The sequence below is a fragment of the Gemmatimonadaceae bacterium genome, from assembly GCA_035606695.1.
Classification (GTDB): domain Bacteria; phylum Gemmatimonadota; class Gemmatimonadetes; order Gemmatimonadales; family Gemmatimonadaceae; genus JAQBQB01.
Map to the genome: position 1 here is coordinate 1 of DATNEW010000032.1, position 57671 is coordinate 57671.

The window sequence follows — 57671 nt, forward strand, 5'->3', positions numbered from 1 at the left end:
TCGCAGCAACGCCATCGCGCGAAGGACCACGCGCACCTGCTGGACTCCGCCATGCAACAACGTCTGTAACTCCTTCGTGTCCTGCGACTTCAGTCGGAACGACGCGGGAGGACGTGGCATGGTCAAAGTATAGATTGGACCTGCCGGCCACACAAGCAATATTACGAATCTTTTCAGGCGGTCAGAGACCTAGTGCTCGTTCCCGGCGACTGCTGTGTGCGCCGCAACGAGATTGATGCTGTCGCGGCTCGACAGGAATTTCATCGGGTCGATCGGCTTGCCGTTGAGCATGACCTCGAAGTGCACGTGCGGTCCGGTCGCGAGTCCGGTGCTGCCGACAGTCGCGATTGCGAATCCTGCGGGAATGCGCTGGCCGACGCGTACGAGCGTCGTACGGCAGTGCGCGTAGAGCGTCGTGATGCCGCCGTTGTGCGCGAGCTCCACGGTCAGCCCATCACCCAACCGCCAGCCGACGAACGTCACCGTCGATACCGCCGGCGCCACGATGGTCGTTCCCGCCGGCGCCGAAAGGTCGATGCCTTCGTGCGGGCGGAAGAAGTGCAGCAGCGGATGAAAGCGCGACCGCGCGAAGCGGCTCGTCAATTCACCGGCCACCGGCATGATCATCGACGGCGCGGAATCCACCATCGCCGCGTCGTACATCACCTTCGCGCGCAGCGACTGCACCGAATCATTCAACGTCAACACCGTCCGCCGCGCCTCGGCCAACTCGTCCGTCGTGAACACGACGCTCCGCGCGTTGGCCCCCGACCAGATGCCGGTCGCCGCGAGAACGGCGGTCGAAACCGTGGCAACGGTCTTCAGCACGCGGCTGCTCACCGAAACGCGATGCGTCCGCGCGCCGGGTTCCGGTGGTACGAGGATGAGCGTCCAACGGCGGCGCGGACTGCGCATCGGGTTTAGCGTGTCAACACGGCCGCGCGTTCCGGCGGTGCAAGCTCGAGCCGGCGCCCTTCGACCGGCGTCTCGTGGCGGTTGACCACGACGTGGCCGTTGATCGTGCCGCCTTCGTGCAGCATCATCGCCGTGCTGCGAATGTCGCCGAGCACGGAGGCCGATGCCTGAATCTCGACGCGGGTGCCGGCGACGATGTTGCCTTCGATCGTTCCGGCGATCACGACTTCGCGCGCTTCGATGTCGCCGACGACGACGCCGTGGGCGCCGATGATCATCGTGTCGGCGCGGTGCAGCCGCCCTTCGATGCGGCCGTCGATGCGAATCGTGCCTTCGGTGCTGATCTCGCCGCGAATGACGAGCTGTTCGTCGACGACCGAGTACCCGGTCGCTTGAGGGAGGTTGGTACGACGGGCGAACAGAGCCATGTGCATCCTCTCAGCGGTGAGACGAAACAGCGAACACAAGCAGCATGTCGCCGCGCACGGCTGCGCGCCAGTACCGAACTATTCCATCTGCAAGCTTGTGGCCGCTACGGCCCGCAAAAAGCCCGAATCAGCCCGCTAAAGGCGTGACGCGGATCACACTTTTCGGCCCGCGCGCTTGACACCGCGCTTGACACCGCGCTTGACACCGCGCTTGGCACCGCGCTTGGCACCGCGCCTCGTGCCGCGTTTGGCACTGTGTTTCGTGGCGCTCTTCGGTCGCGCGCTCTTGCTCCTTTTTCGCGGAGCCGCCGCCGTCTTTTTCGCCGCGGATTTTCGTCGCGCGGTTTTTTTCGCCGGCGGCTCGTCGTCCGATTCACGATTGCTGTTCCACACGCGGCTCCGCCCGCTCGTGATCTGCTCCATCGTGCGGCCCGTGGTGACCGACGTCATCACATCCGACACGACGTCGTACTCGGCGTCCGCGTCGTCGTCGCGATGTTTGATCAACAGCCACTGCGCCTTGCCGTTCTCGTCGCGTCGCATGCGCACCAACACCCATCCGCCACGCATGCGCTTGCCGTGCATGATGAACTTGAGATCGCCGCGCTCGTAGCCGTCGCGCAGCGCATCTTCGCCGCCTCCGCCCTCGGGTTCATACGTGCCGCGATCCCACAGCATCACCGTGCCGCCGCCGTACTGTCCCTTCGGAATGGTGCCTTCGAAGGTGTTGTACTCGATCGGATGATCCTCCACTTGCATCGCCAACCGACGCGTGCCGGGATCGTAGCTCGGCCCTTTCGGCACGGCCCAGCTCTTCATCACGCCGTCAAGCTCGAGACGAAAGTCGAAATGCAGATGACTCGCCGCGTGCTTCTGGATGACGAAGCGAAGCGTGTGCTTCGATCGCGTGCCGGCTGTTCCCGCGGGCTCCGCCGTCTTGGTGAAGTCGCGCTTGCGCTTGTATTCGATCAATGAACCGCTGGACCGTTTGCGAGCCGCCATGCCCGAGTTCCTCGCTGAATGTCTCTGCCGATACGCGGCCGACTCGGCAATGCGCATGCCTATGCATGGCTATGCATGCCCGCGAAGCTCGCGAGCACCCGCAGGCGGCCAGTGGCGCCCGGCGCGAAATGGGCTCAGTCTTCACCGCACTGACGTTCATCGAAATCCGGAGGAGCTTCGTGGTCTCACGCACTGCCCGTCTTTCGCACATCGCCGCCGCGCTCGCCATGCTCGCCATGCTCGCCACGTTCGCTACGTTCGCTACGCTCACTTCGTGCGGCGGTCACGCGTCGATGGTTCCGAGCTCCATGCCGAACGCGGCGTCGGCGTCATCCGGGTCATCCGGCGCGCCGTTCGATATCGCGTATCGCGTTGGCTGGAGCGATCCGGCGCAGCATCAGTACGACATTCAGCTCGACGTCGGCAATCTCGCCGGCGACGTCGTCAGGCTGCAGATGCCCGTGTGGTCGCCGGGGCGTTACGCGCCGTTCTTTTTCGCGCGCAACGTCACCGACTTCACCGTGACGAGCAACGGCGCTCCGGTGCGCTGGGACCGCGAGAATGGATCGCTGTGGCGGATCTATCGCGGCGGCGCGACCAGCATCACGGTGCGGTATCGCGTGTTCGCCAACACGCTGTCCGGCACGTTCAGCGTGCTCGATACCGCGCACGCGAACTGGAATGGTCCGTCGCTCTTCATGTACGTCGTCGATCACAAGCCCAACCCCGTGCGGCTCCACGTCACCGTACCGCAGGGCTGGCAAATTGTGAATGGAGATTCACATTCCGGCAACCAGGCGGATTACACGTTCGAGAACTATGACCGCCTCGCGGACACGCCGACCGAAGTTTCTCCTTCCTTGATGCTCGATACGCTGCGAATCGACAATCGCATCTATCGCGCGATGATCCACCACAACGGTGCCGCACCAAACGTGCTGCGCCGCCGCTTTCTCGACGATCTCGCCAAGATCGTGCGCTACGAGAACACGGTCTTCAGTCCGCCGCCGCTCGAGATGTACACGTTCCTGTTCAACATCGGCTTTCCGGGCGGCGACGGCATGGAGCATCTCTATTCCACGCAGATCATCGACCGCACGCCCTGGAGCGAGGGCGCGGCGGTGCTGCCCGGCCTCAGCACCGCGGCACACGAATACTTCCACGTCTGGAACATGAAGCGCGTACGCGCCGCCGCACTCGGCCCCTTCGACTACACGCATGAGATCTATCAGCCCAGTCTGTGGGTCGGCGAAGGGTGGACGCAGTACTACGGTATGATGGCGCTGCCGCGCTCCGGTGTAGAACCGGCCGACCAGATCTATTCGGCGGCGAGCCAGCTCGTTCGAGCCAATCTCACGGCGCCGGGGCGCAAGGAAGTGTCGGCGCGCATGGCATCGTTCGAGGCACCGTTCTTCGACGGCGCCACGTCAGGATACGCGGTGAATCCCGCCGCGTTCTTCAGTTACTACACGAAGGGTGCGGGCATCGCGCTGTATCTCGATTTGTTCATCCGCGAGCACACGGGCAACCGCAAGTCGCTCGACGATGCCTTCCGGCTCTTGCGCGACCGCACGTGGGGCGCGGCGAACGCGTCATACTATCTACAGGGCCGCGGGTACACGGAAGACGACGTGGAACATGCCGTGAGCGATGCCGCCGGCGTCGACATGCATGCGTGGTTCGAGCGGCACGTCGGGGGCACGGAAGACATGGACTATGACGAAGTGCTCGGACCGGCGGGGATGACGCTCGATCGAGGCACGTGGCGAGTGAGTCCGTCTCCGAACGCGACCACGGAACAAGTCAGAATTAGAGAAGGATGGGTGAGCGGGAAGACATCACCCTAGGACCGGATCGGCACGGAAACGGCGTTGAACGTTTGAAGGTGAACTTTTTTGGGAAACCCTCAGGCCGCTTCGAACCGCCGAGCATAATGAGGGTTTTCTAAAAAAATCTTGACGGCAGTCAACTGCAGTTCACGCCGTCTCCGTGCCTGTCCGTTCTTGTCGCCGTTCAAATTCCGTGGTCAAGCTTTTGTCGCTCTACTGCGGGCGAGAGTGATCATCGCCACGCCCCCGATGATGATCGCCGCCGCGACGAGTGTCCGTGGCGTGATCGACTCGCCCGCGATCGCCCACCCCAGCAGCACGGCGACGATCGGATTCACATACGCGTACGTCGACGCCTTCGCCGGCGACACCGCGCCAAGCAGATAGATGTACGCCGTGAACCCGATCAGTGACCCGAACGTCACGAGGTACAACCATCCGAGCCACGACACGCCGGAGATCTGCGCGACGCCGAATCCGCGCAGCTCGCCGATCGCCGCGCCGAGCGCGATCAGCGTCACGCTGCCGCCGAGCATCTGTATTCCGGTCGCCATGGCCGAGGATGCCGGACGAGCACTGTACCGGTTGTAGATCGATCCCGCGGCCCATGCCAGAGAGCCGACCATCAATACGCCCGTCGCCGTCGCGTCGACGTCGCCCTGGCCGATGATGGTGCGCGGACCCACCAGTACCACGAGCCCGCCCAGTCCCACGAACACTCCGAGCATCACCATCACGCTCGGACGCTTGCCGCGCGGCCGTAGCCAATCCAGGATCACCATCCACAACGGCACCACCGCCACGATGAGTGCCGCGAGGCTCGACGGCAAGCGTTGCTCCGCCCATCCGACGGCACCATTGCCCAGACAGAGCATGAGCGCGCCCGCAATCGTGGCATCGCGCCATTCGCGCGACGTCGGACGCGGTGCACCGCGCCAGCGAGCCCACGCGTACAGGATCGCGCCGGAAACGACGAAGCGCGCGCCGCCCATGAGCAGCGGCGGAATCGTTTGCACCGCGTAGCGAATGGCGAGGTACGTCGAACCCCACACGATGTACACCGCCGCGAACGCGACAACGATTCGCGACCGCGACTCGGCGGCGCTCAATCGCCCTCGATCAATCGACGCAGCTCTTCGACGTCGTACGGACGCGCGACGAACGCTGCGCCCTCGATCGGCGTGGGCAGGCGCAAATCCTCGAGCGGCGCTTCCGCCGAGAGAACGAAGCGCGCCTCGGCACACCCCGACGTGCCGCGCAGCAGCGTCGCGACAGGTGTCCCGTCGCGCGTGAGAAGGCGTGCGTCGCACACGACGGCGTCGAACGTCGTCTGTTCCGATAATCGCAGCGCGAGCTCGCCGTTGCTCGCGTTGATCACGGCGTGCCCGCGCGAGGTGAGGAATCGTTCAACGAACAGCAGGTCCGATGCGCCGGGATCGACCACGAGCACGTCGAGCGGGCGCGAGGCCTGGCCGGACGACGCCGGCATGATCGTTTCCGTCGCGATCGGCAAACGAATGACGAAGCGCGCGCCCGACGTCGGCGCATTCTCGAACGAGATGGTGCCGCCATGCTCGACGATGATGCCGTGCACCACCGCGAGCCCGAGTCCCGTGCCTTCTCCTTCCTCCTTCGTCGTCCAGAACGGATCCCAGATCTTGGAGCGCGCCGACTCGGGAATGCCAGGACCGTCGTCCTCGACCTCGATGATGACGTCGCGCGCGTCGTGGCGCGTGCGAATGCGCACGTGGCCGACGCCGGTGATGTGCGGCGTGTCCATGCGCGCACGCAAGGCCTGCTCCGCGTTGTTGATGAGATTGAGAATGACTTGCTCGAGCTGCGCGCGATCGCCGTTGACCATGGGCAGCGTCGGATCGAGATCGAGCATGAAGCTGATGCCCGCCGTCTCGAGCGAATAGCGGCGCGTGCGTACGATGTAGCCGACGACGTCATTGACGTCGGTGCGGACACGGCGTTCGACGTCGCGCTTGCGCGCCATCGCGAGCAGGTCCTTCACGATCGTGGCCGATCGGATCGCTTCGTGGTTGATCGTGTCGAGCGCGGCCCGATCTTCCGCCGGCCACGGCTTCTTGAGCAGCAATTGCGCGAAGCCCATGATCGCCGCGAGGGGATTGTTCAACTCGTGCGCGACACCGGCGAGCGTGGTGCCGATCGTCGCCATTCGCTCGGTGCGCCGCAGCAATTCGTCCTGTCGCTGTCGTTCGGTCACGTCCTCGACGATGCCGTCGAACGTGTCGAGCTCGCCGTTCGCGTCCAGTTCCGGACGGACGGCGAGACGCACGGTGATCGGGCTGCCGTCGCGCCGCTTCCATCGCGTTTCGATCCAGTCGGGATAGCCGCGCATGGCCGTGGGTCGTCGCATCAGGCGGCCGCGCTCTTCGGGATCGAGGTACACGTCACGCGACAGGTCGAGCGTCATGAGCTCGTCGACGCTCGCGTAGCCAAGCATCGCGGCGAGGGTCGCATTCGCCTCGAGAAAACGCCCGTCGGCGGACGAGCGGTAGGCGCCGTATCCCCCACGCCCGACGAGCGCGTTGTACCGCGCTTCGCTGCGTGCGAGGGCCGCCTTCAACTCGTCGATTTTGGGGTCGGTTTGGCGGTCCATGGGCTCGGGCGTCCAGCGGACGGCCCCTCCAGGCTCATTAAGTAGCGAACCAAGCGTTTAAATCGGTTCCCCTTAGCGAGCGGGTTTGACCAAAATAGCGCGTCTTGGGGTTGTCTTCAGGAAGTCGTAAAAAAATTTGGTTGGGGACGCCAGGAGCCGAGTCAGGGAAATTGAGCTCTAGCGTGTCCTAGCTCACGGACATATAATTTACACGTCAATTATTTACTCTCGTCTCAATCACACACTGTTCAATGCATACCGTTGAAACCGCATTCGAGAAGGAAGCGCTTCCGTGGATCGATGATGTCTATCGGTTCGCGCTTTCACTGACTCGCGACGAGAGCGACGCTGACGATGTCGTACAGGACACTTATCTGCGCGCCTATCGGTCGTGGCATACGTACATGCCGGGAAGTGATTGTCGTCGTTGGCTTTTCACGATTTGTCGCAACGTGTTCCTGCGCTCACGCGAGCGCGCGCGGCCGACCGTCGAGCTCGAGGCAGCCGACGTGGATTCGGCGGCGGCGGGGTCGGTGTACGCGACCGCCGTGCGGGAAGGGTACGAGGACGTGTTCGCGCGTCTCGACCTGGCGCCCGCGATCAGCGATGCCCTCACGAACGTTCCGGAACCATTCCGCTCCACGCTGATTATTGTGGACGTGGAAGATCAATCGTATGAGTCGGCCGCCGAGATGCTCGGTGTGCCGATTGGTACGGTGCGGTCTCGGTTGTTCAGAGGGCGACGACTGATGCAGGAGCAATTGCTCACCTACGCCATGGACGCGGGCTTCGGCGCGCGAAGTTCCGTGGCGTTGGTCGAGCAGCGACTAAATGCCTGATACGAATACCAAGCCGATACCCGACGAATGCATGGCCGTGCTTCGGCACGTGTGGGACTACCTTGACGGCCGAATGACTCCGGCCGCGGCGCAGGCCCTGCGCGATCACGTCGCGCGCTGCCCGCAGTGCCTGGACTACCAGCTCTTTCAGCAGAGTTATCTGGTGGCCATGCAGCGCCTGCGCGTTCGGAATGCCGCGCCGTGGCACGTGCGCGCGCGCGTGCTGGTGACGCTGGCGAAGGCCGGTTAACTGCCGTTGTTCGCGGTCGACGGCGTCCAGATCTGCAGCCGTCGCGCCGGAAAATTCTCTCCGTTGAGCGTCAAGGCAGCGTTCACGACGATGTCCGGCGCCAGCGAACACGCCACCGAGCAGTACCGCGTGAACGACAGCTCGATCGCACGCTCGGCCTGCTCGCGCTCGATGCCGACGCCGTCGACGCGGAACTCGATGTCGAGCTTCATCAGCCGCCGCGGATAGTCGCCGCGCCGCTCGCCCGCCAGCTGAACGCTCAGTCGCTCGATCGGCGTTTTTCGCTTGGCGAGAATGTCGATGATGTCGACGCTCGAGCAGGTCGCGACGGCGCTGAGCAGCGTTTCCACCGGACCCGGCGCTTCCTTCGCGCCGGCATCGATGCGATGCTGACGCCCCGCGGGGCCGGCGTCGAAGAGCCGTTCGCCGCGCCACGTGACTTCACTGCGCGTGATGACGGCCGGCTTGGGCCCCTCGGCCGCTGGTGACGCGGACGACGTTGACGCCGAATTCGCTGGATTATCCATTGTTATAGTTTCCTTATTTCTCGATCGGGACGCGCACGGCGTTGCCCCATTCGGTCCAACTGCCGTCGTAGTTTCGCACCCGGTCGTAGCCGAGCAGATAGTGCAGCACGAACCAGGTGTGACTCGAGCGCTCGCCGATGCGGCAGTACGCGATCACGTCGTCCTTGGCTGTGAGACCGCACTCCTGCTCGTAAATCGCGCGCAGCTCGTCGGCCGACTTGAAGGTGCCGTCGGGATTGGCGGCGCGCGCCCACGGAACGCTCTTCGCGCCGGGAATGTGGCCGCCGCGCAGCGCGCCCTCCTGTGGGTACTCGGGCATGTGCAGCTTCTTGCCGGAGAATTCATCGGGCGAGCGAACGTCGATCAGCTTGCCTTTCGTCTGCACGTGTCGGCGGACGTCGTCCATGAAGGCGCGAATCGGCGCGTCGCTGCGCTCCTTCGCCGTGTAGCTCGAGCCCGTGACGGCGCGCGGCCGGTCTGTGCTCATGGGGCGATTCTCCTGCTCCCACTTCATTCGTCCGCCGTCGAGCAGCTTGGCGTTCTCGAAGCCGAACAATCGAAATACCCAGAACGCGTACGCCGCCCACCAGTTGTTCTTGTCGCCGTAGAAGATGACGGTCGTCGAGTCGTCGATGCCCATGGAGCGAACGAGCGCCTGGAATTGTTCGCGCGAGACATAGTCGCGCACCAGGGCGTCGTTCAGGTCGGTGTGCCAATCGACCTTGAAGGCGCCCGGAATGTGCCCCGTATCGTACAGCAGCACATCCTCATCGCTTTCGATGATGCGAATCTTCGGATCGTCGAGGTGCGCGGCAAGCCACTCGGTGCTCACCAACGCGTCGGGATGCGCATATCCCTTTGCGGCGATCGCGCGATCGGTTTCCGTCATGTGTGAAAACATAGTGTCATCCTGTGCGCGAAGCGGGAAGGAGCTCACGCTGCCGAATCACAGCCGGTGGATCACCGCCTCCTCGACGACGCGGCCGCCGCGCAGATGCTCGGTGACGATCCGCTCGAGCAGCGCCGGCGTCACCTGGCCGTACCAGACGCCGTCCGGGTACACGACCACGATCGGGCCACCGCTGCACACGCCGAGGCACGGAGTCTCGCCGCGCTTGACGCGCGTCGGGCCGAACAGCAAGCCTTCCCGCTGCAACAGCGACGGGAGCAATTGGTAGAGCTCGCGCCCGCGCTGGTCGGGCGAGCAGAATCCCCCGACGCAGACGAGGACATGTCGCGCATACGGCTCCATGCGGTGTAAGCTATCGCTCATCCGCCCATGACTGAAACGATCACGATCGACGGCCTCATCGTCCTGCGCGCGCTGCCCGCGCATGCCAAGAGCGCCGCGCCCCGCAGCGTGCTCTTCGTACACGGCTATTTCGCGGAAGCGAGCGTGTGGGAAGAGTGGCTGCCATTCTTTGCCGAGCGTGGATTCGCGGCGTATGCCGTCGAGCTGCGCGGGCGTCGTGGAAGCCGCCCGGCGACCGTCCTCGGCGACGTCTCGATTGAGGATTTTGTGAACGACGCGCGGACGGTCGCCGGCACACTCGGCAAGCCCGCCGTCGTTGGGCACTCGATGGGCGGGCTCATCGCGCAACTGCTCGCCGCCGACGATGCGGTGAGCGCCGCGGCGCTGATCGCGCCCGCGCCGCCGCGTGGGATTCCCTTGTTCGTGCCTGGCCTCTTGCTCAAGCAGCTGAAGTACGTGCCGGCGATGCTGCGGTCGCGAGTCGTGCGGCCGGCGCGGGAGGACTTGCGCCAGATCGTGATGAATCGCCTGTCGCGCGACGCGCAGAACAGTTTCCTCGAAAAGCTGCACGCCGACAGCGGCCGCGCGGGACGTCAGATGTCGATGACCGGTGTGCCTGTCGATGCCGCGCGCGTCCATTGTCCGATTCGGGTCTTTACCGCGAGCGACGACCGCTTCATTCCGCCGCGTATCGTGAAGCGCATCGCACATCGTTATGGTGTCGAGGCAGAAATGCTCGAGGGGCACGGGCACGCGGTGATCATCGAGCCGGGATGGCAGGCACTCGCCGAAACGATCGTGGAGTGGCTTCAGCGGTCATCCTGAGCCTTCGCTTCGCTCCGGATCACCGCCTGTTGCGAGATGATCCGGCGCCGCACAACTTCCGCGCATGACCGACGACGGTATCCTCTACGAGCGCACGCTGCCGCATGGACCGGCGGTGCGCATTCGCCGCACGAGCGATCCGGGTACGCCGCCCGTAACCGCGGTGCTCGAGGTCGATCGCCGCGCCGGGACGCCGCGAGCCGGCATTGGAAATCCGCCGCCGTTGCTGCAATGCGAGGCCGCGAACGACGATGATGCGCTCGCGCAGCTCAAGCCGCACGCCGACGATGATCGCACCGTCGTCCAGCTGATGAGAGAGAAGGGGTTGCGCTAACACGCGCTAACACGCGCCAACACGCGCTAGCGCGCACTAATACGCGCTAAGGTTTCTTCGCATCGAGCTCGGCCAGCTCCTCGTTCAGCAGACGCATGAGCCGGGGCCACACGTGCACCGCGTAGCGCCGAAAATTCTCGCGCGCCGAGGCATTCTCATGGAGAAAGACGCTGAGCCGGCGGTGGCCCTTCAGCGTGTTGCAGGCCCCGCACGCCGTCACTAAGTTGCCCTCCGAGCGATCGCCACCCTTCACGCGGGCGTGTACGTGGTCCAGGGTGAGCTCGCTCGCGTCGAACTGCGTTCCGCAGTAGACGCATCGGTATTCGTCGCGCTCGAAGATTCCGCTTCGTTTCAATGGACAACCTCCCGCGGTCCCGGCGGATGCTGATGGACAAGGCGCGCAACTACCTCCTTGATCAGATAGGAGGGGACCCGTTGCGGCAAGACGACGCGGATCCTCCCCGCTTGACCCTCAAAGCCCTCGAGAAGATCAGCATGTCACGCACCCGTGAACGCATCCTGGCGAACCTGGACGAGATGTACCGCGAAGCCTTCGAGCGCGCGAAGACCACCGGCGACGACAAGCAGATGGCCGCGCTGGATTTCGCGTATCGCCGGGAGCAGCTCTACTTCGAGATCCTGCTCGACGTGCGGGATGCGATGGAGCGGAAGTAGCGCTGGGCGATGGGCGATGGGCGAGACTACCGTCCCTCGGTGCCCGCCTTCGGCGGCTCATTTCGAGTCCAGATCAACGACGCGACGATCGATACGGCCAGCACGCCGAGGATCACCGCCAACGACAGCGTGATGTCGATCCGGAAAAAGTGCTCGGTCAGCATCTTGAACCCGACGAACGACAGAATCACCGCCAGGCCGTACTTGAGCAGGTGAAAACGATCGACGACCGCGGCGAGCAGGAAGTACATCGAGCGGAGGCCCATCACCGCGAAGATGTTCGACGTGAACACGATGAAGGAGTGCGTCGTCACGCCGAAGATGGCGGGAATCGAATCGATCGCGAAGATCAGGTCCGTCACCTCGATCAACACGAGCACCAGCAGCAGCGGCGTCGCGAGCCGCTTGCCGTTCTCGACGGTGAAGAAGTGGCTGCCGCGATAGTCGCGTGACACGGGCATCACGCGCCGCACGAGCTTCACGATGCGGTTGTTCTCTCCGTCGAACTCTTCGCTCTTCGTGAACGCCATGCGGATGCCGGTGAACACCAGCACCGCCCCGAAGACGTACATCACCCACTGGAAATGGTGAATCAGCGCCGTGCCGGCCAGAATGAACAAGCCGCGCATGATCAGCGCGCCGAGGATGCCGTAGAAGAGCACGCGATGCTGGCTTGCCTTCGGCACACGGAAGTACTCGAAGATGAGTACCATCACGAAGATGTTGTCGGCGCTCAGCGCCTCTTCGATGACGTAGCCCGTGAGAAACGTCAGCGCGATGTGGCGGTTTTCGAGGAAGTACAAGCCGACCGCGAAGAGCAGCGCCAGCGAGACCCACACGGCGACCCAGATGCCGGCCTCCTTTGGCCGGACAACGTGCGGCGTGCGATGAAAGACGCCAAGGTCGAGCGAGAGCATCGCGAGCACGAACGCGATGAATCCGACCCAGAACCAGATCGACGTGTGGAGCATGTCGGTCGAAAGCTATTGACCGGGCTCCGATTACGGGACGAAGCGTTTCGTCACGGCTGGTGAACGGCTCGTACCAGGGCTCTGGCCGGGCCCGGTGCGTTTCGCGAACATTCTTCCATGATGCACGTCTGGAAGCAGTCGTACGCTCGACGCACTCCCGTTGCGCCGGCGAGCATCGTCAGTGCCGCCGTCCACGCCCTGTTGATCGGTATGTGGATCGTCGGTACGCAGCCGGCCGCCGGACTCGACCGCGACAGTTTGGCGAATCGCATCTTCTATATTCCGCCGCCGGACCGGCCGCCGCTCGTGCGTGGATCGCGCGAAACGGTGCACTACATCACGCTCTCGCCTGGCGTCGGCGACGGACCGGGTGAAGCAAGCATCGACGCACGTCGGCCCATCACGCCGATCGAGCGGTCGCCCGAGGCAGGCACTCCCAAGCGCGACTCGGTGCCCGCGGAAACGCCCGGCAACAACGACACGAAAACGGATTCGGTGTTCACGGTGCTTCAGGTCGACACCGCCGTCGCGCGGTCGCAGAGCAGCGCGGCGCCGGCGTATCCGCTCGAGCTGCTCAGCAAGCATATCGAGGGCGCGGTGATCGCTCGCTACGTCGTCGATACCACCGGCTTCGCCGACGTCAAGTCGTTCGAGGTGATGGAAGCGTCGAATCCCGGCTTCGTCGACGCGGTGCGCGAGGCGCTGCCCTACATGCGATTCAGCCCCGCCAAGATCGGCACGCAAAAAGTTCGGCAGCTCGTGGAGCAGCGCTTCGGCTTTCGCATCGCACCATCGGTCAGCGCGTCGGTCAAGCCCGACTGACCGGCCGCGTCGACCGGGCTGGGTCAACCGGCGTCCGCGTCGCCGCGCGCGCCGAGCCGCGAGTGCAGGCGCTCGCGGTACGTGCGCGAGACGCGAATCTTCGCACCGGTCCGCAGAATCGCGATCGCGTCGCCCGCGAACCACGGCTGCACTTCGACGATTCGATCGACGTTCACGATGTACCGCCGGTGAATGCGAATGAACGCGCGCGGATCGAGCTGCGGCTCGAGGGCCGCCGCGGTCATGCGCAGCAGGTAGTTCGCGGTGCCGACGTGCAGGCGCAGATAGTTGCCCTCGGTCTCCAGCCAATCGACGTCGCTCGTGCGGATCACTTTGAGGACGCCGTCGGCGCGCACCGCGACGCGGTCGAGCGACGGACGCGCTGCCGGCTGCACGCTCGCGATATAGTCCGCCAGCAGCGCGCGCATACGCTCATCCTCGGCCGAGCCGCCGCTCTTGCTGCGCAGGGTGACGCGCTCCTTCGCGCGCTCGAACGCGTCACGGAAACGCGCCGTGTCGAACGGCTTGAGCAAATAGTCAACGGCATGCACCTCGAATGCGCGCACGGCGTACTGATCGAACGCCGTGACAAAGACTGTCGCGGGCGAGGCTTTTCCGGCGAGCTCGCGCAAGACGCCGAATCCGTCGAGGTCGGGCATCTGCACGTCGAGAAACAAGAGCGACGGTTGAAGCGTCACGACCTGTTCGACGGCCTCGCGGCCACCGGCGCATGCCGCGACCACCTCGGCATCGCCCGTCTCCTCGATCAAGCGCACCAGGCGGCGGCGGGCGAGCTTCTCGTCGTCGGCAACGATGGCGGTCAGCATCAGGCGGTCACCGCGAGTTGAATCGTCATCAGCCGCCGCAGCTCGGTGACGGAGGCGTCGAGCGCGCGCTGTCGCTCTGGGGTAATGCCGAGCGCATCGGTGCACTCGAGCGCGAGGCGGAGGTAGTCGCCAAGACGAGTGAGCTGGCGCTCGGTGAGCCCCGGATCGCGCTGTGCGGTGTGCGAAATCGCTTCGAGCGATGCCAGGAGGACGGGTGGAATGGACTGCAGTTTCATCGCGCGCTCCTGCGCTTCGTCGAGCTCCGTGCGGAGTGCCGCCGCGCTTTCGTCGCGCGCGCGCATCCACTCGAGCAAGAGGCCGCGATGCGCCAGCGCCACGAGCGCGACGTAGATGAGCATTCCCACGATCAATGGCATCTCGTTGTCGTTGGAGAGAAGCGGTGTATGCGACCGGACGACGAACTGCCATAGCCGCAGTTGTGCGATGTCCACGACGAGCGCCGCGATCGCATAGACGCCAACGCGCCACGCAAAGCCGTTGCGTCGAATCGGAAAGCGGCGCGCGACGAAGAGAATGGCCGGCGCGAGCAGCGCCCAGATCACGGCCATCGGCATGTCATTCTTCGCGACGGCAAGCCACGTGAGGTTCCCGAGTCGTCCGCGAAGCTGGAAATACGTGAAGCTCTGTTGGGTCCAGAGCAGCCCGCCGATGGTCCAGACGACGATCTGCGAGATCACGGGGTTTCTGAGCACGGCCGGCACGCGGACGCTCGGTACCTCGTCCCCGACGTCGTCGAGCGCACGGCGAGCAGTTCTCTCGTCTCGTGAATGGGAGCGCCGCCGCGCTGGAATTCGCAATTCAGCGATCGCTCCGCCGTTCGCCGCGGAGGCGAGCCGCAGGTCGTGCGCGCCGCCGTAGAGAATCGCCAGGCGGTCGCGCACATTCGCGAGGCCAATGCCGCGGCCCGCGTTCGCCGATGACGCCTCGAGGCCGACGCCGTCGTCAGCGACGCAAACGACCAGCTCGCGGTCCTGCACGGCTGCCGAAATCTCGATCGTGCCCGCGGCGTGCCGGCCACTCAATCCATGACGAATGGCGTTTTCGACGAGCGGCTGCAACACGAAGCGCGGAACGAGGCAGTCGACCGCGGCATCGTCGACGCGATATTCGATGCGCAGCCAATCCGCGAAGCGAATGCGTTGAATGTCGAGATACGGCTCGATCCCCACGATCTCTTCGCCGAGTGTGATCTCGTCGTCTCGCGTGGCGAGCGCGCTGCGAAAGATCGACGCGAGCTGCCGCAACACACGCGCGGCCGCGGCCGGCGTTTGATACGCGAGCTCGGACACGGCGCCGAGCGAATTGAAGAGGAAATGTGGTTGCAGCTGTGCCGCGAGATAATCCAGCCGCGCACGCGCCAGCGAACGCTCGAGCTGTTCGGCCTGACGCTGACGTGCATTCAACGCACGCCGGGCGTGCGCGACTTCGCTCACGGCGATCACGACGATGTACGCGATGACGTCGAAGTCGAGATACAGCACCACGAGCGTCACCATCGAAACGCCGACCGCGTTCGGATTGAAGAAGCGCGAGATCGCGCGCGATCCGGCTGAATCGATCAGCGCGGCGATGAGCAGTCCGGGCACGTGCGCCGCGACGATCGCGAAGACATTCGTCGTCGCGCGCCGCAGCCGGTTGTGGTACGCGCCAATGACCACGCTCAACACCGCCCACATCGCAGCCGCACCGAGCTCGTTGCCGATTATGGCGAGCGGTCGCTGGCGCTGGGCGGCGGGCATGAACATCGACATCACGCCGAGGGAGCCAAACAACAGGCACCACGCGGCAAACCACGCGAGCGCGGTCTTCGCCGTGCCTTTCGTGAATGGACGATTGTCAGCCGAGCCGTTGAATGAGCTCATCGAAGGAAAGGTCGCGCCGGGTTGGCCGGCGGACCGACCGCGGCGGGACCAGGCGTCTCTGGATGGGGTGGGGCGTTCCCGGATAAGCTACTATTCGCGCCATGAATCGCCCACGCGAATCGGCCGCCGGGACGCCGACGCTCGCCGTCGTGAACGCTCGCGTGTGGACGGGCGATCGCCGGCGTCCGTGGGCCGACGCCGTCGTGGTATCGGGCGAGCGCATCGCCTTCGTCGGGTCGAGTGCCGAAGCGCGCAAGATGCTGCGTCCTGCGGCGGAGGTTGTCGATGCGCGCGCGATGATGCTCGTTCCCGGATTCATCGACGCGCACATTCATTTTCTCGAGGGCGGTGTCGGCCTCGCGTCGGTGCAGCTGCGCGACGCAAGGACGCGCGAGGAATTCGTTCGGCGCGTCGCGGAATTTGCGCGAACGATTCCCGCTGGGGCGTGGATCACGAACGGCGACTGGGATCACGAATGGTGGGGCGGTGAGCTGCCGACGCGCGAGTGGATCGATGCGGTGACACCAAACAATCCCGTGTGGCTCAGCCGCCTCGACCATCACATGTCGCTCGCGAACAGTGTGACGCTACGTCTGGCAGGCGTATCGCGCGACACGGCGGACGTAGAGGGCGGCGCCATCGTGCGCGATGCGGCGGGCGACGCGACGGGCATTCTGAAGGACAACGCCGAGGGGATCATCGATCGCATCATCCCGCCGCGGACGGCAGAGGAGGCACAACGCGCGCTCGATGCCGCGATGCGCTACGTCGCGACGAACGGCGTGACGTCGGTGCATCACATGGGCACGTGGGACGATCTGGCCGTCTTCGAGCGCGCGCACGAACGCGGCGTGCTGCGAACGCGCATTTATGCCGCGGTGCCGCTGTCGACGTGGGAACGATTGCGCGACGTCGTCGCGCAGCGTGGACGTGGCGACGAATGGCTCCGCATCGGGGCGCTCAAGGGCTTTGTCGACGGATCGCTCGGCTCACATACCGCGGCAATGCTCGATCCGTACGACGACGCTCCGGGCGACGTCGGGCTTCTCGTGAACACGATCGATGATTTGTATCACTGGACGTCGAGCGCCGATCGCGCCGAGCTGCATCCCATCATTCATGCGATCGGCGACCGTGCGGTGCGGACGCTGCTCGACATCTACGAGCGCGTTTCGCGCGAGAATGGCGCGCGCGACCGGCGGCTGCGAATGGAGCATGCCCAGCACGTCGCGCCGTCTGATTTCGCGCGCTTTGGCGGGATCGGCGTCATCGCGAGCGTGCAGCCGTATCATGCGATCGACGATGGGCGTTGGGCCGAACGGGTGATTGGCGCGACGCGTGCGCGGACGACGTATGCGTTCCGGTCGCTGATCGATGCCGGTGCGCGCCTCGCGTGCGGCAGCGATTGGCCCGTCGCGCCGGCGACGCCGCTCGAAGGGATTTACGCCGCCGCCACGCGGCGTACACTCGACGGGGCGAATCCGGGCGGGTGGTATCCGGAGCAGCGCATCACGGTGGAGGAGGCGCTGCGCGGGTACACCGTGGACGCCGCGTATGCATCGTACGATGAGGGGAACAAGGGAGCTCTCGCGCGCGGCATGCTCGCGGATTTCGCGCTCATCGACCGGGATTTGACGCGAACGGCGCCCGAAGAGATCGCCGAGGCACGCATCGTGATGACGGTGGTGGGCGGCCGTGTCGTGTACGACGCGCGCTGATGTCTTGATGTCGGTGCATTTCCGGACTGTCGAACTCATGATGCGTTTTCACGTTGCGATCGCTGCGATGGCTGCCGCCGCCGCGCTTCTGCCCGCGGTGGTGTTCTCGCAGGCATCGCCAGTGCGCCCGCGAACGCTGCCGGGCTTCACGTATACGGTCCACATCTCGAGCACGCCGACGACGCACGGTTCGGCAACGATGCCTTCGTCCGTTGCCGCGGTGGACTTCACGGGCAGCGCGGTCGTGGCTGGTGGGCGAGGTCGGTTGGACATCGTGGCCGGCGGCGCGGAGGGCATGTTCGAGAAAGGTGATTATCTGCTGTTCGATTCGTTGGACGTCGTGATCGTGCATCCCGCGACGCGCGAGTTCGTGCCGGTGCCGCGCAATTTCTCGTCGGGGTCGATGGATCAAATGCAGGCGATGGGCGTCAAGGCGACGGTGTCCGATGAGAAAGTGGTGCTCGACAGTTTGGGTGCGGCGGATACGATCGCGGGTGTGCCGACGCGGCGATATCGAATGACGGTGGCGTTCAACATGGCGATGGACGGCGGGTTGGTGCAGCAACGCATCGGCACCGAGAGCGTGACGGACTACTGGGTCGCGGTCATTCCGGGTATGCCGTCGAACCCGTTGTTGCGCGTGAATGGATTGGCGGGCGGGGGCGTCGCGGGAATGTTTCGCGTGCTCACGGCGCGCGTGGACAGCGCGGCGGCGCGGATGGGTCAGGCGATCGCGCTCAAGACGCGCGCGACGACGCACATGCTGTTGGGGCCCGGCGCGACGATGGAGACGCAGCAGGCGTCAGACGTGTCGGCGCTCAAGCGTGGGCCGGTCGATGAGAGTTTACTCATGTTGCCGGCGGGGTATAAAATCAGCGCGGCGTCCGAGATGACGTCGGACGCCGCGGAGAAGTGGAGAAGGCCGCCGACCGATTAGGGTAAGTTGGTGTCCACGCAGACGCCGCTCGCGATAGTGAGCGCGAGCAGCGCGGTTCCGTTGAGTAGGCTCGTGTTCGTCCCGGTCACGGACGCAGGATGTAATCCGGCTTGGTCATGGCGCTGGCACGACAGCGAGCTGGGACCGATGTTGCCGTTGACGACCAGCTTCGAATCCTTGTGCAGCCGCATCGATCCGCTGTTGCCGATGGTCAAGGTTCTCGACGTCCCGATCGTCAGCATGCCGCTCGCGTCGAGATCGAGCGCGCCGTTCACCTGAACGTCCGAGTCGAACGTGACGCCGTTCGCCGACGTGTTAGTGATCTCGAGCTTGTCGAAGTGTGAATCGGCTGACCCCGGGTGGTTGAACATCACGGACTGCGCGCCGGTGCCGTTCAGCTTCACGAGGAATCCGCTGGATGGATCGAACGATGTCGGAGACGTGCTCGATTGCGTGAAGTTTCCGCCAACGTCGAGCTCTCCGGCACTAATGTGAGCTGTTGACGAGCTGCCCTCGAACATCGCGTTGCCGCCGACGACGACGACGTTCTTCGGTCCACTGATCGACGTGCTAGGCATGTCGAGCAACCCGGCGACGTCCAGGCTGTCGAGAACCGTCAACGTGAACCCGTTGATGTCCAGCGTTGTGCCGATGCGCAAACCGCCCGCGACAGTGCGATTCGCGGTCAACGTCGGCGAACCTGTCAGCTCCGTCAGTCTCGGGCCCGTCTGCGCCGACGTGTTGTTGTAGATCGGAAAGGTCGCGCCAGTGACGCGCAGACTGTCTACGCCAGAAAGATTCGCGGTTGCATTGGCCGTGACTGCGCCGCCGACGATCAGGCGATTCGCGCCGGTTGCGGTGACAGTGGATCCGGTGATCGTGAGGTTGCGGTAGATCTCAGTTTGGTGCGCGAAGGAGACGCCGCCGTTGGTGTTTGCTACTTCGACGTCGTTGAATTGTGCTTGTCCGAATCCGAGCGTCACTGTCTGTGCGGTGCTGCCTGTGAATTTCACCTTGTGGCTGCCCGAGGCGACGAAGGTACACGTGCAGTCGTTCGCGGTCTGCGATGTAAAGTCACCGGTCACGTTGATCGTGCCGAAGGTCAACAAATTGGTCTCGTCGTAGCCGGCGAACGTGATCGAGGCCCGGTGCGTCGCGTTGCCGACGTTCAGCACTCCGCGCGAGTCGGTCATGTCAAGCACGCCGGGCGTCGTCGAAATGCCGACCGTCGCCGTGCCGACGTGGACGTCGCCGGTCGTACTCACCGTGTACTGGCCGATGACGAGCGTGCAGTTCACGGTCAACTGGCCGCTGCTCGTGGTGCCGCTGACCGAGTAATTGGCGTCGCCGCAGTTGCCATCCGAGTTACCCACGAATGTCGTGGGCAGCGTGCCCTTGATCGCTGTGGCGTGGTTCGCCAGAAGTTGCAGCGTTCCGTTGGTGATACCCGAGCCACCAGCGTCCACAGAGTCGTAGATGGCCAGAATATGGCCGTTCAGCTGGACTTGGTTGCTATTTCCGTCCTCGAGCTTGATAGAATTTGCCACACCGCCGGCTGCGCCGATTGACGGCGATTGCACAGCGGCGGGAATGAAGACGTTCGTCGATGTCGTCGGGATAGATCCGCTATTCCAATTCAGCGCACTGTTGTAGTCGTCCGAATGCTGACCCAACCACACATTCGATCCACTTGGCGCGATGATGGCAAAGGCTTCGACCTCCGTCACCGGGTTCATCATCATGGACGCACGGCCGGGGACTGTGATGTTGCGGCTCGCCGTGCTGGTGTTCGGACGGCGCGGTGCGCCGTTGTTCGCGGGCCTCGCGCGATTCGTCAGCGGACGCTGGCGAACACCATTGCCGATGAAGCCCGCAGTGAGCCCAGCTTCAATCTGGCACGATCCGGTTGTACTCGGCGTCACGTCGATCGTCGGCGAAATTGCCACACCGTGCGTCGTCGTCGTCGTCGTCGCGTTCAGGCTGATGCCCGTGGCGCAGTAGCCGATATTCCAAAACACCGACGTCCCGTCGGCGACCAAATTGTTGAACGCGTCCTGCACCGTCACGCTGAAGTTCGTCGCAGGACTCTGGCCCGTCGCGGACTGGGTTCCGACGAACGTCGATGACGATCCACTCGTGAATGCGAGGTGATCGGCCACGCCGGGTGTGACTGTCACGCTGACGACCTTTGTTACCGTTGGCGCGGACACCAACGAGGCGGTAACCACGTAGGTAGTAGCGGAATCCGGTATGGTCACGCTGCTGCCGTTGATCACACCGGACGCATTGCTCGTCAGCGTGACGTCGGCGCTGAACACCGTCGGTGTCGACTGGAACGCCACGGTGAAACGAACCGGCGTGTTCCCGACCGGATTGCCGCCGGCGTCAACCGTCGTGATCGTCGGCGGATTTGAAACCGAAGTGCCCGCAACTTTCGTGAAGCTCGTTTGCGTCGTGCTCAGAACGAGCTGCGACGCCACACCCGCGCTGAGCGCGATGGCGGTCGAGGTCACGGACTGAATCGTACTCGACCCCTGCACCGAGAACGTCAACGTCACGTTCGGCGCGGACGTCGCGATTGACAGATTACTAAACGTTGCCGCACCCGACGTCGCGTTCGCTGTCGCAGTGCCATTCGAGACGGTGCCCGCGCTCGACGTCGCGACGATCGTCATCGCGCTGCCGGCCGGCACAGGATTGCCGAACTGATCGGCGAGCTGCACCACGGGCTGCGGCAACAGCGCGACACCATTCGTCGCATTCACGGGAGGCTGCACCGAGATCGTCAGCTTCGCCGCCGCCCCAGCAGTCACGACGACCGTGAGATCGACGGCGGCCCCCGGAATCGCGCTGCTGGTGACGTGCACCGAATACGTCGCCGCCTTATTCGGCAGCACGCTGGCCGGCGGGCTGATCGTGCCGTCCGTGCCCGTGGTCGCGTCGACGGCCGTGATCACGGTCCCGTTGACCGATGAGACGATGTGAATCGGAACGTTCCCAACCCCGTTGCCGAGCGAGTCGGCCGTCTTGATCGACGGCAGCGTCGTCGGCGGAGAACCCGCGACGTAGGTGATCGTCGGCGATCCGACGATCAGCAGCTGCGCCGCCGGCGACTGAGCGACATTGAACGCCGTGCTCGTGGACGTTGACGTGAACAACGGCGTACTCGCGACGAGCGTGTAGCCGGTCCCCGTGCGATCGATTGACAAATTGCTAAACGTCGCCACGCCGCCTGACGCGGTCGCGCCCCCTCCACTCAGCACCGCGCCGCTCGTGCCACCCGCCAGCGTGAGCTGTACCGCCGCGGCCGACGCCGTGAGATTTCCGAACGCGTCGGTGATCGCGATCTGCGGCGCCGGAGTCAGCGCGACGTGCGTGGCGCCATTCGCGGGTTGCGTGCGCCACACGAGCGCCGCCGGGACTCCAGGGCTCACCGTTGCGGTGAACGATGCAGTCTTTCCACCTGCGGTCGCCGATGCCGACGCGGCACCCGTCTTCGTGCCGAGCGTGAGCGTCGCTGAAGTCTGCCCGGTGGCGTCCGTCGTCGTGCTCGTCGCGATCGTGCCATTCACCGCGGTCCACGCCACCGCCGTGCCCGCGACGGGATTCCCGCTCGCGTCGGTGACGCGCACGATAAACGGCGACGCCAACGCCTCACCGGCGCGGCCTGACTGCCCGCTGCCGGAGAGCGCCGCGACGTTCGCGGGGCCACCCGATACCGCCGTTGCCGTGAACGACACCGGCGAGCTCACGCCCGATACCGACGCGGAAATCGTCTCGCTGCCGGGCGTGCCGCCCAGCGTGTACCTGATGCTCGCCGTGCCGTCCGACCCCGTCGTCGACGTCGCCGCGCTCAGGGCGCCCGCGCCCGTGCGCGACCAGCTCACCGTGGTACCCGACACCGGATTGTTGAACTGATCGCTCACTTTCACGACGAACGCGCTCTTGAGCGCGTGGCCCACAGTGTCGGTCTGCCCACCGCCCGAGACCGCGGCGATCGCCGCGGCCGCGCCCGCGGTCGCCGTCTCCGAAATACCAATGCTGAACGCGCCGGCCGTCGCCGCGAAGGCTTGCGGTCCGGCCGCGTTGCCAAGGTGCAGCGTCGTCGAGGCGCGACCGCTCGCATCCGTGACTGCGCTCGTCGTTCCAACGCTTCCACCCGCGGGCGCCGAGAAGATCACGCTGACGCCGGCTACGCCGACGCCGTCGCTCGCGTTCACCTGAACGGTAGCCGCCGTCGGCAATGCGCTGCCGACGACGCCCGTCTGGCCGCCGCCGCTCACGAGGGAAATCGATGCGGCGGGCAGCGTGATCGTCGCCGCGGCGTTGTCACTGATGCCCGTCGGAGTAGACGCGGTGATCGTGACCGTGCCGCGCCGTCCCGCGGGCGTGAGACCGCCCGTCGATGAAATGCTCGCGAGACCGGCGTCCGACGTCGTCCATGAAATGAACGGCACCGTGATCGCCGCGTTATTCGAGTCGACCGCGGTCACGCTGAACGACGTGGTCTGCGACGACAGCAGCGTCACCGTCTTGGGCGACACCGAGATGTGCGCCACCCGCGCGCCTGGGCCGACGTAGCTGATGGTGATCTGCTGCCCACCCGCGGGCGGCGTTCCTCCCGGCGGATACGACTGCACCTCAGCATGGCCGCTATAGACGATGCCCGAAGGTCCGCGATACTGAAGCGCAGCGTCGAACCGCTGGCCGTCCGTCTGCACCGGCACCAGCAAGTCGATCGAGGTGTCCGCCGACGCCTGCGTGAAATGGATGACCGTGTCCTTCACGATCACCGTGGTATCCGGGAAGCCGCGCAGCACCAGCCGCAGCGAGTCGTACGTGATCCCGAAGTCCGCCGCATGCTCGGCCACATAGGTCGCCGTCTTATTGAAGACCGGCGCGAATCCGATCCGGCCGAAGGTCGCGCTCGTGTTCGGACCAAGTCCCTGTTTCACGCCCGCGATCGGCGTGTCCGAGCACGTGGCGAGTCCAATCGCCAGAAACAGAGCCGTCAGGGAGCGAGCAGGAATGCGCATCGGGGGAGTTGAGGGCGGACAAAAAACGACGGCGCGTTCCACCACCGTGGTGAAACGCTCCAATGTCGGCGCTAGCGAGCGTCTATTGTGTGCCTTGGGTCGCCGAAACGTCAACTATAGATGTCACAGTCGGCATGCGACCTACGTCACAACGTTGGGAGTCAAAGTTCTAAACACCAGATAATCATACACTTACAGCCGAGGAGCGAGCTCATGGCGTGACCGTTACAGTCACGCCAATCAGCGCCCCGGGAACCGCACTGCTGGTTGCGCTCACATCGAACACGCCGGGCACGTTCGGCATCCGCGCGCTGAGCGTCACGAAACCGCTCGCGTCGGTGGCGATATCCGTCGTCAGGAGCACCGTGGACGTTCCATCGAGCGTCACCACGAAGTGCACCGGAATTCCGGCCACACCATTGCCGAACGCATCGGCCACCTCGAGCTGCGGCGACGTCACCACGCTGCCCGCCGCGACGGTAACCGACGTCGCCGTCGGAGGAATCAACAGAAGTTGAGTCGGGCTTCCGGCCGTGACCCCGAACTGCGCGCTTTCAACGCTCGCACCGAACAGCGACGTGCTGGCGCGCAGCGAATAGCCGGTCCCAACGCGATTGATCGTCAGTCCGTCGAACGTCGCTATGCCGCCGCTCGCACTTTGACTCGCGCCGCCGCTCAGCACTGCCCCCGAAACTCCGCCGGCGAGCGACACCGAGACCGTCGCATTCGAACCGGCGAGATTTCCGAACTCGTCGACGATCGCCACCTGAGGCGCCGGAGAAAGTGCGATACCCGCACGACCCGAGCTCGGTTGGGTGAGCCACTCGATCGCGACACCAGGCCCCGGATTGGCCGCCGCGACGAACGTTACTGCGCGGCCGTTCGGAAGACTCGCCGTTGCCGTCACGTCGCCCGACGTCGTACCCAACATCAACCGCGCCGAGGTTTGACCGTGCGCGTCGGTCGTCGTTGTCGGCTCGATGGAACCGCCGGTGGAAGACCAGCGAATGGTCGCGCCGCCGACGAGGTTGCCGGCGTCGTCGGTCACGCGAACGACGAGCGGTTGCGCAAGCATGGAGTTCACGACACCAATCTGTGCGTTGCCCGAGACAGCGACGATGCGCGTTGGCGGCGTCGTGGCCGACACTATGAACGAGGCACTGCCGCTTACGCCGGCGACCGATGCGCTGACCGTGTCACTGCCGGCGATGCTGCCAAGCGTGTACGACACACTCGCCGCGCCGTCGGTGTTCGTGACCGAAGACGGTACGCCGAGCGCGCCCGATCCAGCTCGAGACCAATTGACGGTGACGCTGCCAACGCCGTTGCCGAACCGATCCGTGACTCGCGCGACAAGCGGATTGGCCAGCGTGTGGCGGACCGTGTCACTCTGGCCGCCGCCCGCCGCCGCCACGATCGCCGCCGCATCACCGGCAAGCGCATTCTCGGCGAACGATGCGGTGAGCGCGCCGGCCGATGCCGCGAATGATTGCGGGCCGGAGGTTGAGCCGAGTTGAAGCGTCGTCGACGCGCGACCCGAAGCGTCGGTGACGACGGTGATGGCGCTGCTCGCACCGACCGCTCCGCCCGCGCCCGCCGTGAGCGTCACGGCGACGCCCGGAACGCCAAGCCCGTCGGCCGCGTTCACCTGCACGATGACGGGATTCGCGAGCGTGGAGCCTACCTTGCCGGATTGGCCCCCGCCGCTGACGATAGTAAGGCTCGCCGGAGGCGGCGTGACGGCGAGCGGCACGCTCACGCTCGCACCCGACGCCGCCGTCGCCGTGATCGTCACGGCACCTCGGCGCGCACCGGCGGTCACGACGCCGGCGTTCGACACCGTGGCGATCGTGTTGTCGGACGACGTCCAGGCGAGCCGCGGCAGATCGACCGCGCTATTAGAGGAATCAAATGCCGAAACGCTCAATGCGAGCGTCTGCGAGGCCAGGACTCCTGCCGGCGTGCCGCTACTCGCGAGCCGGGCGACGTTGGCTCCGGGGCCGGCGTACGTCGTTTCGATGCGCTGGGGCGATGGGGTCTGGCCGCGTGTGTAGGACTGCAGCACGCCGTGTCCGCGGAAGTACGCGGTGATTCCAGCGCGATACTCCACGCGAACGTCGAAGCGTTCGCCGTTGGACTGCACCGGGACCGTGAGCCCGTCCATGACGTCGGCGGTGGGTACGGCGAGGGAATACGTCGTGTCGACGATGACGGCCGTCGAATCGGACAGCCGGCGAACCGTCAAATGGAACGAATCGACCGCGATGCCGAGCTCGGTGGCGTGGGTCAGCGCGAAGTTGGCGCTCGGGGCGAACCCGGCGTCGACCAGCAGGCTCGCCGGCTGTGGGTGACTCGCGGTGGGAGCGTCTCCGCTGCACGCGACGGCCAGGCCCAACGCGGCCAGGCACAGGCGCATGAGGGGTGTAACTCTATTCAACATTACTTCGATGGGTGTGCGGCGTCTCGAGCGCGGCCAGACACGCGGCGCGCGGTAAACGTTTGACGACTCATCGCTGCATAAGATACGAAAAGACCGGCACTTAGCCGGTCTATTCGGAATCACAAATATGCGTGAATTAGTCTAGAAACGGACTATTTCCTGACAAGCTCGCTTGACGTCGTCGATTTGCGGAAGGATCGCGTCCTCGAGCTGGGGCGCATATCCCACCCACGTGTCGGCGGACGCGATCCGCTTCACCGGCGCATCCAGCCACGCGAAACAGTCGTCCGCGATGCGCGCCGCGATTTCGGCGCCATAGCCCCACGAGATCGAATCTTCGTACAGCACGATCGCGCGGCTGGTCTTCTTCACCGACTCATACACCGCGTCCTGATCCCACGGCGACAGCGAGCGCAGGTCGATCACTTCGGCGGAAATTCCCTCGTCCGCCAGCTGATTCGCCGCGGCAAACGCGCGCTGCACCGTGGCGCCGTACGTCACGATCGTCACGTCCGTGCCTTCGCGAACGATCTTCGCCTTGCCGAACGGAATCATGAAGTTCGGACCCGGATACGCCGCCTTGTTGTAGGTCTGGCGATACAGGTGCTTGTGCTCGAGGAAGATCACGGGATCCTCGCAGCGAATGGCCGTGCGCAGCAGGCCGTTCGCGTCGAGCGCCGTCGCGGGACAGATCACGCGCAGGCCGGGGCAATGAGTAAACAGTGAAGCGCCCGTCTGCGAGTGGTAGATCGCGCCGCGGATGTAGCCGCCGTAGGTGACGCGAATGACCACGGGAGAGGCGTAGTCGCCGTTGGATCGCCAGCGCATGGTCGCGAGCTCGTCGCGGATCTGCATGTACGCCGGCCAGATGTAGTCGAAGAACTGGACTTCGACGACGGGCTTGAATCCGCGCACGGCCAGGCCGATCGCGCGCCCGACGATCGTCGCTTCGGCCAGCGGCGAGTTGAACACGCGCGTGCTGCCGAATTCCTTCTGCAGCCCCCACGTCACCTTGAACACGCCGCCTTTGCCCTTGACCTTGCCCAGGTGCTGCTCGCGCGAGACGTCGGCGACGTCCTCGCCGAACATGAGTATTTTCTCATTGCGCCGCAGCTCGTCCTTCATGCAGGCGTTGAGCAGATCCACCATCGTCGTCTCGTTGCCCGAGAACTGGGGATCGTCCTCGGTGTCGAACTGCTCGCTCGTCGGATCGACGTCGGGCGAGTAGAGATCCGTGAGGATCGTGTCCGCCCCAGGCTGTTGGGCGGCAAGCGCGGCGTCGGTCGCGGCGAGCACTTCGGCCTCGACTTCTTCCTGAATGCGCGCGATGTCCGCATCGGTCGCGTGCCCCTCGGCGACGAGCCACTTGGGGAACTGCGTCACCGGATCGCGGCCCGCTTCGGCCTCGCGCTCCTCGGCCGGCTTGTACATCACTTCGTCGTCGGACAGCGAGTGCGAGTACGGGCGAATGACGTGCGCGTGCACCAGCGCCGGGCCCTTCCGCTTGCGCGCGTAGTCGACGGCGCGCTGCATGGCCTCGTAGCTCGCGATGAGATCGCAGCCGTCGACTTCTTCCACGTACAGCCCGGGGAACGACTTCACGAGCTTGGAGATGCTGCCGCCCGCCGTGTTCACCTCGACCGGCACCGAGATGGCGTAGCCGTTGTCCTCGACGATGTAGACGATCGGCACTTTCAGGTTGCACGCGTTGTTCAGCGACTCCCAGAACTCACCCTCGCTCGTCGTGCCGTCGCCGGTGGTGCAGAGCACGACTTCGTCTTTCTCGAAGCCTTCGGTGATGCCGAGCTGCTTGGCGCGCACGATCGCTTCGGCGCTGCCGACCGCCTGCAGGAACTGCGTTCCCGTCGGCGACGACGTCGAGACGATGTTGAGTTTTTTGTGGCCCCAGTGGCTCGGCATCTGGCGGCCGCCGGAGTTGGGATCGTTCACCGCGCCAACGGCCGAGAGCAGCATCTCCTCGCCGGTCATGCCGAGCTGCAGGCAGAGCGCGCGGTCGCGGTAGTAGAGGTAGTACCAGTCGTACGACGGCCGCAGCACGAACCCCGCGGCCGTCATGATCGCTTCATGCCCCGCGCTCGAGATCTGGAAGAAGATCTTGTTCTGGCGCTTGAGCTGGATCTCCTTGTCGTCCAAGCGGCGCGACAGGAGCATGGTCTTGTACGCGCCCACGAGCTGGTCGCGGGTCAGGCCGGCGGTCGTCTTCCGCTCGGCGCGGGTCGAGGTAGCCATGCCTTGGAAAATAGGGGAGCGCTGGGCGATGGGCGATGGGCGCTGGGCGATGGGCGGAACCGCAAAGGGCGACGGAGAAGATTCCGTCGCCCTTGGGTTTTGACGCCCAACGCCCAACGCCCAACGCCCAGCGCCCAGCGCGGCTACGCCGCAGCTCTGTTTCCGCCTGACTGCTTCGCCGTGTACATGGCCGCGTCCGCCGCGCGGAGCAGCTCGACCGCGCCGAGTGGCGTCTCGCCAGGCGTGCCGACGCGCGTGTCGGCGATGCCAATGCTGGCGCCGACGCGCAGCTTCTGACCGTCGAATTCGATCGCGTTCTCGAGCGACGCCAGAATGCGGTCGGCAACGTTCGTGACTTCCTCGTGATCGCGAACCTCGAGCAGGATCGCGAACTCGTCGCCGCCAAGGCGCGCGATCAGGTCGCTGTTGCGCGTCGAGTCACGCAGGCGTTCGGCGACCGCGACGAGCACCGCATCGCCGGCGGCGTGACCGTAGCGGTCATTGACCGGTTTGAATCCGTCGAGGTCGATGAACAGCACCGCGATCTGCCGTACCGCGCCAAGCCGCGGATTGATCGACCCCGGCTCGAGCACCTCTGAGAGACGCGACTCGAAGCGCGCGCGATTGACCAATCCCGTCAGCGAATCGTGCTCGGCGCGATGGGCCAGCAGCGCCTCGCGATTGCGGCGATCGGTGACGTCGCGGATGAGATACTGCGCGGTTCCCTCGCTCGCGTCGGCGATCTCGGCGACGTCGACGTGAAGGATGGTGCCATCCACTCGCTTCCAGCGCGCCGGACGCGGCGCCGTCTTGAGCTGATCGACGCGCGAGTCGGTCTCGAATTCGAGGAACTGCTCGATCGGCACACCGATGACGTCGTATCGCGACTTGGCGCCGCTCAACGCGAGCGCCGCGCTGTTCGCGAACTTGATGCTCGAGCGAGAGCACATGATCACGCCGTCGGGCGACAGGTCCACGAGCCGGCGATAACGCTCGTCGTTCGACTTCTGCGCCTCGAGCGTCGACTTGATGTACGCCGACACCGAGCTGGCAAGCTCGCGCAGCTCCACGCCGTCGAGCTTCAACGTCTCGATCGGCTTGTCGGTGCTGCCGTCCTTGATCTGACTGGTGATGGCGTGAATACGCGCGCCGAGCGTGGTGTCGATCTGCTTCCACGAGCTCCAGCCGACGAGCACGAGGAGCGCGTACGAAATGATGAGGAGAATCCACGCCGTCGCCGTCGCTTGATCGGCGAGATACTCGGCATCGATGCCCGCGACGACCATTTGCGTCGCCGATCGCGCGCCGACCAGCACCGGCTCCGCAACGAGCAGGAACGGACGGCCGCCGATCGCGACCGCGTACTCAGCGCCCGAGCGCGTTGGCCAGGACGTCGCGAGCCGACGCTTCACGTCGCTCGTCGACAACCCGTTGTCGACGTCGATCAGGCAGTTGCCGGCACACCCAGGCTCGCCGAAGGCCACGAACGCGACGCTCGGGTCTTTCGCGCGAAACAGTGTGAGCTTGAGCGGACCTTCGAGCGCGACGCGCGCCGGTCCGGTCCGCGCGAGCTCGCCGGCAAGTCCGCGAACGCCGCTCTCATGACGCTGTCGCAGCTCGCTCAATCCCGTGTGAACGACGGAGACTGTCGCCACCGCGACGAGCAGCGCGAAGCCGAGCCCGAGCACCAGGACCGTGCGCAGCGACAGCACGGTCGCGATCGCGCGCGCCCGATGCGGCAGCCAGATGACCGCCGCCAGCAGCGCGAGCGGGACGAACGCCGCCAACCCCAGCGGAAGCCAGGCATGGATGGCGAGTGGGATCTGACTGGGCCAAAAGCTCATGGGGCTAAGTGTCGGCCGAGGCCGGTACGGGCTTGAGCCCCGGCCCTTGGCACCGTGCATGCGTTTTCCATGGATATGGACAACCAACGTTCGGCCGGCGCGTCCGGCGGTGCGGGGCAGCGAGAGCCTCACTGTACGTTTTGCGATCTGATCCACGGCGCCGCCGAGGTCTCGATCTGCCACGAGGACTCGGATGCCATCGCGTTCATGGACATCCAGCCCGTGAACAACGGCCACGTGCTGGTCATCCCGCGTCAGCATTACGAATCGCTGCTCGACGTGCCGCAGGAGCTTGGCGCGCACCTGTTTCACATCACGATGCGGTTGGCCAACGCGGTTCGCCACGTGAGCGGCTGTGAGGATCTCAACATCGTCGTGAACAGCGGCAAAGCCGCGGGCCAGGACGAACCCCACTATCACGTGCACATCATTCCGCGGCGTGAGGGCGACGGCTTCGACATTCCGCTGCCGTTCAACGGCTCGGAAATGCCGGACCGCACGGTGCTCGACGCGTATGCGGCGCGCATCATCGCGGCGCTCCGCGATCCGATGCGCATCGAAGGCTCGCACGGGCATGGCGGCGCGTCGTCTGAAACGAAGCCGGCGTTGAGGTCGACGACCACGGAGCGGCCCACGCTGCGCGCCTCGGACGTGACCGAGGAACGTGCCGTTGCGTTGCCGATGTTCAACGAGTCGAACGACGAGTCGACATCGGAGAGGCTGCCGTCCGAGCCGGGGCAGCGCCGCGGCGGACAATGGCGGGTATTCGAGGGTGCTCACGGCGAGTTGAAGTACGAACCGTTGGGCGACGCCGCCGACAAACCGTGATGATCGCGTGAAGTAATTGTTGTGTTGGCCTCTTGCGCGTTTCGTTGCCTGCATGCATTTGTACGGCGCGTGCGGCGGCTGCGTCTTGCGGCGGTTGCATGACCTACCGGAGGCCGATGAGCCCACTCGTCCGACATCGACAGTCGAGTCGAGCGCCGCGATCGCGAGAGCGGCGTGAGTGGTTTGCCTCCGCGATTCCCTCTGTTGCCGCATCATCTCAGATCGGCGCGACGCCCCGCCTTCGGGACCCATTCCCGTGGCGGGGCGTCGCCTTTTTAGCGAGGTGAAATTGTCACGACGTCGGCACTATCACCATGTCTCCCTCCCTCGCGCTCCGCGCCTCACGCCACGGCGGAGCAAGAACATCCCCTCGGGCCATCAGAAGCGCGCCATCAAGCGCGCGGCCATGCGCGACTGCGGCCGCCGCTGCGTGTACTGCGCCGAGGCGCTCGAGTTCGACTTCGCGACACTGGACCACGTGTATCCGCTCGCGCACGGCGGTGCGCATGTGCCGGGCAATCTCGTGCTCGCGTGCGGGCGGTGTAATCGCCTCAAGGGCGATCTGCTCCCGACCGAATTCTTCGCTCGCTATCCGTGGGCGGGCCTCAACTTCATCGAGCACGCACGGACGGTGCATCGGTCGCTCAAGAGATGCGCTCGGAGAGCGGTGAGCCTGGCGTGCGCGCGGGCCGCGTAGGCCGTACTTCGGGAAACCGCAACTGCTGACCACGGACGAACGGCGGACAACAGCGGATCGGCACGGAGACGGCGTGAACTGCCGTTGAGCGTTAGAGGGGATGACACGCCGGTTCGACAGCAGTTGCGCGAAAGCCCGTTCTTTTTTGTTTTTTTAGAACTTTAAAAAATGTTTTGTGTGCGCCGCGAAGCCAGCTCAACTCGCAACGCCGTTGTCAACGCCGTCTCCGTGCCTGTCCGCTGTTGTCCGATGTTCGTCCGTGGTCAATGACCCTGGCGCGCAACATCGTCCTGGAAAGTCCTGTCAGTAGTCCACAGGCCTCAGATAACTCTCTCCAATCGCCGTTCCACTCACCATCGCCACCGTGGGCAACCGCCGCTTCCAGTGCGTGGTCTCGACGCGACGCCGCACGAGCGCGACTTCCTGTTCATCGAAGCCGCGCGCGATGAGCTCCACGTCCGTGTATCCGTTGAGCAACCAGTTCAACAGCTCGTCGGCCTTCGCGTAGCTGATCCCAAAATCGCTTTCGTCGGTCTGACCCACGACGAGATCGGCCGTGGGCGGCTTGCTCACGATGATCTCCGGCACGCCGAGATGCCGCGCCAACTCCCAGACCTGCGTCTTGAACAGATCGCCGAGCGGATTGATCGGCGGTGAATCGTCCGCGTGCCAGGTGAAGTAGCCGAACAGCCGTTCCGTCTTGTTGCCGGTGCCGAGCGGAATGCCGCGATGCTTGGCGGCGAGGTCGAACAGCGCGATCATGCGGATGCGCGCCATCACGTTGCCGCGTCGCCCACCTTCGGCGTCCGGCTCGTTGCACAAATAGCCGTCGACCGCCGAGCTGATGTCGATCGTGCGCGATTCGATGCCCAACGCGTCGATCACGAGCTGGCCATGCTCCAGACTTTCCTTGCTCGAGGTGCGATACGGCATGCGCACGCCGAGCACGTTCTTCGGACCGAGCGCTTTCGCGGCGAGATACGCCGTCACCGCGGAATCCACACCGCCGGAAATGCCGACCACCGCGCAGTTGAAGCGGCGCCGCTGCATCTCTTCACGAATGAACTCGACGAGCCATTCTTGTGTGAGCGTCGCGTCGATCGCGAGTGGAACCGGCGGCTCTTGAGCGGTCGACGCAACGCGCACGACAGGCAGACCGTTCGAGGACGCCGCGCCCGCGTCGCGCGCGACCGGCCCGCGCGACGGGACGGCCGGCGGATCGTATTCGCAGCGCGCTTCGACGCCGGCCATGACCTCGTCGAGACTGGCGCGGAGATGCGGGACCATCGTCTCGAGATCGGCGATGAGCGGCATGTCGGCGCGCGCTCGCGTGACGTCGTCGAGATCGACGGTCACGGAGAGGATCGCGTCGTTCCATACCGGCGCGCGTCCGCGAACGTCGCCCTTGGGTCCGGCGACGAACGAGCCGCCGGGAAACATCTTTCCGCCTTCGCTGCCCGTGAGATTCGTCAGCGTGACATAGACGCCGTGCTCGTCGGCAATGTCGCGAATGAGCCGGTCCCACCGGCTCGAGCTTCCCGGGCCAGGCACGTCGTCGGTCTTCGGCGCGAGTCCCCGGGCCGGCGGCGCGGCGCACACGAAGATGATCTGCGCCGCGTCGAGCGCCGCGATCGTCGCGGTCACGCTGTGCCACGCATCCTCGCACACGAGCATCGCCGCGCGGCCCCACGGCGTATCGAACGCGCGAACGTCGCGCCCGCGTTCGACGAACCGCTCCTCGTCGAACAACCCGTAGGTGGGCAAGAACACCTTCCGATGGACGTGATGCACCGTCGGCTCGCCCGCGCCGAGTGTCACGTAAATCGCGCTGTTGTACAGCTTGTTGTTCCAGATCTCGTAAAAGCCCGCCGTGACGTCGAGCGGCCGCGGGCTCGCAACGGTCTCGCGGTAGACGCGGTCGAGATCGGCCGCAAAGGTACCCGCGGTCACGGCGTTGTCGCGCACGCCGCCTTCCAGGAAATAGCCCGTCAGCGCCGATTCGGCGAAGCACGCGACCATGGGCCGCGGCTCGAGGTGGTCGAGCTGCTCGAATACGGGCGCCAGGCGCCGCAGGTTGCCGGCGTAATCGCCCTTGCGCGGCTTGAGTTGAACGAGCGCGAGATGGACGAGCTGGGACATGCGTGAAAGGTACTATACAGGTACTGGATGGGTGCTAGTCGGCCGGCACCGGGCCCCGGCGTGACTCCCGGCGATCTCCGTGGTCATTTACGGGTAGTATTCAGCACTCACCTGACCGCAGCCGTGAAGAATTTTCGATATTCCGCAGTCATAGTATTCGCCGCCGCCGCCGCCGCGGTCGGTGCCCAGCAGCCCGCCCAGAGTACCGGCGAGGCGTGGCAGATCGTTCAGCTTGCGCAGGCGTCCCGCGTCCTCGCGCGCGACGGTTCGCTGATCGGCGACATCGGCCGCGAGATCCGCTACAGCGTCTCGATCAAGTCGCTGCCGTGGTATGTGCCGAAGGCGTTCATCTCAGTGGAAGACCAGCGCTTCTACGAGCACGACGGCGTCGACGTCAAAGCCGTCAGCGCCGCGGTGGTCGGCAAAATCCTCGGCAGGAATCGCGGCGGCGGAAGCACCATCACGCAGCAGCTCGTCGGGTACATGCATCCCGATCTCATCGACCGCTCGCAGGTGAGCGGCACCGCGGGCATCGCGCGCAAGTTTCACGAGCAGGAAGCGGCGCGCGAGATGGAACGCCATTACACGAAGGATCAGATCCTCGAGGCCTATCTCAATCAGGTGAACCTGGGCCGCGGCTGGTACGGCGTCGAGGCCGCGGCGCTGCACTACTTCGGTCATCCCGCGGCGCGGCTCACACTTGCCGAAGCCGCGACGATCGCCGGCCTGCCGAAATCGCAGCCGCAGTACGATCCCATCACGCATCCCGCAGCCGCGATGGCGCGCCGCAATCTGATCCTGCAGATGATGGTGGATCAGAAGTACATCACGCAGGAGCTCGCCGATAAAACGAAGGCCGAGCCGGTGGTCACCGCGCCGAACGCGGGCATGTCGGCCAACTCGGGGTACTTCGTCGACGCCGTGAAGCAACAGGCTGAGCGTGCCGGCATTCCGGTGATCAACGGCGGATATCGCATCTATACGACGCTCGATCCCGCGCTGCAGCGCCAGGCGGTCGAGGCGGTCATCGACGGCACGAACCGCATCGAGGCGCAGAAGGGCTACAAGCATTTGACGCAAGCCGCGGCGAGGGGCCGAGACAGCGATTATCTGCAAGCGGCCGCGGTCGCGATCGATCCATACACCGGTGACATCCGCGCATTGGTCGGCGGCCGCAATCACGCGCGCGCGCCGTTCAATCGCGCCGTGCAAGGCCTGCGTCAGCCCGGTTCGTCGTTCAAGCCATTCGTCTACGCGAAGGCGATCGACGACAGCATCTCGGCCAATACGATCGTGCCGGACACGTCGCTCGAGATTCCGCTCATCACCGGCGACGTGTACAAGCCGGAAGAGATCGACGGAAAGTTCTGGGGTTATAAGGTGTGGAAGGAAGGTGTGCCGACAACGACCGCGATGACGATGCGCGAAGGCCTCGTGCACTCGCGCAACATGGTCGCGATCGAGCTCGGGCTTCGCGTCGGCATGGATTCGGTCGCCGCGCTGGCGCAACGCATGGGCATCAGCACGCGCATCGATCCGGTGCCGGCGAGCGCGATTGGTGCGTCGTCCGTGCACCCGATCGACATGGTCGCGGCGTACACCGCGTTCGCCAACAACGGCCAGGTCGTACAGCCGCGGTTCATCACGCAGATCACGGATCTCTCGAACCGCACCGTGTACCAGCGTCCGCCGTCGACGCCGCAGCAGGCGCTCGATCCGCGCGTCGCGTTCATCGTGCGCGACATGATGCGCGACGTGGCTGAGCGCGGCAGTGGTACGGCCGCGAGGAAGGCGGTGCCGTACAACATTCCGGTGGCGGGCAAGACGGGCACGACGAACGACAATGTCGACGTGTGGTTCATCGGCATGACGCCGGACGTTGTCGCGGCGGTGTGGATCGGCTTCGACAAGGCGAAGACGATCGCGCCGGGTGCGGTGGGCGGATTGCTCGCCGCTCCGATCTGGGGTCAGATGATGGGTCGGTATTACCAAGGCCGATCGACGCAGGGCTGGCCGGCGCCGCCGGATGGATTGGTGTACGCCGAGCTCGATCGCGACACGGGTCTGCTGGCGACGCCGAGTACGTCGCCGGAGAAGCGGTACGTGGAGTATTTCATTCCGGGGACGGAGCCAGCCGAGCTGAGGAATAATCCGTGGAAGGTGCCGGCGTGGGGACCCCTCTTTCCGCCGGTCAGGACTCCCAGTCGGTAAGGCCGGCGCTCGCGCGCCGGTGGTGAAAGAGCGACGCGGCACGCGGCTCGCAGTCTGGCGCATGGGAACCAAATCCCCAATATGTCCATTATTCACATGACATATTGTGCTTACCAGGGAGGCCCCCATGGATCACCGCCGCCATTCGTCGGTTGGCATCGCAGCACTCGTCGGGTTCGGGATCGCCGTCGCGAGCATCTTCACCGCGTGCGACGACTCCAACAACAACACTCAGCCGGCGGTTCAGCTCGAGACGCTGGACCCCGCCCTCGTCGCGCAGGGCAAAGACATCTTCCGCTTCAACACGTTCGGCGATGAGACCTACTGGACCGATACGCTGCACATGAACAGCGTGGTGCAGGGCGGTGTCAGTCCCGCGACCGCGCTCGCGGTCGGTCTCAAGGTCGACATGGACACGCTGCCGGCGGCCGTCGCGAGCGCCATCGCGGCCGGACAGGTCAACCTCAACGACCCTGCGACCACGGTCACCCTTCTCAAGCTCGGCGCGGTCGTCGGGCTCAAGGGTACGGTGCAGACGATCAACGGCAAGGACTCGCTCACGCGACTCGGCATCACGTGCGCGCTGTGTCACTCGACGGTCGACAACGCGTTCGCGCCGGGCATCGGCCACCGTTTGGATGGATGGCCGAATCACGATCTGAACGTCGGAGCGATCGTGGCGCTGTCGCCGGCCGTCTCGCCGGCGCTCAAGGCGATTCTCAATACGTGGGGCCCGGGCAAGTACGACGCACGCATCAACTTCGACGGCAAAAATTCTCCGGACGTCATTCCGCCGGCATACGGGCTCAACGGCGTGAAAAAGGAGATCTACACGGGCGACGACACGGTCTCGTACTGGAACGCGTACGTGGCCGTGACGCAGATGCACGGGCACGGAACGTTCAAGGATCCGCGCCTCGGCATCTCGGTGACGAATGCGCCCGAGATCGTCGCGCCGCTGTTGCCGGCGTTGCGCCAATATCAATTGAGTCTCACCGCGCCGAAGCCGGACGCGTCGACGATCGACGTCGCCGCTGCCTCGCGCGGCCAAGCGTTGTTCGATGGTGCGGGGCGCTGCTCGACGTGTCACACGGGCACGCTGTTCACGGACATCAATCAAGGCATTCTGCACTCGGCGAGCGAAATCGGCGTGGATGGGACCACGGCGGCGCGCAGCGTGACGGGCAAGTATCGCACGACGCCGCTGCGCGGGTTGGCGACGCACGCGCCCTATTTCCACGACGGCAGCGCGAAGACGCTCGCCGATGTGGTCACGCATTACAACACCGTGTTTTCGCTCAATCTGACGGCAGCGCAGCAGGCTGATCTTGTTGCGTACCTGAAGACGCTCTGACGAGCGGGTGAGGCCCGCGCTGCGCGCGGATGGTTGGGGCCGCGGCCTAAGGCCGCGTAAGTTGGGCCCGCGGCTTCGGCGCGGCCCCACCATCGCGAAGCAGTCGTCGCGGCCCAACCATCGGCGCGCCGCAGGCGCCGCCGGCCTCACCGCGGCGCGCCACACCACGATCATCCCTTACGGGATGGCGTTCTCCCGCACCGCCTCTCGATAAAACTTGTCCAGGTCAGCGCGCAGCTTCCTCATGCTCGGCTCGTCGATGTACATCATGTGCCCCGCATCGAACCGCCCGGTCGTGATGTTCTTCTGCACGCGCGGATCGATCGACATGTGCGACAGCGTGTACTCCACGGCGAAATACGGCGTCGCCGCGTCGTAATACCCTTCGGCCACGTACAGGCGCATGTACGGGTTTTTAGCAAACGCTCGTTCAAGATTTGGAACAACCGTCGCGTACGTGTTCTGCGGATAGTTCCACCGGCCGATCCCGCCGCCCAGGATGTAATACGTGTCCTCGTTGCGGTAGCCAAGCTCGCGGCGTGTGTAGTCCGTCAGCACCGGCGTGAACGTATTCCGAATCGACACGTCGCTCGGATCGCCGACGCTGCCGATCCCCGGGCCGCCGGCGCCGCGGCCGCCGCCGCCGCCGAACGGCGCGAAGCCGGTGAAGCGCGTATCGAGTCGTCCAACCGTGACCTGCTGGTCGCGCATGAGCTCACCGTCGAACGTCTGTAGCGAGACGCGGAGATCATTCTGCTCGATCACGCTCTTCGACAATCCGGTGAGCCGCGCGAGTTGATCGACGGTCGCCTGACGTTCCGTCGCCGAGAGCCTGTTGCCTTTCATGAGCGCACTCGCATAGTCGCCCATCGCGAACTTCTCGGCCTGCTGCGCGATCTGGTCGACCGTGAGGCGCTGCAAGTCAGCCGGCAGCTTCTTGTGATACCACGCCGTCGTCGCGTACGTCGGCAGGAAGTTGATGAATCCGATGTCGTTGCCGCGCGTCTGTGACGAGTACTCGAAGTTGAGCACCGACGAGATGAGCACCACGCCGTTCAGCGCGATACCGTCGTCCGCCAACAGACCCGACAGCCCCGACGCGCGGGTCGTACCGTAGCTCTCGCCGGCCAGGAATTTCGGCGATCCCATGCGATCGAACCGCGTGAGATACAAGCGAATGAACTCGCGGAACGAATTCAGATCCTCGTCGAGCCCCCAGAAGCGCGCGCCGAGCGACTGGCTCGCCGCGCGGCTGTAGCCCGTGCCCACGGCGTCGATGAACACCAGATCCGTCTGATCCAGCAGCGTGTTCTGATTGTCCTCGAAGCTGTAGGGCGGCGGCGGCGCGCTGCCGTCGGGCATCAATCTCACTTTCTTCGGACCAAACGCGCCGAGGTGCAGCCACACGGTCGCGGAGCCGGGCCCGCCGTTGAAGGCAAACGTGATCGGCCGAGTCGATGCGTTCGTGCCGTCGCGCGTGTAGGCGACGTAGTACATGCCGCCTTCGACGCTACCGGTTTGGTCGTTCCGAATCGGCAGCACGCCGGCGGTGGCCGTGTAGTTGATGGTTTGGCCGCGCACGCTGACCGAGTGATGCGTCACCGTCGGCGGCGCTTCCGTCATCGCCACGATATCGTGCGTCGTCATCGCGCCGACGGCGCCTCGCCGTGGACCTGCCGCTGCCGTGTCCGCGGATGCGGATGCGGGCTGATTCACCGTATTCCCACCGCGGCCGCCGCGCTGCGCGCTCGCAGGCAGCGCGCTGCCTACGACGAGAAGAACGGCCAGCGCGACGGGTCCGGTCACTGTCAGATCTCGTTGCATTCGAACTCCGGAAAGAATGAAGTCGGATGGTGTCGCCATGTCACGTAACGCCCACGCAGCGCTCACGCGCGGTTCACGCGAAACTCTCGCGAAACTCACGCGACGCCAGCGACGCATTTCAATACAGCTGCCGAGTGTGAACTACCGTCTCGTTGTGTCCGATTTCCTGCGTGTAGATCCGCCAACTGTCGTTGAGCAACTGACCAAAGATGTACACCCACTTCGTGGGGCTCGCGTTCACGTCAGGATAGAACGAGTTGCCGGCGATCACCTGTGCGTTGCCCGCGGTCATGCCGTAAATCTCCGGCGCGGGCTTGCCGTTGACGTTGATGAAACGCGCACCGGGAACACTCGGGTCGTTCCCCATGAGCTGATTCGCGAGCATTCCGCCGGACATGCCGACGGGGCCACCGGACTTGCGCACGAGAATGTGCGCCGCGTACGCCTTGTTGCCATTCGCATGGTAGCAGAACGTGCAACCGGTCAGCTGCGTCGTGAACATCCACGGCGCGCCGGCCAGGTGCGTCGCCATCACACTATCGAAGCCGTGAGGAATTGGCGCCGCCGGCGCCGCGGTCGCGCCTCGCCGCGGCACCTCGGACCAGTGAATTGCCGGCACGTTGATCGCCTGAAATTGATGCGACGCGCCTTCCACCGAATGGTTCGTCGGGCTGATGTTGAACGCGTCTTCCTGCGGCCGGTACCAAAAGTAGTGGGTCAGCACGTTACGGGCGATGTGCGCATTCAAGTTCGTGTATAACACGGCTCCGGAACTGTCGCCCCACAGCTTGATCTTGTTGGCTCGAATGAACGTGAGTGGGGAGGTGGCAAACTCGTTGTTGAAGACGTGCGCCGCTCCGCGCGCCGAGGCGAAGACGGCGGCACGCTTCAGGACGCGCGCCAGCTCGGCGCCCGCCTGGCCCGGCGCGATCGACATCGCGCGATTGTGATCGACGGGAACGCTCGACATGCACTTCCAGAGCAGCTCGATCGCGCGACGGTCTTTCCGCTCGGTCTCGTCACCTTTCGCGACCGCCGCGCCGATATGCCGCTTGACCGATAAGGAGACGGACATCGCCTTCAGCGCATTGAGCTCCTGCAGGTCGGCGCGCGGATACTTCGTCGTTACCATGTCGGCGACGTCGTTCAACACGAGCGGCGGAAGCTGCGCCGTCGTGTTGGCGAGGATGTGATCGATCGTGTTGTCGACGCGCTTGATGGCGTTGCGTGGCATCGGTCTCCCAGAAACGAAACGGGCCCGGGAGAAACTCATCCCAGGCCCGCTAAGTTATCCCCGCGGCTCGATCACGCCACCTTCGTCTCCGCCTTCTGCTCGATCTCCTCCATCAGCGCCGGCTTCACCGGTTCGTCGGTCGGAACCGGGAGCAACGCGATGGCGAACACCTCGTCGAGCGTGCTCACGCAGTGGAACGTGAGCTGCTTGCGGACGTCTTCCGGGATGTCCTCCATGTCCGCTTCGTTGTCCTTCGGCAGAATGATGGTCGTGATGCCGGCGCGATGCGCGCCAAGCACCTTTTCCTTCACGCCGCCAATCGGCATCACCCGGCCGCGCAGCGTGATCTCGCCGGTCATCGCGACGTCGCGCCGCACGGGGCGGCCCGACATCGCGCTGACGAGCGCCGTCGACATCGTCGTTCCCGCGGACGGACCGTCTTTCGGAATGGCGCCGGCCGGGACGTGAATGTGCACTTCGATCGAGCCAAGGCGATCTTCAGGAATCTTTAAACTCTGCGCGTGCGTCGCCGCGTAGGTCATCGCCGCGCGGGCCGATTCCTTCATCACGTCGCCGAGCTGGCCGGTCAGGATCAGCGACACGTTGCCCCAGCCGCTCACCTGGGTCTTCTCGTCGTCGGTGACCCGCTGGCCGTAGCCAAACAAGCGACGGATCGCGGCTTCGACGAACATGATGTCGCCGCCCGCCGGCGTGTAATACATGCCCGTCGCGACGCCGATCTCGTTCTCTTCCGCCGCGTGCTCGGGATGCACCCGTGGACGACCGAGCAGCTCGCGCACCTCGTCGGCGTCGATCTTTCCGTCGTCGATCATCCCGCTGTCGCCCGCCGCGATGCGACGCGCCACCTTGCGCGCGACGGCGCCAACCTGCCGCTCGAGCTGGCGCACACCCGCTTCGCGCGTGTACTTGCTGATCACCGCCATCACGGCTTCGTCGGTGAAGCTCACCTTCTTGTCGCCAAGCCCCGAATCCTCGAGCTGGCGCGGAATGAGATACTTCTTCGCGATCTCGGCCTTCTCGCGCTCGGTGTAGCCCGCGAACTCCACGACTTCCATGCGGTCGAGCAGCGGTCCCGGAATGTTCTGAATGAAATTCGCGGTCGCGATGAACAGCACTTCGCTGAGATCGAACGGCACGCCGAGATAGTGATCGGTGAAGTTGTCGTTCTGCGCGGGATCGAGCACCTCGAGCAGCGCGCTCGCGGGATCGCCCTGGAACGACACGCCGAGCTTGTCGATCTCGTCGAGCAGGAAGACGGGATTCTTGCTGCCGCCCTGCTTCATGCCCTGGATGATGCGGCCGGGCATCGCACCAACGTACGTGCGACGATGACCGCGGATGTCCGCCTCATCGCGTGCGCCGCCGAGTGCGACGCGTACGTATTCACGTCCGAGCGAGCGCGCGATGGACTTGGCGATCGACGTTTTGCCCACGCCCGGAGGACCGACGAACAGCAGGATCGGGCCCTTCGCCATCGCGCGGGCCTTCGCCTCCTTCACGTCGGTGATCTGCTTGTCTTCGATCGAGTTGTTACCGAGCTGCGGCGTTGCATCGTCTTTCGCGGCCTTCAGCTTCGAGATGGGCATCTCTCCCGTTTGCTTCATCTCTTCCTCGAGCTGGTGCGCGCGAAGCTGGCGCACGGCGAGGAACTCGAGCACGCGATCCTTCACGTCGGGCAGACCGTAGTGATCCTCGTCGAGAACGGTCTGCGCGTGTGAGAGATCGAGATTGTCGTCGGTCCGCTTGCTCCACGGCAACTCGGCGATCCACTCGAGGTAGGTGCGAATGACTTGCGCCTCCATCGACTCGCGGCCCGAGCGCTCCAGGCGGCCGAGCTCACGCTCGACTTCCTGCTTGGCTTCCTTCGGCAGATCGAGCTTCTCCAGCTTCTCACGAAGCTCGGTAATCTCTTTCGACTGATCGTCGTCGCCGAGCTCTTTCTGAATGGCCTTCATCTGCTCGCGGAGGTACATCTCGCGCTGTCGCTCGCCCAGCTCTTCCTGGACCTGCGACTTGATCTCCTCCTGCATTTCGAGCATGCCGATCTGCTTTTGGACGTGCACGAGCACGCGGCGCAGCCGCTCCTCGACGCTCAGCGTCTCGAGCAGGCCTTGCTTCTCGGGGGGCTGAAGCTCGATGTACCCGGCGACGAGATCGGCGAAACGGCCGGGATCGGTCACGGCGTCGAGCACCTGATGAACGACCTCTTCCGGAAGCCCGCGCCGCTCACCGAGCTCGGCGGCACGTTCGCGAAGTTCCTTGTGCAGGGCGACGAAGGTCGGATCGTTCTCGCTGACCGGCTTCATCTCGTCGACCGGCATCACGACGGCACTGAGATAGCCTTCGGTGGTGTTGTATTGCAGAGCGGTGGCGCGCTGCTCACCCTGGAGCAGCAGCTGCACGCCGCCCAGGCCGCGCTGGATCTGCCCGATGCGCGCGATGACGCCCATCGAGTAGAGAATGTCCGGCGTCGGCTCGTCGGTGTTATCGCGCTGCGCAACGGCGAAAACCAACCGTTCACCCTTGAGGGCGGCCTCGATTGCGCGGAGCGTGCCCGGTCGGCCCGCCGCGATGGGCGCGGTGAGACCCGGGAAGATGACAGTTCCCCGCAGGGGGAGAACTGGGAGTGTCTGGCGTGTTGCCATGGGCGTTCTCAGGTAGTGAGAGATAGCACAGCAGTGCCGCCGCGAGTCGCACACTCCATTCCATCGAGCGACCCGTATCGCTAACCAGTGCTATGCATCAACTTAAGACATCAGGAACTTGGCTTGACCATCAAGTGCATATCACGCGCGCAGCAAATCCCGTCAGCCTGGCAGCAATTCCGGGATTTGGCCGCGTGTACTGCCGACACGGGCTGCCGGTTCGGCGCGGTCAATAGCGGTTAATCCGGCTCCGGGCCGGTTCGTATCCTTCCCGGAACTTTCCACGTATGCTAAAATGCGTCATTCTACCCGCCTTCTGCTCACGGCCCCGGCCAACCGTCCGCAACCCGAGCTAAGCGCTTGTCGGATCCTGTAGTACCATCGTCAGATGTCGAGCTGCGCACGCATGTCGAGCGCGTGCTCAGCCCGCATTATGAGTTGGATACCGAGATCGGCCGCGGCGGAATGGGCGTCGTCTATCGGGCGAAAGATCGACGCCTGAAGCGCACGGTCGCCATCAAGGTTTTGCCTCCGGAGTTGGCGTTCCGCAGCGAAATCAAAACGCGCTTTCTGCGCGAAGCGGAAATGGCGGCCCAGCTCAATCATCCGAACATCGTCGACATCTACGCGGTCGACGAGGCGGAGGGCATCGTCTACTTCGTGATGGCGTACATCACCGGAGACAATCTCGCCAAGCGTCTGCACGATCACGGTGCGCTGTCCGTGGAGGAAACGCGACGTACGCTGCGCGACGTCGCCGACGCACTCGCGTACGCGCACGAGCGCGGGGTGATTCATCGCGACATCAAACCGGACAACATCATCATCGACGCCGGCAGCGGCCGCCCGATGGTGACGGACTTCGGTATCGCGCGCGCGGTCAGCGAAGGCGACTCGCGGCTGACCGCGACCGGGATCGCGATCGGAACGCCGACGTACATGTCGCCGGAGCAGGCCGCGGGCGAGCGCACCATCGACGGCCGCTCCGACCTCTACTCGCTCGGCATCCTGGGCTACCAGATGCTGACGGGCGAGCCGCCGTTCATCGCGAACAGCACGCCGGCGATTCTCGTGAAACACATCTCCGAACGTCCGACGCCCGTCGAGCAGCGCCGTTCGGACGTGCCGCCCGATCTCGCGAGCGTCATCATGACGCTTCTCGAAAAGGATCCGGCGAACCGATTCCCCAACGCGAACGCCGTCGTACTCGCGCTGGATACCGGACGTATGCCGACGCTGGAACGGCCCGTGTACAGCACCGCGCCGGCGAATGCTCCGTTCGCCGGACCGCCGCCGCTGCCGCGCGCATCGAATCCCTATGCCGCGGCGCAGACGAACGAGCTGTATGCGGTGTCGGCGCCCACGCCCGAGGAGTACCGCCGGTGGAACGCCGAACCGGTGGCCAAGTTTCGGCGGCTTCTGGCGCCCTACCTGTTCGTCAATGCGGTGATCGTGATCGCCTCGATGATTGGATCGACCGACGTCTTCGGCATCACGGTGCTGTGGAGCATCTACATCGCGTTCAAGTACGCCAAGTTGTGGGCCGACGGCTACGACTGGCGCGATGTGTTCCGCCAGCCCCGCGATCGCGATCTCATCGACGTGGCCGAGGACTTCCTGACGTACGTGCGCGCGTCGTTCGACCGCAATCAGCGCCAGGCGATGCGCGAGCAGCGTCGCGCACGCGGCGTCGCGCGCCGCAGCGGCGGGATGATGCCGCCGTTGCCGGGCGCGTCGTACTCGACAGGAACGGGCAGCGACGTCGCGGCCGTCGCGGGCGCGTACGCCGATCGCGTGCGCCGCGCCGAAGCCGACCGCATGGAAATTCTTCGCCTGCTCGACCGCATGCCGAACGCCGAGCGTTCGCGCATTCCGGACGTCAGCCGGTCCGCCGACGCACTCGCCGAGAAGGTGAAGTTCATGGCGGTGGCGATGTCGGATCTCGAACGGAGCATGGCGGCGCAGGGTGTGGATGCGATCGAGTCGGAGATCACGCGGCTCGAAGGTGCCGCGAATCCGCTCGATGCGGCCGGCAGTGAAGAGCGCGTGCGGCGCCTGGCGAAGCTCAAGCGCGACCGTCGCGGCGTGGCCGATCTCACCAACCGCCGCGATGCGCTCGCGGCCAAGCTCGAGACGTGCGTCGTCGCGCTGCAGAACATCAAGTACGATCTCATTCGGCTGAGTGCCGGCTCGCAGACGCCGCAGCACATCACGTCGTTGGCGATGGACGCGCTGAATCTCGCCGATAGCGTGGACAGCGCGCTGTACGTCTCCGACGAAATGCGCGGCACCGGCTCGCGTCCCGCGAGTCGCAAGGCCGCCCGCTAGGCCGGCGGTGTGAACGACTACCTGCGCGATCGCGTCACGGTCGCGGTCGGCGAACATTACCTGATCGAGCACGAGATCGGGCGCGGCGGTATGGCGGTGGTCTATCGCGCGACTGACCTTCGCCTGCATCGCACCGTCGCGATCAAGGTTCTTCCGCCGGACGTCGCCTTCAACCCCGACGTCCGCACGCGATTCATTCGCGAAGCCCAGACGGCGGCGCAGCTCAATCATCCGAACATCGTTCAGATCTACAGCGTCGACGAGGTGGACGGCGGCAGCCTCGTGTACTTCGTCATGGCGTTCGTGGACGGTGAGAGCCTCGGCGCGCGCCTCGCGCGCGAGGGTGCGTGGCCGATCGACCGAACCGTGCGCGTGCTGCGCGACGTGGCGGATGCTTTAGCGTATGCTCATGCCCGCGGCGTCGTGCACCGCGACATCAAGCCGGACAACATCCTGATCGACCGGGCAAGCGGCCGGCCGATGGTCACCGACTTCGGCATCGCGCGCGCGGCGGCGGGTGAGACGCGGTTGACGGTCACGGGCGTCGCGGTCGGGACGCCCGCCTACATGTCGCCGGAGCAAGCGATCGGCGAGCGTGAGGTCGACGGCCGCAGCGATCTCTATTCGCTGGCCGTGGTCGGCTATCACATGCTCGTCGGCGAGACGCCGTTCAAGGCGGCGAACACGCCGGCGATGCTCGTGAAGCACGTGTCCGAACGTCCGCGTCCGATTCGCGATCGCCGGCCGGACGTGCCGGCGTATCTCGCGGTGGCCGTCGATCGCGCCCTCGCGAAGCGGCCCGAGGATCGTTTCTCGGACGCCGCCGAGTTTCGTGATGCGCTGGACGGTGCTACGCAGCCGCGCGGCAACAGTGCGCGCGATCAGGTCGATACGGCGCGCGATCGGATCGACGGCGCGCGCGACAGGTTCGACGCGCTGCAATCCGTCCCGCCGATGATGCCCGCGCCGCCTGCACCGGTGCCTCAACCGGCTCCATTCCCCTTGCCGCCTCAAGGGCTGTCGCGCCGCGAGCTACGGGAGTGGTACCGCGCGCAGCGGCGCGTCGCGATTCGGCAGCAACTTACGCAAGCCGGCGGCGTAGGGGTACTGATGAATGACCGCGTCATTTACCCGCTGCGGTACAAGAGCTACGACGAGCGACCGCTCGAAGAGCGCGTCGCCTCCTTTCGGCGGCACGTGTTCGGCTGGATGGGGTGGTCGACGATGCTGTTCGGGATCAACGTCGCGACGCACGGCCCGGGGCCGTGGTTCCTGATCCCGAGCGCTTTCATGTTCGTCGGCGTCTTGAAGCGGGCAGGATCGATCTGGTCCGAGGGCATCGGACCGATCGACGCGTTCAAGAAGGGCATCACCAAGAAGATTCGCGCGGACTCCGGTCGCCCTGAGAACGCGCCCGTTGGGCAACTCGCGGCACGTGCGTCCGCGATGACGCCCGAGCAAGCCGCGGCGCAGCTGGCGCCGAGCGACGTGTTGGCCGGGTTCCATGGCGAGGCGGTTCGGCGCGCGGCGGCCGATCGGATGTTGATGCGTGAGATTGCCGCCGCGTTGGGTCCGGTCGAGCGCGAGTTGATTCCCGACGTGGGACCGACCGTCGACGCGCTCGCGGCGCGCGTCGGCGCGGTGGCAACGACGCTGCATCGCCTCGATGCGGACGTGTCGGGTGCCTCGCTCGGCTCGCTGGATACGCGGATCGCATCCATGCAGACGGAGCCGGACACGCCCGATCGCGATCGCCGGCTGGCGCTGCTCCAGCGCCAGCGCCAGTCGCTGCACGAGCTGCTCGAGCGGCGGCGGTCGCTGGCGAATCAGCTCGAGAGCGCCAGCCTCATGTTACAGAATTTGAAGCTGGATTTGCTAAAGTTGCGCTCGTCCGGGCTGGGCAGCTCGATCGAGGGGGACAACACGAGCGCGACGCAGGAGGCGCGGGCGCTGTCGCGCGAGATCGGGCATGTGGTGCAGGCGGCGGAGGAGTTGAGGAAGCTCTAAACGGCGCGCTGGTCAATCCCAACGTCGTTCCGCCGCCCAGCGCCCAGCGCCCAGCGCTCGCCGCCCACCGCTCAGCGCCCCAACAACGCCTCGATATTGTCCGCGATCTGCCGCGGCGCTTCCTCGGGCGTGAAGTGCCGCGCATCGGGCAGCACCTCGAGCGTCGCGCCCGCGATGGCCGCCTCGAGCCGCCGCGCGACGCTCAACGGCATGACGCGATCGTGCTCGCCCCATACGATCGCCGTCGGCGCGCGGATCTTTCCGAGTTGCCGTCCGAGCTTGATCGTCTCCCGGCTCGTCAGCGCGCGAATGTGCGAGACGAGCGCCCGCCGGCCGTCGTGCTCCTTGAACGGACGCAGATAGAGTTCGATCGAGTGCGTCGCGCGCGCGTGGTCGGCGTATCCGCGCTGCATGTCGCGCCGCACGACGCGGAGCAGGAGCTCGGGCGGCAGGTATCGCGTGACGGCGAGTGACGCGCGCGCGATGCGGGCCTCGAGCGTCGGCCAGCGGTCGAACGCGACGCTGTCGATGAGGCAGAGGTGCGACACGCGCGCGGGGTGGCGAATGGCCAGCGATTGCGCGACGCCTCCGCCGATGCCGTGACCGACGACGCAGGCGCGTGGTATCCGCAGCTCGTCGAGCACGGCGATGACGCGCGTGGCGTGTGCGCGAACGTCGACCGGACGGTTGAGCGGCCGGTCGCTGCGTCCGTAGCCGAGCAAGTCGAGCACGACCAGTCGGTGGCCGTGCGGCATGAGCGGAACGACTTCGGACCAGAGATGTCCGGACGTCGGAAAGCCGTGGATGAAGACTACCGGCACACCGGCGCCGCGGGTGCCGGCGGCGTAGTAGTACAGCCGCGCGCCGGAGAGATCGAGGAATTCGCCGCGCATGGATGGGTGTTTACAAACTAACGCGGGCCGTCACCGGAGTGACGGCCCGCGTTGGACGTGCGGTAGTGCGGGTCGTTCGAGTCGTGCGGAATGCGGAGCGCTGATACTTAGCGCGTGCCGCCGCCGCGACGGCCGCCCATGCCGGCGGTCAGCTTGTCGTACGCAGCCTTCTGCTCATCCGTGAGGAGGGCCTTGATGGCTTCGCTCTGCTGCTTGCGCAGGTCCTGCATCTTGGTGCGCGCATCGGCGTCGCCGCCGCGAGCGGCTTCCATCAGCGGCTGCTGCTTCGCCTGGAACTCCTTGACGATCGAGTCGGCCTTGGCCGCGACCGCGTCGGAGACGTGGAGCGAATCCTTCAGGAGCGCCACGACGTTCGGGCCGCGGCCGCCGCGGCGGCCACCCTGCTGCTGCGCGTCCTGCGCCTTCGCGACCGTGGTAACCGCGACGAACATCGCGGCCGCCGTCACTGCCATCTTGATCATCTTCTTCATGTGCATTTGCCCCCAATGGAGAGTTTTGGTTTCTTCGTCGTGCGCGCTTGAGACGCCAGTCTGAGCACCATCGGCACAGAACTGCGACATCAGCTACGGGCGCGCCAAGACCCGCGCAGCGACAAAATGTTTGGGCGGCAACGACTTAGCTGTCGCCCCCTAGCGCAACTACTGAAATCTTGTATCCTTACCCGCCCTGCATGAATTACGCATCAGGACGTTTCGAACCAGTCACGATGCGATGGGTACTTTCAGTCGAAACGAGCGACTTTCGTGACGCTGCCGCCCACTTCACTCCCACCGACTCCGTCGGGTACTTCGCCGGCTACGCCGTCGACCGCATCGCCACTGACTCCGGCTGCGGCGCCGCCGTCACCTCCGGTTTCTTTTCCGCTCAGCTGGCTCAGCGAACACGCCTCGGCACCAATCCGGTACCGCTCGGTCACTGAGGTCGCCAGTCCCTCCGCGGAAGGCGCGATCAATCCTCAAATCGCATCTCTCCCCTTTACGCATCGTCCTGCATTGACGTTGGCGATTGCGCAGGGACCGGACGGTACGTGGAATCACACAATGCTGACGCTCCCGTCCGCTCGCGGCGAAAATTTCGATGGGATCGGAACGATCAACGCCGTGCGACGCTTGCTCGAATACGGCTGGGACAAGGACACGCCGCCGCTCGTGCACGCGCGGCGCGTGCTGTTCCGCTTGTTGGCCGAAGACGACGATCCGGATTACCTGTTCGAGTTTGCTAATACCAAAAGTGGCAACGACGAGGACATGGCGAAGCGCGGCCGCGCGATCCTGCGCGAGGCCGCGGCCGCGACGCTCGCGCAAGCGGGCTACGAGGGCGATCCCCGGCTGCGCGGCGCCGCTCGCCGCATTCTCGAGCGCGTCGCGTCGTATCTGCGTTCGCCGCACGCCCAGAAGCCGTTCGTGCGCGTGGGCAACCAGCACGTTCTGCCGCCCGAAGCGGCGCCGCCGTCGCTCTACGCGCTGCTCATGCTCGCGTACATGCCGCTGTTCCGCACCGAGCATCACGACGCGATCGAACTCCTGTATCATCATCTGTCGCAGCCGCTGCCGCGGCAGGAAGCGGTGCAGATGTGCGGCAAGAAGGTCATCGCGCAGCCGCACCTGGTGCTCGGCGACATGCTGCCGAACCGCAACGTCGCCGACGAGGACGTGGTGTTCGCGATCACGTGGCTCGAGCTGATGGCCCGACTCGGCTTCCTGCGCAAGAACGACAACTGGTGCAAGCTGTTCGATCGCTTCCTGGACGACCGCGATGCGAGCGGCGTGTGGCATCCGCACAAAGGCGCGGCCGCGCCGCGCAGCGGGAATCCGTTCCTCTGGCCGATGTATCCGCTCGAGGATCACCCGAGCGGCGACGAACGCTGGACGGACGTCACCTTCCGGCTCGGGCTCATCGCGCGACTGACCGGCCGCACGATCGAGACGGTGTGATCGGCCTGGTCGCACGGCGCGCTATGATGAAACGCTGATGGGCGGGCGGCGTCCACCATCGGAACTTTTTCCCGCCGGCCGCAACGACATCACGCAGCGACACGTCGCGCTCTCGACCCGCGTACAGTTGCGCGTCGCCGAAGGCGGGCGCGACGACGGCGAGCTCGTGGTGATGCTTCCCGGCTGGGGATCGCCCGTCTACATGTTTCGCCACGCGTTCACGCTGCTCGCCGAACGCGGTTTCCGCGTGGTCGTGGCCGAGTTGCGCGGATTCGGCCTGTCGGACAAGCCGAGTTGCCGTGGATCGTACTCGCTCGACGCGTACCTCGGCGATGTGGATGCGCTGCTCGACGCGCTCGGTGCCGAGCGCGCGCATCTGGTCGGTCAGTCGATGGCCGGCGGCATCGTGTTGCACTATTCACTGCGGCGTGCGACGCGCGTGCGGCGAGCGGTCTTGATCAATCCCGTCGGGCTCGTGCCAATGCCGTTCTTGTGGGCGGCGCGCATTCCTCCGCCCGCGTTGTTCCGGATGTTCGGCGGACGGCTCGTGCCGCGGAGCATGGTGCGGCTCATTCTCGAGCGGCTCGTGTTCGCCAAGCCGGAGCATGTGCGCGAGCAGGACGTCGACGAGTATTGGTCGCCGTCGCAGCTGCCGGGCTATGCGTACGCGGCGCGCGCCAGTCTCGGTGAGTTTGATTGGCGTCCCGTCTCGAACGAGACCGCCGCGACGCTCAGCGTGCCGACGCTGGTGATGCTCGGAGCGCAGGATCGTCTGATAGGCAACACCGAGGCGGACGCGCGTCGTTTGCACGGCGCGGTCGCGCAGACGTTGCCTGGTGGGCACTCGGTACAGGAGGAGACGCCGGACCCGGCGTATCGCGCGATGGCGGATTTTTTTCGAGCCGATGGGTGAGACTGTTCACCCGGACGTCCCTCGCTCGCGTTCGCTAGCAATAAGTCACAGAACGCGTTAAATTTTTAGAGACAATTGAAGCGTCGCGGCAGGGGTCGCCGGCCCCAGGGTCTCTAGGGGCATGGGCGGCCGCCAGGATGGTCGCGGCAGCGAGGGACGGCGCGCAGGACATCGAGCGATCGATGCAGGCGCGGGCCGCAACGGTCCTCGTGTTGGCGGAGCGCGGAACAACGCTCCGCCGTGTTCGCCAGTGAGCCCTCCGCTCACCGGCACTTTTTTTAAGTCATCGGTCCCGGGAAGGTCCCGGGTGCGCGGCCCCGATGCAAAGCATGCAAAGCATCCGCGACGCACACCGGGATCATGGTAGAACACACAACTGAAGTAGAGCAGGAAGCGGCCACAGAGAGCCGCACCTTCGACGAACTGGGCCTATCGCCTTCCGTTCTCCAGGCCGTTCGCGATGCCGGCTACAAGCATCCAACTCCAATTCAGGCCAACGCCATTCCGCTCGTGCTCAAGGGGCGCGACGTCATGGGTCTGGCGCAGACCGGCACCGGCAAGACCGCCGCGTTCACACTGCCGATCGTCAATCAGCTTCTGGGCGGACCGCGCCGTACGCGAGCGTTGGTGTTGACGCCGACGCGCGAGCTGTGCATTCAGGTCGAGGAGAGCGTGCACAAATACGCGCGTCACTCGGAGCTGAACGTGGTTCCGGTCTATGGCGGCGTGCCGCTCGAGCCGCAGACGAAGAAGCTGCGCGCCGGCGTGGACATCGTGGTCGCGACGCCGGGCCGGTTGATCGATCATCTCGATCGGCAGAACGTCGTGTTCGACGATCTCGAGGTGCTGGTGCTCGACGAAGCGGACCGCATGCTCGACATGGGTTTTGCGCCGCAGATCAACCGCATCATCGCCGACATTCCGAAGTACCGGCAGACGCTGTTGTTCAGCGCCACGATGCCGCCCGAGGTCGAGGCGCTCGCGCGCAAGTATCTGCGGAAGCCGCTCGTGGTGCAGGTCGGGCGCCGCTCGCAGACGGCGGACACGGTGACGCACGCGGTGTATCCGGTGCCGCGCGACCGCAAGAGCGAGCTGCTCGCGCGGTTGCTCAAGGACGAGAATCTCGATTCGGTGCTCGTGTTCACGCGGACGAAGCACGGCGCCGACCGCGTGGTGCGGCATCTCGAGCGCGAGGGAATCCAGTCGACGGCGATGCACGCCGACAAGACGCAGCCGCAGCGCGCGAAGGCATTAGCAGACTTTAAAGCCGGGAAGGTCCGCGTGCTCGTCGCGACGGACATCGCGCAGCGCGGCCTCGACATCTCCGGGATCACGCACGTGGTCAACTACGACGTGCCGCAGCAGGCGGAAGACTACGTGCACCGTATCGGCCGCACGGGCCGCGCGGCGAAGGAAGGCGACGCGTTCACGTTCATGTCGCCCGACGAGATCGCGATGGTGCGGCTGATCGAGCAGGTGATCGGCCAGCCGATTCCGAGGATCTCGGTGCCTGGGTTTGATTTCGGGACGGTGGCGGCGGACTGATTGTGGGCGTGTGGGCGTGTGGGCGTGTGGGCGTATGGGCGTATGAGCGAACGACAAAGGGCGACGGATTATCCGTCGCCCTTCTGTTTTTCCATACGCCCATACGCCCATGCCCCATACGCCTAAGGCACCACAATCAACCCCACGAACCCATTGAACGAATCATTCACCGTCGGCAGTCCCGGCGGCGCCATCCAGGCACCGCCGTCGACGCGCACGTTGATCTGATGCATGCCGGGGGAGAGCGGCACGTTCAGCTCCCAGAGATCGCGGCCGCGGCGAACCAGCGTGAGCGGTTCCCAGTCGCTGAAGTCGCCCATGACGTCGACGGTTTCGACGCCGCCCACGTGAATCACGATCTTCTGCATGCCGCCGGTGCCGGGGCGCATGTCGAAGTCTTTCACGAGAATGGCGTGCGGCATGGAGACCGGCACGGAGTTCTTCGAGATCGGCGAGTACGCGATCTCGAGGCCGCCCATGGCGAACGAGCGCGCGGGCAATCCGCGCAGCGGGAGTGCCGGTTGACGCCCGCCGCCGCCGATGATCGCGACGCGTTCGTTGAGCCACACCGTCGCCATCGCCGAGCTCCAGCGACGCGAGTCAGGCGTGACGTCGTAGGCGTTGCCGAAGCGATAGCCTGATTGCGCCGCCAGCTCGAGCGGGCCGACCTCCCAGCGCATCGAGCCTTCGAGATCGCTGAACCGCGACTGCCGGTCGCAGGCCGTAGCGCCGGGAGATTTCGCGAACACCGCGCGCAAATCGCCGAGATCCGCGATCGGCGCCGGGCCGGCGAGCGCCGCGCACGTGGTATCCGCGGCGGATGCAGCTTTGCTGAATGAGAAATTTGTGAAGGTGGCCGTGAATGTCGCGGTGCCGAACCCGGACGGTGATTCGCCGACCTTGCCCCAGGCGCCCGCATCGACGACGTCGGCCGACGACACGACGGCCACTCGCCATGGACGCGCGACACCGCCGCCCAACCACAATCCGCCGTTCTGGCTGAACAGCAAGTGGACGCGCGTCTGCACGTCCACTTGATCGCTGCCGAGCGAGCGATCGTCCACCGCGCGGCTGGCGTTGCCGATCATTTCCGCGCGCACGCCGTACACCGTCGGCGAGGTGAACGTGCCGGAGACGATGCCGTCGGCGATTTGAAGATTCTGCTCGGTGACGAGCATCGAGCCGCGCGCGCTGAGCTGGGCGTGCGGGCGATCGAACTGGAAGTTCGGCGCGATGCGGAATGCGGTGAAGGGCAGCACGCCATCCGACACGGTGTACTGCCCGGCCTCCAGCTTGGAGACAAGTTGCGCTGCAAGCTCCCGCGGTAGGGCGGGAACCAGCAGCGCAGCAGCCAACGTGAGGATTGCGACCTTCCGCTCGTTCATGTTATTCCGAGCTTTGGTTCTCCTGCGGAGTCTCCGGCGTTTTAACGGCGCCGGCTGGTCCCCTCATGGGGCCCTCTCGAATTCGGTTCTGCAAGGCAGCACCGGGATTCAATCCTTTAAGAATGTCCGCGGAGACGTTGTTCCACAAGCTGTTGAACGTTGCGTCGTCCGCACCGTCACGCCAGAGCTTGTTAATCGCCGTGAACGCTTCATCGCGAGGCACACCGCGGCCGATGAAATCCGCCCAGATCGCAAAGGCCATGAGATCGCTGCGATTCTTCTGGCGGATGCGAAATTCGCTGATCTGGTCGGGCTTGCCGCCGGCTTCGAGCACGCCGGCCGCGGCATCGAGCTCGTTCTCGTCGACCGCGCCGAGTGCGCTGTGGGCGGTCTTCAGGTAGCCGAACTTTTTGCGAACCTCGACGACGATCTTGCGGAAGTCGGCGTGCTTGGCGAGCCCCTGCATTGCCTTCAGCAGCAGGGGATGCGTCGGAATTCCCGCCGACTCGGCGGAATCGATGATGGATTCGACCTGGTAGCGGCTATTCGGATCGAGCTTGGCGAGTGGATCGGTGTCCTGCGCCACCGCCGGCAGCGCGCCCATGAGGAACAGCGCCGCTGCGCCGAGCAGCGTTGAGCGCATGCTCGTTCGGCGGTGGTGCGGGTGGGGGACCTGCGCGACCGCGGGGGACGACTTCGGGGCGCCAAAACGGGAGGCACGGCTCACAGCGCGGGCCCTCGACTGACAATGCGAACGGAGTTGGGATGGCCGAAGCCGTCGTCCGGCGCGAGCGGCGCGCTCGGATCGTTCACCCACTGACCGTCCACCAGATAGGCGTATACATGACGTCCGGCCGTCAGCGGCAGCGTCACGGTCCATACGGCGCTGTTCGCGACGCGGACCATTGGGGTCTTCGTATCGCTCCAGTCGTTGAAGTCACCAACGAGCTTGACCTTCGAGGCCTGGGGCGCGACGACGACGAACTTGACGACCGTGTCGGAAACCGGGGGCTGCGTAGCAACACCAACTGAAGGCTGGCCGCCCGAACGGACGCCCCGGTTGTTCGTGAACCCGCCGGCAATGACACCGATGCCGACGAGGCCCGCGGCGACGAGGGTGCTCGCCACGGGAGAGAGACGGAAGGTGCGAGGCTCGCCGATACGGCGAACGATTGACGAGAGCGCGGTGATCGGCGCGAAGACCTTGGTGTCGGCCAAGCGGCGCCGGGGAACCGGCTCCGCGCGGACGGCCGCCATGATGCGCGTACGAGCCTGGGGGTCAGTGACCACCGGGCGCCGCGCCTCACGGACGATCCATTCCACGTAGGGATCCTGCTCCGACTCAATCATGCTTGATCCGCTCCCACCGTTCGCGCAGCCGGTCACACGCACGCTTCACACGCATCTTCAACGCAGAGACGCCAACACCCGTGAGCGCCGACATCTCTTCGTAGCTCATCTCTTCGATGTATTTCAGGAGAAATGCTTCTCGCAACAACGGGTCCAGCTCATTGAGCACACGCTGAACGAACTCTTCGTCTTCACCCGACCAGGTCGTGCTTCGGTCCGGGGCGTTCAGCAGGAGCGCTTCCTCGCGAACGAACACCTTCTCGCGATGGGCGCGCCGTGCGGCAATGCTCCGGCACTGATTCACTAAAATCCGGTACAACCACGCGCTGAAACGATCGCGCTCCTGGTACCGGTTCAGTGCCCGATACGCACGGAGGAAAGTCGCCTGCAACGCATCTTCCGCGTCGTCGCGGTTTCCCAACATCCGAATCGCAAACCGCGCGCAGCGATCGTAATACCGATCCACCAGCGCGGCGTAAGCGTCAACGTCGCCTGCCAGCACGCGTTGAACGTCGGCGGCATCGTCGCTCATGTCCTTTGGTATAACCCGGTCCCCTTTCGTCGAGGTCACATCAGACACCGAGGTCGAAGCTCCTGGGCCGAGCGGGTCGGGCGCGGAGCGAGATAACACCTTGTTCGGCAACAGCTTCATTCGATAGAAATGGTGTGTGGTGCAGATCACCGTCAATACCGAAGTCTACCCAGGCGTGACATCGTTAACGTGTCAACAAACGAGCCCCGCCGTGCCGTGAGCGTCAGATTCGACAAACCATAGCCAAGGCCGTGCGGGTCATACACCACGGAATCACGGTTCGAGCCAAGACTAACTCCATAGGATTGTCGAACAGTTCGCCGCAGTATGATGCGGCCTCCGGAGCGCACCACCAATTGGCCCGCAGCCGTATCCACGACGACGGCGGTCAACGCGCGGCGCTCGACGGCGCTCTGCCGGGCGAGCGAGAACGCGCTGCCCATGTCGCTCGTGGCGGCGTGAACCGCCGCGCTGTCGCGCATGGCCGCGAGGTGCGGGGCGGCGATGGCGAAGAGCATCCCTGCGACCATCAACACCAGCGTGAGCTCGAGCATGGTGAACGCGTGGCGCGTGGCGAGACGCGCTTGCCCTGGGCGTGGTATCCTGTGCATGCCATTCAAGAACGCTCGACCGAGCGCCCGAGCGGCACCATTTTGCCGCGATCACACTCCTTCACCCGCGGAACCAACGCATGCGAATTCGGTCCTTCTTCTTCGGTCTCGTGTCGGCCGCCGTCGTCGCCATTGTTGCCATTGTCGCCGGCTGCTCGAACCCGCGCAGCGAGGCCAACGTCGCGCAGGCGCTCAACGACGCGGCCAACGAAATCAGCGGCCTCAAGAACGATCTCGCGCAACTTCAGACCGAGCTGGACTCGGTGCGCATGACCGTTGCGAAGCAGGACACGCTGATCGGGCGAATCATGGCGGTGAACAACATTCCGAGGTGAAGCGGGCGTGTGGGCGTATAGGCGCATGGGCGTATGGAAATCGCGCCTCCCGCACGCCCACACGTCCATACGCCCATACGTCTATCTTTTCAGCATGAAAATCACCATCGAATACTGCACGATGTGAAACTACGAACCTCGCGCCGTCAGGCTGGCGGCGGAGATTCGTGATCGCATTCCCGGCGCCGAGGTCGAACTGATCCCGTCGCGCGGCGGCCGGTTCGAAGTCGTCGCCGACGGAGCGCCGATATTCGAGAAGTCTAAACTCGACCGACACGCCAAGCCGGGTGAGGTCGTCGACCTGCTGGAGCGACACCGAGCGTCGTCTTGATCGATCCCACACGTCCGCCGACATCGTCTCACGCATGAGAATCGCCATCTCCACGGGCGGAGGCGACGCGCCCGGCCTGAACGCCGTCATCCGCGCCGCCGTCCTGTCGGCGATCAATCGCGGATGGGAAGTGCTGGGGATCAAACGCGGGTTCGCCGGCTTGATGGGCGAAGACGAAGTGGTACCGCTGACGAAGGATTCGGTGCGCGGCATCGCACACCTGGGCGGCACCATCCTGCGGACCACCAACCGCGGCAACCCGTTCCACTATCCGCGCAAGCAGCCCGACGGCTCGATCGTCGA

The 57671-nt window shown here is 65.2% G+C and carries 49 protein-coding genes (1 of these 49 running past the window's edge); 22 read left to right on the forward strand and 27 right to left on the reverse strand.

Annotated features, from left to right (window positions below; genetic code table 11):
- Positions 1–189 precede the first annotated feature (189 nt).
- From VN706_17220 to VN706_17230, 3 genes are all read right to left on the reverse strand, one after another.
- Positions 190–915: a M23 family metallopeptidase gene (locus VN706_17220; protein ID HXT17384.1), complete on the reverse strand. Its 726-nt coding sequence runs from the start codon at positions 913–915 to the stop codon at positions 190–192.
- A gap of 5 nt (positions 916–920) precedes the next feature.
- A complete protein-coding gene (locus VN706_17225; protein ID HXT17385.1) occupies positions 921–1343 on the reverse strand; it encodes a polymer-forming cytoskeletal protein in 423 nt (140 codons plus the stop codon).
- Positions 1344–1496: 153 nt separating this feature from the next.
- On the reverse strand, positions 1497–2345 hold the full coding sequence (locus VN706_17230; protein ID HXT17386.1) for a DNA polymerase ligase N-terminal domain-containing protein: 849 nt from the start codon (positions 2343–2345) through the stop codon (positions 1497–1499).
- A 179-nt stretch (positions 2346–2524) separates the two neighbouring features.
- Between VN706_17230 and VN706_17235 the strand changes: the two genes are divergently transcribed.
- On the forward strand, positions 2525–4192 hold the full coding sequence (locus tag VN706_17235) for a hypothetical protein (protein HXT17387.1): 1668 nt from the start codon (positions 2525–2527) through the stop codon (positions 4190–4192).
- Positions 4193–4371: 179 nt separating this feature from the next.
- On the opposite strand, the gene VN706_17240 is transcribed toward VN706_17235, so the two are convergent.
- Together VN706_17240 and VN706_17245 are read right to left on the reverse strand one after the other, a co-directional pair.
- Complete coding sequence (locus tag VN706_17240) at positions 4372–5283, reverse strand: EamA family transporter (protein HXT17388.1); 912 nt, start codon at positions 5281–5283, stop codon at positions 4372–4374.
- On the reverse strand, positions 5280–6800 hold the full coding sequence (locus VN706_17245) for an ATP-binding protein (GenBank protein HXT17389.1): 1521 nt from the start codon (positions 6798–6800) through the stop codon (positions 5280–5282). Before VN706_17245 ends, VN706_17240 begins: the two co-directional genes overlap by 4 nt.
- A gap of 251 nt (positions 6801–7051) precedes the next feature.
- Between VN706_17245 and VN706_17250 the strand changes: the two genes are divergently transcribed.
- Together VN706_17250 and VN706_17255 are read left to right on the forward strand one after the other, a co-directional pair.
- Positions 7052–7639, forward strand: coding sequence for a sigma-70 family RNA polymerase sigma factor (locus VN706_17250; GenBank protein ID HXT17390.1), 588 nt, complete (start codon positions 7052–7054; stop codon positions 7637–7639).
- Positions 7632–7889, forward strand: a complete 258-nt coding sequence (locus tag VN706_17255) for a zf-HC2 domain-containing protein (protein HXT17391.1) — start codon at positions 7632–7634, stop codon at positions 7887–7889. The genes VN706_17250 and VN706_17255 overlap by 8 nt, the downstream gene beginning before the upstream one ends.
- On the opposite strand, the gene VN706_17260 is transcribed toward VN706_17255, so the two are convergent.
- Genes VN706_17260 through VN706_17270 form a run of 3 tightly spaced genes read right to left on the reverse strand, consistent with a single transcriptional unit; the run spans position 7886 to position 9689 of the window.
- Positions 7886–8416, reverse strand: coding sequence for an OsmC family protein (locus VN706_17260; protein ID HXT17392.1), 531 nt, complete (start codon positions 8414–8416; stop codon positions 7886–7888). The genes VN706_17255 and VN706_17260 overlap by 4 nt on opposite strands.
- A 13-nt stretch (positions 8417–8429) precedes the next feature.
- A complete protein-coding gene (locus VN706_17265; GenBank protein HXT17393.1) occupies positions 8430–9305 on the reverse strand; it encodes a sulfurtransferase in 876 nt (291 codons plus the stop codon).
- A gap of 57 nt (positions 9306–9362) precedes the next feature.
- Positions 9363–9689, reverse strand: coding sequence for a (2Fe-2S) ferredoxin domain-containing protein (locus VN706_17270; protein HXT17394.1), 327 nt, complete (start codon positions 9687–9689; stop codon positions 9363–9365).
- A gap of 6 nt (positions 9690–9695) precedes the next feature.
- Between VN706_17270 and VN706_17275 the strand changes: the two genes are divergently transcribed.
- The gene (locus VN706_17275) at positions 9696–10493 is read left to right on the forward strand and encodes an alpha/beta hydrolase (GenBank protein ID HXT17395.1); all 798 of its coding nucleotides are present in this window, start codon (positions 9696–9698) and stop codon (positions 10491–10493) included.
- 64 nt (positions 10494–10557) lie between these two features.
- Positions 10558–10827 carry a hypothetical protein gene (locus VN706_17280; GenBank protein HXT17396.1) on the forward strand — a complete coding sequence of 90 codons (270 nt, stop codon included), beginning with the start codon at positions 10558–10560 and terminating at the stop codon, positions 10825–10827.
- Between the two features lie 46 nt (positions 10828–10873).
- Here the strand turns inward: VN706_17280 and VN706_17285 are convergent, their stop codons facing one another.
- Entirely contained in the window at positions 10874–11182 is a 309-nt protein-coding gene (locus VN706_17285; GenBank protein ID HXT17397.1) for an HNH endonuclease, read from the reverse strand.
- A gap of 26 nt (positions 11183–11208) precedes the next feature.
- On the opposite strand from VN706_17285, the gene VN706_17290 reads away from it, so the two are divergent.
- Complete coding sequence (locus VN706_17290; GenBank protein HXT17398.1) at positions 11209–11502, forward strand: hypothetical protein; 294 nt, start codon at positions 11209–11211, stop codon at positions 11500–11502.
- Between the two features lie 26 nt (positions 11503–11528).
- Here the strand turns inward: VN706_17290 and VN706_17295 are convergent, their stop codons facing one another.
- The gene (locus VN706_17295) at positions 11529–12473 is read right to left on the reverse strand and encodes a TerC family protein (GenBank protein HXT17399.1); all 945 of its coding nucleotides are present in this window, start codon (positions 12471–12473) and stop codon (positions 11529–11531) included.
- Between the two features lie 117 nt (positions 12474–12590).
- On the opposite strand from VN706_17295, the gene VN706_17300 reads away from it, so the two are divergent.
- Positions 12591–13295 (forward strand): energy transducer TonB, encoded by a 705-nt coding sequence (locus VN706_17300; protein HXT17400.1) that lies wholly within the window; start codon positions 12591–12593, stop codon positions 13293–13295.
- A gap of 23 nt (positions 13296–13318) precedes the next feature.
- Here the strand turns inward: VN706_17300 and VN706_17305 are convergent, their stop codons facing one another.
- Positions 13319–14122, reverse strand: coding sequence for a LytTR family DNA-binding domain-containing protein (locus VN706_17305; GenBank protein ID HXT17401.1), 804 nt, complete (start codon positions 14120–14122; stop codon positions 13319–13321).
- Positions 14122–16005: a sensor histidine kinase gene (locus VN706_17310; protein HXT17402.1), complete on the reverse strand. Its 1884-nt coding sequence runs from the start codon at positions 16003–16005 to the stop codon at positions 14122–14124. The genes VN706_17305 and VN706_17310 overlap by 1 nt, the downstream gene beginning before the upstream one ends.
- 101 nt (positions 16006–16106) lie before the next feature.
- Between VN706_17310 and VN706_17315 the strand changes: the two genes are divergently transcribed.
- Both VN706_17315 and VN706_17320 read left to right on the forward strand, forming a co-directional pair.
- Complete coding sequence (locus VN706_17315; GenBank protein ID HXT17403.1) at positions 16107–17723, forward strand: amidohydrolase; 1617 nt, start codon at positions 16107–16109, stop codon at positions 17721–17723.
- Between the two features lie 37 nt (positions 17724–17760).
- On the forward strand, positions 17761–18660 hold the full coding sequence (locus VN706_17320) for a hypothetical protein (GenBank protein ID HXT17404.1): 900 nt from the start codon (positions 17761–17763) through the stop codon (positions 18658–18660).
- On the opposite strand, the gene VN706_17325 is transcribed toward VN706_17320, so the two are convergent.
- The 4 genes from VN706_17325 to VN706_17340 form a co-directional block, all read right to left on the reverse strand.
- Complete coding sequence (locus VN706_17325) at positions 18657–23696, reverse strand: Ig-like domain-containing protein (protein ID HXT17405.1); 5040 nt, start codon at positions 23694–23696, stop codon at positions 18657–18659. The two genes, VN706_17320 and VN706_17325, sit on opposite strands and share 4 nt — an antisense overlap.
- A gap of 211 nt (positions 23697–23907) precedes the next feature.
- Positions 23908–26112, reverse strand: a complete 2205-nt coding sequence (locus tag VN706_17330) for an Ig-like domain-containing protein (protein HXT17406.1) — start codon at positions 26110–26112, stop codon at positions 23908–23910.
- A gap of 165 nt (positions 26113–26277) precedes the next feature.
- Complete coding sequence (locus VN706_17335; protein HXT17407.1) at positions 26278–28386, reverse strand: dehydrogenase E1 component subunit alpha/beta; 2109 nt, start codon at positions 28384–28386, stop codon at positions 26278–26280.
- 143 nt (positions 28387–28529) lie between these two features.
- Positions 28530–30230 carry a diguanylate cyclase gene (locus VN706_17340; GenBank protein ID HXT17408.1) on the reverse strand — a complete coding sequence of 567 codons (1701 nt, stop codon included), beginning with the start codon at positions 30228–30230 and terminating at the stop codon, positions 28530–28532.
- 75 nt (positions 30231–30305) lie between these two features.
- Between VN706_17340 and VN706_17345 the strand changes: the two genes are divergently transcribed.
- Positions 30306–31058, forward strand: a complete 753-nt coding sequence (locus VN706_17345) for an HIT family protein (GenBank protein ID HXT17409.1) — start codon at positions 30306–30308, stop codon at positions 31056–31058.
- A gap of 289 nt (positions 31059–31347) precedes the next feature.
- Positions 31348–31755, forward strand: a complete 408-nt coding sequence (locus tag VN706_17350; protein HXT17410.1) for an HNH endonuclease signature motif containing protein — start codon at positions 31348–31350, stop codon at positions 31753–31755.
- Positions 31756–32058: 303 nt separating this feature from the next.
- Here VN706_17350 and VN706_17355 read toward each other — a convergent pair whose 3' ends face one another.
- A complete protein-coding gene (locus VN706_17355; GenBank protein HXT17411.1) occupies positions 32059–33894 on the reverse strand; it encodes an NAD+ synthase in 1836 nt (611 codons plus the stop codon).
- Positions 33895–34017: 123 nt separating this feature from the next.
- On the opposite strand from VN706_17355, the gene VN706_17360 reads away from it, so the two are divergent.
- Entirely contained in the window at positions 34018–36105 is a 2088-nt protein-coding gene (locus VN706_17360; GenBank protein ID HXT17412.1) for a PBP1A family penicillin-binding protein, read from the forward strand.
- Between the two features lie 127 nt (positions 36106–36232).
- Positions 36233–37459 carry a hypothetical protein gene (locus VN706_17365; protein HXT17413.1) on the forward strand — a complete coding sequence of 409 codons (1227 nt, stop codon included), beginning with the start codon at positions 36233–36235 and terminating at the stop codon, positions 37457–37459.
- 177 nt (positions 37460–37636) lie between these two features.
- Here VN706_17365 and VN706_17370 read toward each other — a convergent pair whose 3' ends face one another.
- The 3 genes from VN706_17370 to lon all read right to left on the reverse strand — a co-directional run bounded on the left by VN706_17370 (position 37637) and on the right by lon (position 43183).
- On the reverse strand, positions 37637–39283 hold the full coding sequence (locus tag VN706_17370) for a hypothetical protein (GenBank protein ID HXT17414.1): 1647 nt from the start codon (positions 39281–39283) through the stop codon (positions 37637–37639).
- A gap of 118 nt (positions 39284–39401) precedes the next feature.
- Positions 39402–40517 carry a hypothetical protein gene (locus VN706_17375; GenBank protein HXT17415.1) on the reverse strand — a complete coding sequence of 372 codons (1116 nt, stop codon included), beginning with the start codon at positions 40515–40517 and terminating at the stop codon, positions 39402–39404.
- Between the two features lie 71 nt (positions 40518–40588).
- Complete coding sequence (gene lon, locus VN706_17380) at positions 40589–43183, reverse strand: endopeptidase La (protein ID HXT17416.1); 2595 nt, start codon at positions 43181–43183, stop codon at positions 40589–40591.
- A 360-nt stretch (positions 43184–43543) separates the two neighbouring features.
- Between lon and VN706_17385 the strand changes: the two genes are divergently transcribed.
- Both VN706_17385 and VN706_17390 read left to right on the forward strand, forming a co-directional pair.
- On the forward strand, positions 43544–45511 hold the full coding sequence (locus VN706_17385) for a protein kinase (protein HXT17417.1): 1968 nt from the start codon (positions 43544–43546) through the stop codon (positions 45509–45511).
- Between the two features lie 9 nt (positions 45512–45520).
- The gene (locus VN706_17390) at positions 45521–47518 is read left to right on the forward strand and encodes a protein kinase (protein ID HXT17418.1); all 1998 of its coding nucleotides are present in this window, start codon (positions 45521–45523) and stop codon (positions 47516–47518) included.
- Between the two features lie 71 nt (positions 47519–47589).
- Here the strand turns inward: VN706_17390 and VN706_17395 are convergent, their stop codons facing one another.
- On the reverse strand, positions 47590–48411 hold the full coding sequence (locus tag VN706_17395; GenBank protein ID HXT17419.1) for an alpha/beta hydrolase: 822 nt from the start codon (positions 48409–48411) through the stop codon (positions 47590–47592).
- Between the two features lie 107 nt (positions 48412–48518).
- Positions 48519–48902, reverse strand: a complete 384-nt coding sequence (locus tag VN706_17400; GenBank protein ID HXT17420.1) for a hypothetical protein — start codon at positions 48900–48902, stop codon at positions 48519–48521.
- 236 nt (positions 48903–49138) lie between these two features.
- On the opposite strand from VN706_17400, the gene VN706_17405 reads away from it, so the two are divergent.
- From VN706_17405 to VN706_17420, 4 genes are all read left to right on the forward strand, one after another.
- On the forward strand, positions 49139–49351 hold the full coding sequence (locus tag VN706_17405; protein HXT17421.1) for a hypothetical protein: 213 nt from the start codon (positions 49139–49141) through the stop codon (positions 49349–49351).
- 121 nt (positions 49352–49472) lie between these two features.
- Positions 49473–50366: a hypothetical protein gene (locus VN706_17410; protein HXT17422.1), complete on the forward strand. Its 894-nt coding sequence runs from the start codon at positions 49473–49475 to the stop codon at positions 50364–50366.
- Positions 50367–50403: 37 nt separating this feature from the next.
- A complete protein-coding gene (locus VN706_17415) occupies positions 50404–51279 on the forward strand; it encodes an alpha/beta hydrolase (GenBank protein ID HXT17423.1) in 876 nt (291 codons plus the stop codon).
- A gap of 360 nt (positions 51280–51639) precedes the next feature.
- Complete coding sequence (locus VN706_17420; GenBank protein HXT17424.1) at positions 51640–52824, forward strand: DEAD/DEAH box helicase; 1185 nt, start codon at positions 51640–51642, stop codon at positions 52822–52824.
- Between the two features lie 122 nt (positions 52825–52946).
- Here VN706_17420 and VN706_17425 read toward each other — a convergent pair whose 3' ends face one another.
- The 5 genes from VN706_17425 to VN706_17445 form a co-directional block, all read right to left on the reverse strand.
- Complete coding sequence (locus VN706_17425) at positions 52947–54209, reverse strand: glycogen-binding domain-containing protein (protein HXT17425.1); 1263 nt, start codon at positions 54207–54209, stop codon at positions 52947–52949.
- A 1-nt stretch (position 54210) separates the two neighbouring features.
- Positions 54211–54852: a hypothetical protein gene (locus VN706_17430; protein ID HXT17426.1), complete on the reverse strand. Its 642-nt coding sequence runs from the start codon at positions 54850–54852 to the stop codon at positions 54211–54213.
- 80 nt (positions 54853–54932) lie between these two features.
- Positions 54933–55595, reverse strand: a complete 663-nt coding sequence (locus VN706_17435; protein HXT17427.1) for an isoamylase early set domain-containing protein — start codon at positions 55593–55595, stop codon at positions 54933–54935.
- Positions 55552–56091, reverse strand: a complete 540-nt coding sequence (locus VN706_17440; GenBank protein ID HXT17428.1) for an RNA polymerase sigma factor — start codon at positions 56089–56091, stop codon at positions 55552–55554. Before VN706_17440 ends, VN706_17435 begins: the two co-directional genes overlap by 44 nt.
- 152 nt (positions 56092–56243) lie before the next feature.
- Positions 56244–56645 (reverse strand): GspH/FimT family pseudopilin, encoded by a 402-nt coding sequence (locus VN706_17445; protein ID HXT17429.1) that lies wholly within the window; start codon positions 56643–56645, stop codon positions 56244–56246.
- 137 nt (positions 56646–56782) lie between these two features.
- Here VN706_17445 and VN706_17450 point away from each other — a divergent pair, with 137 nt between their 5' ends.
- From VN706_17450 to VN706_17460, 3 genes are all read left to right on the forward strand, one after another.
- Entirely contained in the window at positions 56783–57037 is a 255-nt protein-coding gene (locus tag VN706_17450; GenBank protein ID HXT17430.1) for a hypothetical protein, read from the forward strand.
- Positions 57038–57131: 94 nt separating this feature from the next.
- Complete coding sequence (locus tag VN706_17455) at positions 57132–57368, forward strand: SelT/SelW/SelH family (seleno)protein (GenBank protein ID HXT17431.1); 237 nt, start codon at positions 57132–57134, stop codon at positions 57366–57368.
- A 34-nt stretch (positions 57369–57402) separates the two neighbouring features.
- Positions 57403–57671, forward strand: the beginning of a protein-coding gene (locus VN706_17460; GenBank protein HXT17432.1) for an ATP-dependent 6-phosphofructokinase. It continues 811 nt past the right edge of the window; only the first 269 of its 1080 coding nucleotides appear in the window; it begins with the start codon at positions 57403–57405; its stop codon lies off the right edge, out of view.

Bases quoted from the DNA above. Each gene is read 5' to 3' on its own strand.
- VN706_17280 (HXT17396.1), top strand. From the start codon at position 10,558: ATGACCGACGACGGTATCCTCTACGAGCGCACGCTGCCGCATGGACCG.
- VN706_17250 (HXT17390.1), top strand. From the start codon at position 7,052: ATGCATACCGTTGAAACCGCATTCGAGAAGGAAGCGCTTCCGTGGATC.
- VN706_17370 (HXT17414.1), bottom strand. From the start codon at position 39,283: ATGCAACGAGATCTGACAGTGACCGGACCCGTCGCGCTGGCCGTTCTT.
- VN706_17415 (HXT17423.1), top strand. From the start codon at position 50,404: ATGGGCGGGCGGCGTCCACCATCGGAACTTTTTCCCGCCGGCCGCAAC.
- VN706_17420 (HXT17424.1), top strand. From the start codon at position 51,640: ATGGTAGAACACACAACTGAAGTAGAGCAGGAAGCGGCCACAGAGAGC.
- VN706_17300 (HXT17400.1), top strand. From the start codon at position 12,591: ATGATGCACGTCTGGAAGCAGTCGTACGCTCGACGCACTCCCGTTGCG.
- VN706_17320 (HXT17404.1), top strand. From the start codon at position 17,761: ATGATGCGTTTTCACGTTGCGATCGCTGCGATGGCTGCCGCCGCCGCG.
- VN706_17410 (HXT17422.1), top strand. From the start codon at position 49,473: ATGCTGACGCTCCCGTCCGCTCGCGGCGAAAATTTCGATGGGATCGGA.
- VN706_17265 (HXT17393.1), bottom strand. From the start codon at position 9,305: ATGACGGAAACCGATCGCGCGATCGCCGCAAAGGGATATGCGCATCCC.
- VN706_17375 (HXT17415.1), bottom strand. From the start codon at position 40,517: ATGCCACGCAACGCCATCAAGCGCGTCGACAACACGATCGATCACATC.
- VN706_17440 (HXT17428.1), bottom strand. From the start codon at position 56,091: ATGAGCGACGATGCCGCCGACGTTCAACGCGTGCTGGCAGGCGACGTT.
- VN706_17345 (HXT17409.1), top strand. From the start codon at position 30,306: ATGGACAACCAACGTTCGGCCGGCGCGTCCGGCGGTGCGGGGCAGCGA.
- VN706_17450 (HXT17430.1), top strand. From the start codon at position 56,783: ATGCGAATTCGGTCCTTCTTCTTCGGTCTCGTGTCGGCCGCCGTCGTC.
- VN706_17430 (HXT17426.1), bottom strand. From the start codon at position 54,852: ATGCGCTCAACGCTGCTCGGCGCAGCGGCGCTGTTCCTCATGGGCGCG.
- lon (HXT17416.1), bottom strand. From the start codon at position 43,183: ATGGCAACACGCCAGACACTCCCAGTTCTCCCCCTGCGGGGAACTGTC.
- VN706_17220 (HXT17384.1), bottom strand. From the start codon at position 915: ATGCGCAGTCCGCGCCGCCGTTGGACGCTCATCCTCGTACCACCGGAA.
- VN706_17445 (HXT17429.1), bottom strand. From the start codon at position 56,645: ATGCTCGAGCTCACGCTGGTGTTGATGGTCGCAGGGATGCTCTTCGCC.
- VN706_17405 (HXT17421.1), top strand. From the start codon at position 49,139: ATGCGATGGGTACTTTCAGTCGAAACGAGCGACTTTCGTGACGCTGCC.
- VN706_17335 (HXT17407.1), bottom strand. From the start codon at position 28,386: ATGGCTACCTCGACCCGCGCCGAGCGGAAGACGACCGCCGGCCTGACC.
- VN706_17395 (HXT17419.1), bottom strand. From the start codon at position 48,411: ATGCGCGGCGAATTCCTCGATCTCTCCGGCGCGCGGCTGTACTACTAC.
- VN706_17400 (HXT17420.1), bottom strand. From the start codon at position 48,902: ATGAAGAAGATGATCAAGATGGCAGTGACGGCGGCCGCGATGTTCGTC.
- VN706_17365 (HXT17413.1), top strand. From the start codon at position 36,233: ATGGATCACCGCCGCCATTCGTCGGTTGGCATCGCAGCACTCGTCGGG.
- VN706_17305 (HXT17401.1), bottom strand. From the start codon at position 14,122: ATGCTGACCGCCATCGTTGCCGACGACGAGAAGCTCGCCCGCCGCCGC.
- VN706_17425 (HXT17425.1), bottom strand. From the start codon at position 54,209: ATGAACGAGCGGAAGGTCGCAATCCTCACGTTGGCTGCTGCGCTGCTG.
- VN706_17295 (HXT17399.1), bottom strand. From the start codon at position 12,473: ATGCTCCACACGTCGATCTGGTTCTGGGTCGGATTCATCGCGTTCGTG.
- VN706_17290 (HXT17398.1), top strand. From the start codon at position 11,209: ATGCTGATGGACAAGGCGCGCAACTACCTCCTTGATCAGATAGGAGGG.
- VN706_17275 (HXT17395.1), top strand. From the start codon at position 9,696: ATGACTGAAACGATCACGATCGACGGCCTCATCGTCCTGCGCGCGCTG.
- VN706_17270 (HXT17394.1), bottom strand. From the start codon at position 9,689: ATGAGCGATAGCTTACACCGCATGGAGCCGTATGCGCGACATGTCCTC.
- VN706_17245 (HXT17389.1), bottom strand. From the start codon at position 6,800: ATGGACCGCCAAACCGACCCCAAAATCGACGAGTTGAAGGCGGCCCTC.
- VN706_17355 (HXT17411.1), bottom strand. From the start codon at position 33,894: ATGTCCCAGCTCGTCCATCTCGCGCTCGTTCAACTCAAGCCGCGCAAG.
- VN706_17260 (HXT17392.1), bottom strand. From the start codon at position 8,416: ATGGATAATCCAGCGAATTCGGCGTCAACGTCGTCCGCGTCACCAGCG.
- VN706_17230 (HXT17386.1), bottom strand. From the start codon at position 2,345: ATGGCGGCTCGCAAACGGTCCAGCGGTTCATTGATCGAATACAAGCGC.
- VN706_17315 (HXT17403.1), top strand. From the start codon at position 16,107: ATGAATCGCCCACGCGAATCGGCCGCCGGGACGCCGACGCTCGCCGTC.
- VN706_17340 (HXT17408.1), bottom strand. From the start codon at position 30,230: ATGAGCTTTTGGCCCAGTCAGATCCCACTCGCCATCCATGCCTGGCTT.
- VN706_17225 (HXT17385.1), bottom strand. From the start codon at position 1,343: ATGGCTCTGTTCGCCCGTCGTACCAACCTCCCTCAAGCGACCGGGTAC.
- VN706_17325 (HXT17405.1), bottom strand. From the start codon at position 23,696: ATGCGCATTCCTGCTCGCTCCCTGACGGCTCTGTTTCTGGCGATTGGA.
- VN706_17330 (HXT17406.1), bottom strand. From the start codon at position 26,112: ATGCGCCTGTGCCTGGCCGCGTTGGGCCTGGCCGTCGCGTGCAGCGGA.
- VN706_17310 (HXT17402.1), bottom strand. From the start codon at position 16,005: ATGAGCTCATTCAACGGCTCGGCTGACAATCGTCCATTCACGAAAGGC.
- VN706_17255 (HXT17391.1), top strand. From the start codon at position 7,632: ATGCCTGATACGAATACCAAGCCGATACCCGACGAATGCATGGCCGTG.